We start from the raw sequence: 56,372 nt of genomic DNA, 5'->3' as shown, positions 1-56,372 counted from the left end.
TTCACCTGGACGAACCTGCCGGACGCGTTTGTTATCCGCCACAGTGCGGGCGGCGCGATGGACACCCAGATTGTGCCGGATGCCGCCACCTGTCCGGCGTGTCTGGCTGAAATGCGCGACCCCGGCGAGCGCCGTTATCGCTACCCGTTTATCAACTGCACCCACTGCGGGCCGCGGTTTACCATTATCCGCGCCATGCCCTATGACCGTCCGGCCACGTCGATGGCCGCATTTTCCCTGTGCGCACCCTGTGAGACGGAGTACCGCAATCCTGCCGACCGACGTTTTCACGCCCAGCCGGTGGCGTGCCCGGACTGCGGGCCAGCGCTGGAATGGCGTGCGGGCGACGTTGTTGCTACCCGCGAAGCGGCACTGCGTGCGGCGGTGGCGACGCTCAAGGACGGCGGCATAGTCGCGGTTAAAGGGCTGGGCGGTTTTCACCTCGTCTGCGACGCGCTCAACCCGCAGGCGATACGGACATTGCGGTCACGCAAGCAGCGACCGTCGAAGCCGCTGGCGGTGATGATCCCGCAGGCGGAAAAGCTGCCTGAGTCGATTCAGACGCTGCTGCGCTCACCCGCTGCACCTGTCGTGCTCACGCCAAAAGCCTGGCTGCCGGTGTTCCCCGAGGCAATCGCGCCGGGTCTGGATAGCGTGGGCATCATGCTTCCCGCAAACCCGCTGCAACATTTGCTGATGATGGACTGCCAGCGCCCGCTGGTGATGACCTCCGGCAACCTCAGCGGCAGGCCGCCTGCCATCAGTAATCAACAGGCGCTGGATGAACTGGGCAACATGGCGGACGGCTTCCTGATGCACAATCGCGATATTCTTCAGCGGATGGACGATTCGGTGATGGATCGGGACGGTGCGATGCTCCGCCGGGCGCGCGGTTTTGTACCAGATGCCATCACGTTGCCTGCAGGTTTCGAGAATATCCCCGCCATGTTATGCACCGGTGCGGAGATGAAAAACACCTTCTGCCTGGTGCGTGGCAACCAGGCGGTGCTGAGCCAGCATTTTGGCGATCTCGGCGATGAAGGTGTCGAAGCGCAGTGGCGCAGCGCGCTCTCGACGATGCAGGACATCTACGCCTTCCAGCCGGAGCGCGTGGTGTGCGACGCCCATCCGGGCTATCACACGCAACAATGGGCGCAAGCGCAGGCGCTGCCGGTCGAAACCGTACAGCACCATCACGCCCACGCGGCGGCGTGCCTGGCGGAAAACGGCTGGCCGCGTGAGGGCGGAGACGTTATCGCCCTCACGCTGGACGGGATCGGCATGGGCGAGAACGGCGCGCTGTGGGGCGGGGAGTGCCTGCGGGTGAACTATCTCGCGAGCAAGCATCTGGGCGGGCTGCCTGCCGTTGCGCTGCCGGGCGGCGATCTGGCGGCGCGGCAGCCGTGGCGCAATTTACTCGCCCACTGTCTGGCATTTGTCCCTGACTGGCAGCAGTATCCGGAAACGCGCGCGGTACAGCGCCAGAACTGGCCGCTGCTGGCGACGGCGATCGGGCGCGGCATCAACGCGCCGCAGGCCTCGTCATGTGGTCGCCTGTTTGATGCGGTCGCCTGCGCGCTCGGTATCGACGCGCAGTCGTGGGAGGGGGAAGCCGCCTGCAGGCTGGAAGCGCTGGCCTCGCAGTGCGCGGGTGTCGACCATCCGGTGACGCTATCTGTCGACAACCTCGCGCTTTTCTGGCGGCAGTGGCTGGCCTGGAAGGCTGAGCCCAGCGCGCGCGCATGGGCGTTTCACGACACGCTGGCAAAAGGGTTGGCAGAACTCGCCGCGTTCCATGCCCGACGCTTATCGCTGTCGACAATCTGCCTCAGCGGCGGCGTGGTGTACAACCGTCTGCTGCGCGCGCGCCTGCGTCATTATCTTTCTGACTTTACGCTTCTTTTTCCTTCGCACCTGCCCGCAGGTGACGGAGCGATCTCCTTCGGGCAGGCGGTGGTCGCCGCCGCCCGGTCATGTTCACAAAGGACTTAAAATGTTACGACTCTTACGCAATGAACCTCGCGCCGCGCTTCTGCTGCTGGCTCTGGTAATGGCAAACCTGCTGGCCTGGGGATGGGCATGGCACGCCTTTAGCGGCAGCACGGCGCTGATGGCCGCCAGTCTGCTGGCGTGGTGCTACGGGCTGCGTCACGCGGTGGACGCCGACCACATCGCGGCCATTGATACCGTGACGCGTAAGATGATGCAGCAGGGCAAACGCCCGTCCGGCGTCGGGGCGTGGTTCTCGCTGGGGCACTCCACCATCGTGGTGCTGGCCTCGATTGCCATCGCCGCTACCGCGACGGCTTTTCAGAAAAACATGGAATGGTTCCACGAAACTGGCAGCCTGATTGGCACGGCGGTGTCGGCGACCTTCCTGCTGGCGATGGCGCTGGTGAACATGGTGATCCTGCGCGGCGTCTGGCGCAGTTTTCAGGCGCTGAAACACGGCAGGCCAGTGCAGGGCGATATCACGCTACCTGCTCAGGGCGGCGTTATGAACTGGCTGTTCGGCAAAACCTTCCGCCTGGTGAATAAAAGCTGGCAGATGTACCTGGTTGGTTTCCTGTTTGGCCTCGGCTTTGACACGGCCACCGAGATTGGCGTGCTGGGGATCTCTGCTGCCAGCGCCTCCAGCGGGATGTCGGTGTGGTCAATCATGATCTTTCCGGCGCTCTTCGCCAGCGGCATGGCGCTGGTGGATACCCTCGACAACCTGCTGATGGTCGGTGCCTACGGCTGGGCGTTTAACAAGCCGCAGCGCAAGCTCTACTACAACATGACCATCACCGGCACCTCCGTGGTGGTGGCGCTGTTTATCGGCGGGCTGGAAGCGCTGGGCCTGCTGATGGACAAATTCGCCCTCAGCGGCGGCGTCTGGGATCTGATTGGTGCGGTAAACGATAATCTGGGCAACGCCGGGTTTGTGGTGGTCGGGCTGTTCGTTGCCTGCTGGCTGATCTCCATGGTCAACTACCGCTGGCGTGGCTACGATGCGCTGGTCGTGCGTTCCTGAACCGGCGGCAGCCAGGCGCGGGTAAAATCAAGCCAGCCGCTGGCGGTCAGCACAATGTCCTGCACGTTTTCGAGGGTGTTAAGACGATAGCGGTAGTGGAACAGCGGCGTGCAGGCGCCGCTTTCCAGCAGGTGCTGAAAGAAAGCGGGCAGGTGTGATTTTAGCGTCTCCTCGCTTTCGCAGTATGTCATCAGCGTCTGCTTTTCTTTTTGCCAGGCGGTCTGCCCCAGCGCGGCGGCCCACGCGGGCTCTTCGGTAAACCACTCTGCCAGCGCAAATACCGGTACTTCACCCGCCAGATAATCCCCCAGCAAGATATCTCCCTGTGCCAGCGCGTCGGGCGCATGCCACGCCTCGCGGTCTTTCCGCTGGATGTTAACGTCACAGCCGCGCTTTTTCAGGCGCGTTTGCAGCATGCTGGCCAGATCGCACAGCCCCGGCGTGTCGTAACAGATCAGAGAAAGGGCCGCGGGGAGCGCCACGTCGGGGGCATCCGCAAACGCGGGCGTTGTGATGCCGGGCAGGATCTCCGTGCGGGTATCGACATCCTCCCGGTGAAGGTGCTGCTGGTTAATGTGCTGAATCTCCTGACGCAGCCACGCGGCCAGCGGCTGCGGCAGCCCGGCGTTCAGCATCAGCCAGGCAAACCCGCCGCTGGTGGAGGTGACGGCCTCCCGGGCATTGTCGCCTTTACCTACGGTGATCCACGCGGTTTTTTCCGCCTCGCTGCGGGTGCGCCAGAACTCAATCGCGTGTAGCAGCGGGTGCGCGGCAAAGTACCAGGGCTGACGCTCAAGGCGCAGGTAATGCGAGTGGTGATGGGCAATAGCAAAAGGGCCCGCGCCGATATCAGGCTGCTGCGGGTGCGGCAGACGACAGGCGTGATGCGCGAGACGATGCGCCAGCATGGCATCGGGCACGTTCAGCGCAATCTCCAGACACCAGGGAGCGACAAGCGACACCGTTTGAACGTGCGCGAGCCCCGCGCTGCGCGCCGGATCGTCCAGCACCTGCTGCATCGCGCTGAGAATATCTTCGTCGCTGATGGCCTGACGGTTAGGCCAGTGCGGCCGCTGCCCCAGTAAAAGGCCCAGCGAGCGGGTCTTCGAGGCATCCAGTGATGGCTAATCCGCTACGCTGCGCGTACGGGTGCATAGCGTGTCAGACTGCGTGACCGCGCAGATATATGCTGTCGCGCGGCGACGCTGAAGGGCAGATGCAGCGAGTCAGCGGGCGATACACGGATGCGCAGCGTCGGCTGGTGCTTAAGCCATTTGCCGCCTAAAAACGGGGTGATGATGTGGTGCAGGCTGGCCGGATCGCCGTCGGCCAGCTGCAGCGCGCTCTGGTAATCGCCTTTTTCCAGACAGGCGTGCATCAGCGGCGCGCTCAGTTCGCTGGTGGTTGTCAGGCAGTGCAGGGTGGCACGGTGCCCGCGCCCCGGCTGCGCGTCCCAGCTTAGCCAGCCGCTTTGCGCGAGCTGGCGCAGCAGGGTGCGCGCATGACGTTCGCTGCACAGCGCAACCTCCGCGACTTCCGCGATAGTCGTGGACGCTGGCGCTGCGCCGTAGTGCTGATAAAGCCGTTGATACTGACGGATTTTCTGAAGCTGGCGCATAGAGGCATACCTGTGAAAAAGGGATGCTGAGAGTGTAGGATTTTTTTGCGGAAGAAAAAGTGCTGGTATACGTAAAGTGTTCCGGTTTTGCCCGGCAATTACCGCTCAGGCTCACTGACCGGCATCATCAGCTCGCGCAGACGCTCAATGCGCGCCTCCGGGCTCAAATAAAGCCAGCGAAATAAAATGTGCTCAGCATGCTTCGCTTCTTTGAAATAACGAGAAAGATATTTGAGTTCGGTATTAAAAGTCGCCATGATTTGTCTCCGGCTGATTAATTAATTATCAGACTAGTCCAGCGGCGAATAATAAAACAGGGTGATGTTTTTCACCTGTTCCGCATTTAAGTATTAATGGAAATAATAAATAAGGGATTGATAGCGATGATATACCTGCTTTGCATTTATTTGATGAATAGAATGCGTAAAAAAAAGCCCCGGGACATCGGGGCGGTGGATAATTAAATCCAAAGGTTAAGTAAGCGTGGTCGTGCTGTAGGCCGGGTAAGCGAAGCGCCACCCGGCAAAAAGAGGGTCAGGCAGGTAACAGTTTCAGCAGAGCGAAAGCCTCCTTCATTCGGTCTTCACTGACGACAAAAGCGCGTAGTTGCCCCTCATTATCGGCACCGCGCGCGACCATTCCCTGCGGTTCGAGGGTAATTTGCCAGTTCAGATCCTGACGCTGCGTTTCACCGGCAAGGTGCAGCGGTAATTCCGGCGTTTTGACTTTAATCAGCATGGCGGGTAATTGCAGCGGCGCGCTGCCGCCGAGCAGGTTTTTCGCCAGATACATCGCGCTTAATTGAATTGGCTGTAAAAAAGGCAGCACCTGACCGTTAATTTCAGCGCAGTCGCCCAGGGCGTAAATATCCGGCTGCGTGGTTTGCAGATAGCTATTTACCTTCACACCACGGCCTGTTTCTGCCCCTGCACGATGCGCCAGCGAGGTTTCCGGGCGCAGGCCCGTCGCCGCAATAACCACGTCCACCTCAACGCTGCGGCTGCGGTCGAGCGTGGCACGAATGCCGCCTTCGGTTTTGCTCAGGCTGTGCAGCTGCGATTTCAACAGCAGATGTACGCCCATGTCGGTCAGGCGATGCTGTAAGCGACTGCTTACTTCTGCGGGCATCAGCGCCGACAGAATGCTCGCCGCGTGGTCAACCAGGGTGACGGATTTGCCCGCCCGGCAGAAATCCATCGCCAGCTCGGTGCCGATCAGCCCGCCGCCGACAATCATTACCCGCTGAGCGTCGCGAAGCCCCGTTTCGCTGGCCTGGTACTCCTGCTGGCTGTTGAGGGTGATCATCAGCTCGCGGCCTTCAATCGGCGGCACAAACGCAGAGGCACCCGTGGCCAGCACCAGCTTGTCGTACTGCCAGGTTTTCTCTTTCGCTTTCACTACGCGGGCATCGGCGTCGATATCGGTGACCCAGGTGTACGGGAACAGACGCAGGTTAAACTGCTCTGCGAACTCCCCCGCCGTCTGGCGGGTGAGGTCTTCGGCGCGCTGATTCTGGCTAATGACGTGGCTTAAATCAGGCTTGTTGTACTCGTCCATGCTGTCGGCGGCAATCACTGTCAGCGGCACGCTGGCATCCTGCTTGCGGATGTTTTTCACCAGCTGGCGGGCGGCAAAGCCCGAGCCGATGATGACGATACCGTTGCTCATTTTGCCTCCGTACCCAGTTCGTCAAAGACGTCCTTACCGAGTGAACATTCCGGGCAGAGGAAGTTGTCCGGCACGTCTCGCCACGGCGTGCCCGGGGCAACATCCTGCAGTGGTTCGCCCAGTTCAGGATCGTAAATCCACTGGCAGACGCTGCACTGCATGCTCGGGCCGAGATCGGCGGCTGCCGCGGCGGCACAGGCGCAGGCTTCCTGCTGTTCGGTTGGTTTTGCCGTCACTTCCGGCAGCGGAGCGAGCGCCCACTGACGGGCAATGTCGCGGCCATGTTGGCGACAGATCTCCAGGGCGTCGATATCCGGACGCCATTTCGCCTTCAGGCTCAGGGACATTTCGAAACCGGCATCCTGCAGACGCGTAGACAGACGGTCTACCGCGCCGCCGCTCCAGCCGTGGGAGCCAAAGGCGCTGGCGCGCTTGTTGCGAAAACGCAGGCCGGTCATCTCTTCCACAAGGCCGGCAATTTTCGGCATCATTACGTTGTTCATGGTGGAGGTGCCTACCAGCACGCCCTTAGAGCGGAACACGTTGGTCAACACCTCGTTCTTATCGCTGCGCGCCACGTTGAAGATTTTCACCGCCACGTTCGGGTCCACTTCGTTGATGCCCTGGGCAATGGCATCCGCCATCATGCGGGTGTTGTTGGACATGGTGTCGTAGAAGATCGTGATGCGGTCTTCCTGATAGTCCGCCGCCCACTTCAGGTACAGTTCGACGATCTGGGTCGGGTTCTCACGCCACACCACGCCGTGGGAGGTGGCAATCATGTCCACCGGCAGGTTAAAGCCGAGGATTTCGCTAATTTTTGGCGTCACCAGGCGGCTGAACGGCGTCAGGATGTTGGCGTAGTAGCGTTGGCACTGCTCGAACAGCTCGGTCTGGTCCACTTCGTCGTTGAACAGGCGCTCGTCGCAGTAGTGCTGGCCGAAGGCGTCGTTGCTGAACAGCACCGCGTCGCCGGTCATGTAGGTCATCATGCTGTCCGGCCAGTGCAGCATCGGGGTTTCCACGAAGATCAGCTGTTTGCCGTTGCCGATATCCAGCGCGTCGCCGGTTTTCACGGTATGGAAGTTCCACTCCGGATGGTGGTGGTGGCCGTTGATCGAGTCGATGGCGTTGGTGGTGCAGTAGATCGGCGTGTTCGGAATGTAAGACATCAGCTCGGTCAGCGAGCCGGCGTGATCTTCTTCCGCATGATTGATGATGATGTAGTCGATGGCGTTCAGGTCGATTTCACTGCGCAGGTTCTGCACGAACTCGCGGCTGAACTTGTGATCAACGGTATCGATCAGCACGTTTTTTCCTTCGCGGATGAGATAGCTGTTGTAGCTGCTGCCGCGCAGCGTTTTGTACTCCGTCCCGTGGAAATCGCGCACTTCCCAGTCACGTTGACCGACCCAATGAATGTTATTTTTAACCAGAATAGACATAGCAACCTCTACGTAATACAGCATTTTCAAATAAGATGGTTTGCCTATATCAAGTTGCGTGCCAACTTTTAATATGTTGATTTTGTTTGATAAAAATTCTTATGATCCGTAATGGGTAAGTCATTATGACTATTAAAATTAGTGTCAATATGACAATATGCATTGTCAAAATGACAGCGAGGTCACTATGAGCTTTTCCGTCGACGTGCTGGCGAAGATCGCTATTGAGCTGCAAACCGGTATCGGCCATCAGGACCGCTTTCAGCGGCTGATTTCCACGCTGCGCCACGTGCTGGCGTGTGACGCCTCGGCGCTGCTGCGCTATGAAGGGCGGCAGTTTATTCCGCTGGCTATCGACGGGCTGGCGAAGGACGTGCTCGGACGGCGTTTTACCCTTGAAGGCCATCCGCGTCTGGAAACTATCGCCCGCGCGGGTGACGTGGTGCGCTTCCCGGCGGACAGCGACTTGCCCGACCCGTATGACGGGCTTATTCCCGGACAGGAGAGCCTGAAGGTGCACGCCTGTATCGGCCTGCCTCTGTTTGCCGGACAAAATCTGATCGGAGCACTGACCCTCGACGGCCTGTCGCCGGACCAGTTCGACACCTTTAGCGACGAAGAGCTGCGCCTGATTGCCGCCCTGGCCGCTGGGGCGCTGAACAATGCCCTGCTGATTGAACAGCTGGAGAGCCAGAACATTCTTCCCGGCAGCCCGGCGGCGTTTGAACAGGTAACGCACACGGAGATGATCGGCCTTTCTCCGGGTATGGCGCAGCTCAAAAAAGAGATTGAGATTGTTGCCGCCTCAGATTTAAACGTGCTGATCTTCGGGGAAACCGGCACCGGTAAGGAGCTGGTGGCGAAGTCTATTCACGAAGCCTCGCCGCGCGCGGTGAACCCGCTGGTGTACCTCAACTGCGCCGCGCTGCCGGAAAGCGTGGCGGAAAGCGAGCTGTTTGGTCACGTAAAAGGGGCGTTTACCGGGGCCATCAGCAACCGCAGCGGCAAGTTCGAAATGGCCGATAACGGCACGCTGTTTCTGGATGAGATTGGTGAGCTGTCGCTGTCGCTGCAGGCCAAGCTGCTGCGCGTCCTGCAGTACGGCGACATCCAGCGCGTGGGGGATGATCGCAGTCACAGAGTGGACGTGCGCGTGCTGGCGGCCACCAACCGCGACCTGCGTGAAGAGGTACTGGCCGGGAACTTCCGCGCTGACCTGTTCCATCGCCTGAGCGTGTTCCCGCTTACGGTGCCGCCGCTGCGCGAGCGCGGGGACGACGTGGTGCTGCTGGCGGGCTTTTTCTGCGAGCAGTGCCGTCTCAGGATGGGGCTTTCCCGCGTGGTGCTGAGCCCGGGGGCGAGGTCGCATCTGCTGAGCTACGGCTGGCCAGGCAACGTACGCGAGCTGGAGCATGCGATCCACCGCGCGGTGGTGCTGGCGCGGGCGACGCGCTTGGGTGACGAGGTAGTGATCCACGCGCGGCATTTTGCGTTTCAGGATGAAACCGCACCGGCTGTCGCGCAGGCGGCACCAGAGATAGCGAATGAAAATCTGCGTGAAGCCACGGAGGCGTTTCAGCGTCAGATGATTACCCGCGCGCTGGACCAGAATAACCGCAGTTGGGCGGCGTGCGCGCGGGCGCTGGAGATGGACGTCGCCAACCTGCACAGGCTGGCGAAGCGTCTGGGACTGAAGGGCTAGATAATTCCGGCCTGATAAAAATCCTGCAGGTTGATAGCACCGCACAGCCTGCCGGCATCATCCACCACCGGAGCGGCGGTGATTTTGCGCTTCATCAGCACCTCTTTGGCTTCAATGGCGCGGCTCTCGGCGTTGAGCGTCAGTCCGCCTTTGGTCATGGCGTCCGACACTTTTGTTTCCAGCCTGCCGCCGCCCACCAGCCAGCGGCGCAGGTCGCCGTCGGTGAACACGCCCTTGACGCTCCCGTTGTCATCGCAGACCGCAACCAGCCCCAGACCGGTGCGGCTGAGCTCCAGCATCGCGTCCATGACGCTGGTATCGAGTTTGACTTGCGGAATGGCATCGTCGGTGCGCATCAGGTGGTGAACCTTGTTGAGCAGGCGTGCGCCGAGCGCACCTGCCGGATGCGAACGGGCGAAATCTTCTTCGTTAAAGCCGCGCGCCTGCGTCACCGCCATTGCCAGCGCGTCGCCCATCATCAGGGTGTTAACGGTGCTGGAGGTCGGGGCGAGGTGCATCGGACAGGCTTCACGCTCAACGGAAATATCCAGCGTCGCTTTGGCGGCCAGCGCCAGCGGCGAGCGGGATTTCCCGGTCATCGCCAGCAAGGCGACCGATTTTTCCTGCAGGCGTGGAATAATCAGGTCCAGCTCTTTGGCCGAACCGGAGTAGGAGATAAACAGCATCACGTCGCGGCTTTCAATCATCCCGAGATCGCCATGCAGCGCCTCTGCCGGATGCACAAAGAACGCTGGAGTGCCGGTGCTGGCGAGCGTCGCAGGAATCTTTTTGGCGATATGGCCAGATTTACCGATGCCCGCCACGATCACTTTGCCTTCGCAGTGGATAATGGTGTTGGCCGCGCGGACAAAATCCTCGCCCAGACGTTCCGGCAGGCGGCTGGCTTCCTGCAGTTCCAGCATCAGCGTCTGGCGGCCCGTTTCTAACAGAAAATCACTCATCTCTTTCTCCGGTTACGATCACGTCGATTCCTTTCTCTTCCAGCGCTTTCTTGAACGCCGGGTCGATACCCGCGTCGGTAATCAGCTTATCAACGCTTTCAAGGCTACAGACAATGTTGGGGCTTTTGCGGCCAAACTTCGACGAGTCTGCCATCAAAATCACTTCCCGCGCGGCGTTGCACATCGCTTTACTGACGCTGAACACCTCGTTGAACGTCGTAACGCCCGCGTTCAGGTCGATGCCGTCGGTGCCCATAAAGAGTTTATCAAAGCTGAAGTGGTCGAAGGCATTCTCCGCCAGTTGGCCGTGAAACGACGCCGATTTTTTGCGGAAGGTGCCGCCGGGCATCAGGATGGTCTGCTCGCTGTCGAACTCCGACAGGGCGTTGACGATGTGCAGGCTGTTGGTCATCACCGTGATGTTGTTAAAGCGGCTGAGCAGCGGGATCATCTGCAGGACGGTACTGCCTGCATCCAGAATGATGGAATCACCGTCCTGGATAAATTTTACGGCAGCTTCGGCAATGAGCGCTTTCTGGTGGGTATTGATCAGCGTTTTGTGATCGATAGGCGGGTCCGCTTCGTCCTTATTGAGCACCACGCCGCCGTAGGTTCGAATGACGGCGCCAGAGTTTTCGAGCAATACCAGGTCCTTGCGTATTGTCGTGCCGGTGGTGTCAAAGTAGTGGGCCAGATCCTCTACCGAACATTTTCCCTGCTTTTGCAGATGTTCGAGAATGGCCGCCTGCCGCTGACGAGGTTTCATAGGCGCTTCGTTCCTTAGGTTGCGAAATGATAATTTCGCAAGTCTATAGCTTTCACAACGAAATTATCCATGTTTCAGATTAAGCGCTAATGATAGTGCATTCTGACAGAGTGGATCATGGGGAAAGATCACATCAGGCCGTAATTCCTGCAGCGAAATGCCGTTGATTGCCTGGATTTTCACCGGCCGGGCGAAGACGGTCATGCCGCGCATGATGAGCGAATCGCAGACGTTATTGTTTTCGTCCAGCGCAACGGCGACGACCACGCGCGGTTTGAAGCGTCCGCCGGAACGTCCGACGCCCACGCGGCCTTTCTGACACAGGGCATCAAACGCGCGGTTAAACTGGTGGATCTGCCAGCCGCCAAACGCCATCTGGCACAGCCAGGCGAGGGCGGCGACGGTGATGAGTGCGGTTACCATATCGACTCCTTGTTTTGTTCCCTCTCCCGGTGGGAGAGGGTTAGGGTGAGGGCATCAGGCTGCTCGATCAGAACATGACCTGCCCACCGGTCACGTTGATCGACTGCCCGGTGCAGTACGAGGCTTTTGGGCTGGCGTAAAACAGCAGCATGTTCAGCACGTCCTGATAGTCGCACCCGCGCTTCAGCGGCACTTTATCGATGTAGTACTGCTCCACTTCCTCAGCCTTGATGCCGAGCTTGGTGGCATACTGCGGCAGCAGGGACTGGAACATCGGCGATTTCAGCAGGTTGCCCAGCATCAGCGAGTGAACGGTAATGCCATACTCGGCCAGATCCAGCGCCAGAGACTGCGTCAGCCCCACGCCACCAAACTTCGCCGCGCTGTAGCCGGAGTTGTGCTTGCTGCCCACCTTCCCTGATTTTGAGTTGATCTGAATGATGCGCCCCTGAATGCCGTCGCGGATCATCAGGCGGGAAAACTCGCGGGCGCAGAGGAAATAGCCCACCAGGTTTACCTGCAGCGAGCGGTCAAAATCCCCCAGCGCGAAATCGCTGATAAAGGCCGCTTTCGCAATCCCCGCGCTGTAGACCAGCAGATCGGTACGTCCAAAAATCTCGTCCACGCCGCGGGCTAGCGCCATTACGCTTTGCTCGCTGGTGGCGTCGGCACCAAACCCGGACGCCATCCCTTCGCCAAACTCGGTGTTGATGGTATCCGCTACGCGGGCGGCTTTTTCACTCTGAATGTCCACTACCGCCACGCGGTAACCTTCTGCGGCAAGCCCACGGCAGAGGAACTCGCCTAAGGTTTGTCCCCCACCAATGACAACGGCAACCTGACTCATGTGTATCTCCTTAATTACGCAACAAATTTTAACGTGCAGCCTGGGGTGACAGCCTGCGGAACCGGGCCCGCGACGTGAACCGTACCGGGATACTCCGCCTGCGGCTGGCCGTCGAAACGCAGAGTGATGTGGCCCAGCTCGCGCAGGTTTTGCTCGGCCACGTCGCCAACGGCGGGGACGGCATAGCGCGCTTCGCCCAGCTCCAGCTGGCTTCCTGCCTTCAGCTCACCGTTCAGCTCGCCGTGGCAGTGGATAAAACAAAACTCTTCGATATCTGCCGGGGCACCTTCGCGGAAGGTGATCAGCATCTGGTCGTTCAGCGCGTCGGCTGCGCTCTGGCCGATGCGGGTAATGGTGGTCTGGTAAATCACGGTCATCGCAGGAACCTCTTATTGATAAATAAAGCCGGAGACAAACCAGGCAATCAGCACCGTCGGCGCGCCCGTCAGGAAGCGGCTGGCCAGGACGGAGGGCACGCCTACGCGCACTGTGTCCTGCCGCGCTTCGGCCAGCGACAGCCCAACGGGGATAAAGTCGCACGCTGCCTGGGCGTTAATGGCAAACAGGGCGGGCAGGGCGAGGTGCGGAGGAATGTTCCCCAGACCAATCTGCACGCCAATCAGCACGCCGATGACCTGGGCAATCACCGCGCCCGGGCCGAGGAACGGCGACAGCAGAGGGAAGGAGCAGATCAGCGCCAGCGTGACCAGCCCGAGCGGGTGGCTGGCGAGCGGGGCGAGGCCGTGGGCAATCCAGTCGCCCAGGCCGGACGCCATGATGATGCCGATCAGCGCCGAGACGAACGCCATAAAGGGCAGGATGGTTTTCAGTACCGTGTCGATGGTGTCGCGCCGGGACTGGAACAGCACCGCCACAGCGGAACCCATGCCCATCCCGACCTTCGCCAGCAGGCCGTCGCTCTGCTCGGTGATTTTCTTGCTGGTGTCGTACTCGCGCGGGGCCGCTTTTTGCGGTGCAGGCGTCCCATTCACCAGCGTGATGTTGTCCTCTTTCACGCCTGAGACGTAAATGTCCTCAAGGATGTACTGCGCCAGCGGGCCGGATTTTCCGGTGGAGTGAATATTCACCGTCGGAATTCGGCGCTTGGGATAGATACCGCAGCGCAGCGTGCCGCCGCAGTCGATCACCGCCACACCGATTTCCGCCTCCGGCGGTTCGCCTTCCTTAAAGCCGTCGACCGCTTCCCAGCCGGTCAGCTCGCGCAGCTTATCGACGATCGCCGGGCGCGTGCCCGCGGTGATGTAAACGATCTTTTTGCCTTCGGTGGCGTCGAACTCCAGCGGGCCGCCCCAGCCGCCCGTGCCTTTCTCAATGCGGATCCGGTTCATGCTGTGGCTCCTGAAAGATGGACTTTCTGTTCAAGCTGGATGCCCATTTTTTTCTCAAAAATGGTGGTGGTGAGGTCCGTCACCCAGCCGCGGAAGAAGTTGGTGACCAGGCCGACCAGCAGATAGCTCACCGCCAGCGGGCCGAGCGGCAGGCCAAGGGTGGTGAGACCGCTGGCGATCCCGAGATAGACAAACAGCTCTCCGGGGTTAATGTGCGGGAACAGGCCGTTCATGGAGTGGCAGCTGTAGGAGGCGGCGGCGTAATAGCTCGGCTTGTACTTTTCCGGCATGAAGCGGCCGAGGCTTAAGGTCATCGGGTTACAGAACACGAAGGTGCCGATGAACGGTAATACCAGATAGCGGGACAGCGGATTCCCGGCACAGCGCTGGGCGAAGCGTTCAATGCGCTGCTGGCCGATAAAGTTGATCAACGCGTTCATGATCACCAGCAGGCTGATCAGCAGGGGCAGGATCCCGGTCACCATACCGGTGAACACTTCTCCGCCTTTCTGAAACAGCCCGATGAACCACTCGGCGCCGTGGGTGATGGTTTCTATCATTCTTCTCTCCTGTGGGGCTTTTTTGTTTTTGTCTGACAGGCTAATAATAATCACTTTGAAAGGTTTTAAAGTGTTAGTTGGATCTCACAATGAAAGAAAAATAGATTATTTTGAAAGTTTATTGATGAGGTCAATGGTTTTCGGTGGAAAAAAAACGCGGATTTGCGTTGGGGGAGTGCGTACCGCTTCCTTGAGGTGTTGCGGATGCTTTACCATACTGGGTTCTTATCGAACCCGTTAAATGGATGTCTCATGTTCAAGCGTCGTTATGCAGCGCTGTTGCCTGCGCTTATTCTGCTGTCTGCCTGTAGTAGCAAACCTAAGACCGAAGCCGTTCAGCAAACGGCGGGTGCGCCTTCCGGAGGATTCCTGCTGGAGCCGCAGCATAATATGATGCAGATGGGCGGCGACTTCGCCAATAACCCGGCGGCCGAACAGTTCATCGATAAAATGGTGAGCAAACACGGCTTTGACAGACAGCAGCTGCACGAAATTTTGTCGCAGGCCAAGCGTCTGGACTACGTGCTGCGCCTGATGGACCGCCAGGCACCGACGGCACAGGTGCCGACCGGGCCAAACGGCGCGTGGCTGCGCTATCGCAAACAGTTTATTACCCCGGACAACGTGCAAAACGGCGTGGTGTTCTGGAATCAGTATGAAGATGCGCTCAACCGCGCGTGGCAGGTGTACGGCATACCGCCTGAAATCATCGTCGGGATTATCGGCGTGGAAACCCGCTGGGGCCGCGTGATGGGTAAAACCCGCATCCTGGACGCGCTGGCGACGCTCTCCTTTAACTACCCGCGTCGCGCGGAGTACTTCTCTTCCGAGCTGGAAACCTTCCTGCTGATGGCGCGCAGCGAACAGGACGACCCGCTGGATCTGAAAGGGTCGTTTGCCGGTGCGATGGGCTACGGTCAGTTTATGCCGTCTTCCTATAAGCAATATGCCGTCGACTTTAACGGTGATGGTCACATCAACCTGTGGGATCCGGTGGATGCCATCGGCAGCGTGGCGAACTACTTCAAAGCGCACGGCTGGACGCCGGGTGGGCAAGTTGCGGTGCAGGCAAACGGCGAGGCGTTTGGTCTGGAAAACGGCTTCAAAACTAAATACAGCGTTGCACAGCTGACGGCGGCAGGCTTAACGCCAACGCAGCCGCTGGGCAATGTCGAGCAGGTGAGCCTGCTGCGTCTGGACGTGGGAACCGGGTATCAGTACTGGTACGGCATGCCGAACTTCTACACCATTACCCGTTATAACCACAGTACCCACTACGCAATGGCGGTGTGGCAGCTGGGGCTGGCGGTGTCTCAGGCCCGCGTCCCGGCGGCGTCACCGTTTAGTCAGTAAGTCATTCTGATGGGTAGGCCGGGTAAGGCAACGTCGCCACCCGGCATGGCTGCATGAACGGTGCGGCCTGATGCCCTCACCCTGACCCTCTCCCACGGGAGAGGGGAATTTTGCAGAAACATTTCGCCACACTCCCTTTTCAAACCCGCCATTTACATCTTAACCGCCTTTCATTATTGTTATGTTATAACATTTAATTTGGTGTCAAAATGTCAACGTCCCTTTTTTCTCTGTCTGCTCTGGTTCGGCTGTTGCTGGCGCTGGTGCTTGTTGTCTTTATCGGGCTGGCCGTGCGCTGGGCGGTGGCATTGCCATGATCGTGATGAACGAACTGGTCGCGGGCTATGACCGCCAGCCCGTTACGCATCCTCTTTCGGGGGGGATCGAACGGGGGAGCATGACCGCCATTATCGGCGCTAACGGCTGCGGGAAATCGACGCTGCTGAAAACGCTGGCGGGGTTTATTCCTCCAGTCAGCGGCGGCTTCCGCTGGCAGGGTAAGCGCCCGGTAATCGGCTGGCTGGCACAGCGTCACGCGCTGGAGGCACAGTTTCCGCTGACCGTACAGGACGTGGTAAGCATGGGCTGCTGGCCGCGCATATCGCTTTTTACCGCTTTTCGTCGCGAGACGCGGTTGCGGATTGCCAGCGCGCTTGAGCGCGTCGGGCTGGGATCCATGGCGTTATCCACCATCGATGAACTCTCCGGCGGACAGTTTCAGCGCATGCTGTTTGCACGCGTCCTGGTGCAGCAGGCGCCGCTGGTGATGCTGGATGAGCCCTTTACCGGGGTCGATGAAGCCACCTGCAACGTGCTGATGGACCTGATGCTGGAGATGTATATGCAGGGGCAAACGCTGCTTGCGGTTTTACACGACAGCGAGCGCGTGTCGCGCCACTTCCCGCAAACCTTACGGCTGGATGCTGACGTTCCCCAGTGGAAAACCGAACGGGTGAGGGTGGCATGATCTGGCATACATTTTTCCAGCCGTTTATCGAATACGGGTTTATGCGCCGCGCGCTGGTGGTTTGCCTGGCGCTCTCCGTCAGCACCACCGCGCTCGGCGTGTTTCTTCAGCTGCGTCGGATGAGCCTGATGGGGGATGCGCTTTCTCACGCCATTTTGCCGGGTGTCGCCGTGGGGTATTTGCTCAGCGGAATGTCGCTGCTGGCGATGAGTATTGGCGGTTTTATCGCGGGAATTACCGTGGCGCTGGTGGCCGGTCTGGTCAGCCGCCGCACGCCGCTCAAAGAAGATGCCAGCTTTGCCGGTTTCTATCTTGGGTCGCTGGCGCTGGGCGTCACGCTGGTCTCGCTGCGCGGCTCGAACGTCGATCTACTGCATCTGCTGTTTGGCTCCATTCTTGCGGTGGACAACGACGCCGCGCTGTTCGTCACCGGCGTATGCATCGTCACGCTTATCACGCTGGCGATTTTCTATCGCGGGCTGGTGACAGAGGCCTTTGATACCGCCTGGCTGCAGGTGAATGCTCGCGGGTTACCTGGCTTATTGCATGGACTGTTTCTGGCGCTGCTGGTGCTTAATCTGGTGGCCGGATTTCAGGTGCTTGGCACGCTGATGGCCGTCGGGCTGATGATGCTACCCGCGGTGGCAGCACGCTGCTGGGTACGCACGTTACCCGGGTTGTTATTGATGGCGGGCATCAGCGGTATTTTCTGTGCGTGGCTCGGGCTCAGCCTTTCCTGGGCGGCGAGTTTGCCTGCGGGGCCATCCATCGTGCTCACCGCCAGCGCGCTGTTCTTTATCTCTGTTTTATTTGGTACGCGCAGCAGGCTGGCTGGCAGCCTGCGGGCGCTTTTTTAACGCAAGGGGAAATGATGAAACGTACAGGGTTAGCTGTGGCGCTCGCGCTGGGGATGATGTCGCACGGTGTGATGGCGAAAACGCTCAACGTGGTGACCAGTTTTTCAATATTGGGTGACATGACTCAGGAAGTGGGAGGAGACCACGTGAAAGTGACGACGCTGGTAGGGCCGGACGGCGACCCGCATACCTTCGAACCGTCACCGAAAGACAGCGCGGCGCTGAATAAGGCCGATGTGGTTGTGGTTAACGGTCTGGGGCTGGAGGGCTGGCTCGACCGGCTGGTGAAGGCCTCAGGATTTAAAGGCCAACTGGTGGTGGCGTCGACCGGGGTGAAAACCCACACGCTTGAGGAAGAGGGCAAAACCGTGACCGATCCGCACGCGTGGAACAGCGCGGCGAACGGGGCGCTGTATGCACAAAATATTCTGGACGGGCTGGTGAAAGCTGACCCGGAAGATAAAGCTGCGCTGGAAGCTTCCGGAAAACCCTATATCGCACAGCTTAACCATCTGGATAGCTGGGCCAAAACGCGTTTCAGCGCGATCCCGAAAGATAAGCGCAAGGTGCTGACCAGCCATGATGCGTTCGGCTATTTCAGCCGCGCCTACGGCGTAACGTTTATGGCCCCGCAGGGGCTGTCGTCAGAGAGCGAGGCCAGTGCGGCGCAGGTGGCTGAGATCATTAATCAGATTAAAGCCGACGGCGTAAAAACCTGGTTTATGGAAAACCAGCTTGACCCGCGACTGGTGAAACAGATTGCCAGCGCTACGGGGGCGCAGCCGGGCGGCGAACTCTACCCGGAAGCGCTGTCGTCAAAAGGCGGCGTAGCAGACACCTACGTTAAGGCGTTTCGTCACAATGTCGATACGATTGCGAACAGCATGAAATAACATGCCCAGAGCCGGTGCGCCTGCATCGGCTTTTTTCTGAAGCCCCCTCGTAAAACCGCAAGCGCATCCCCATATCCAACGAGAAAGTGCTATCTTGTGCAGCACGTTTTTCCGAAGCCTGGAGCGAGAATGACTGACCATGAATTGATGCAGCTTAGCGAAGTGGTAGGGTTGGCGCTTAAACAGCGTGGTGCGACCCTCACAACGGCAGAGTCCTGTACTGGCGGTTGGGTTGCCAAAGTGATTACCGACATTGCCGGGAGTTCCGCCTGGTTTGAACGCGGTTTTGTGACCTACAGTAACGAAGCTAAAGCACAGATGATTGGCGTGCGTGAATCGACGCTCGAACAGCATGGCGCGGTGAGCGAACCGGGGGTGATTGAGATGGCCATTGGCGCGCTGAAAGAGGCGCGGGCAGATTACGCAATTTCCATTAGCGGCATTGCGGGCCCGGACGGCGGCAGCGACGTGAAGCCTGTCGGCACCGTCTGGTTTGGTTTTGCCACCGCCAAAGGCGAGGGGATCACCCGCCGGGAGTGCTTCAGCGGCGACCGCGAAAGCGTACGTCGCCAGGCAACGGAATACGCATTGAAAACGCTCTGGCAACAATTTCTACAAAATACTTGATACTGTATGACCATACAGTATAATTGCACCAACAGAACAGAAATCCACGGTGAAGCGCAGTCGCTTCTCCCGGCATGACAGGAGTAATAATGGCTATCGACGAGAACAAACAGAAAGCGTTGGCGGCAGCACTGGGCCAGATCGAAAAGCAATTCGGTAAAGGCTCCATCATGCGCCTGGGTGAAGACCGTTCCATGGACGTGGAAACTATCTCCACCGGTTCGCTTTCTCTGGATATCGCACTGGGCGCTGGCGGTTTGCCGATGGGCCGTATCGTAGAAATCTACGGACCGGAATCCTCGGGTAAAACCACCCTGACCCTGCAGGTTGTTGCAGCGGCGCAGCGCGAAGGTAAAACCTGTGCGTTTATCGATGCTGAGCACGCGCTGGACCCTGTCTATGCCCGTAAATTGGGTGTTGATATCGACAACCTGCTGTGTTCCCAGCCGGATACCGGCGAGCAGGCACTGGAAATTTGTGACGCGCTGGCGCGTTCTGGTGCGGTTGACGTGATCATCGTCGACTCCGTTGCGGCACTGACGCCAAAAGCGGAAATCGAAGGTGAAATCGGTGACTCTCACATGGGCCTCGCGGCACGTATGATGAGCCAGGCGATGCGTAAGCTGGCCGGTAACCTGAAGCAGTCCAACACGCTGCTGATCTTCATCAACCAGATCCGTATGAAAATTGGTGTGATGTTCGGTAACCCGGAAACTACTACCGGTGGTAACGCCCTGAAATTCTACGCCTCTGTCCGTCTGGATATCCGCCGTATCGGCGCGGTGAAAGAGGGCGAGAACGTGGTCGGTAGCGAAACCCGCGTGAAGGTTGTGAAGAACAAAATCGCCGCGCCGTTTAAACAGGCTGAGTTCCAGATCCTCTACGGCGAAGGCATCAACTTCCTCGGCGAGCTGGTTGACCTGGGCGTGAAAGAAAAGCGGATTGAAAAAGCGGGCGCATGGTACAGCTACAACGGTGACAAGATTGGTCAGGGTAAAGCGAATGCTATCTCCTGGCTGAAAGAGAACCCGGCTGCAGCGAAAGAGATTGAGAAGAAGGTGCGTGAGCTTCTGCTGAATAACCAGGACTCCAAACCTGATTTCGTGGTGGACGCCGCGGATGCTGAAGAAACCAACGAAGACTTTTAAGTCTCTCGTGTAATGATGAAGGGCTGCTGATGCGGCCCTTTTTGCATTTCTGAATCTGCAGGTTTTTTATGAGTGAATCCACATCACGTCGACCCGCGTATGCACGCTTACTGGACCGCGCGGTGCGCATCCTTGCCGTGCGTGACCACAGCGAACAAGAGCTACGGCGAAAACTGTCAGCACCCGTGATGAGCAAAAACGGACCGGAAGACATTGATGCCACAGCAGAAGATTACGACCGCGTGATCGCCTGGTGCTATGAGCATCACTATCTTGACGACGAGCGCTTTGCTTCCCGCTTTCTCGCCAGCCGTGGCCGCAAAGGATACGGGCCCGCGCGCATTCGGCAGGAGCTTAACCAGAAAGGGGTTGCCCGTGAATCGATTGAAAAAGCGATGCGCGAATGCGATACCGACTGGTGCGAATTGGCAAAAGAGCAGGCGATTCGGAAATACGGCGAACCGCTGCCGCGTGAATTTTCAGAAAAAGTCAAAATCCAACGCTTTTTGCTCTACCGCGGCTTTCTGATGGAAGATATTCAGGATATCTGGCGTAATTTTGCCGATTGAACGCATGCGGGATTTTACTTCCCACCCAAGAAAACTTATCTTATTCCCACTTTTTCCAGTAGCTGGTCTGTCCAACGGTTTACCGATACAGACCTGCTGCGACATTTCGTTAGCTTGATTTCAGGATAATTATGAGCAAGAGCACCGCTGAGATCCGTCAGGCGTTTCTCGACTTTTTCCATAGTAAGGGACACCAGGTTGTTGCCAGCAGCTCCCTGGTACCGAACAATGATCCGACTCTGCTGTTTACCAACGCCGGGATGAACCAGTTCAAGGATGTTTTCCTTGGTCTCGACAAGCGTAATTATTCCCGCGCCACAACCTCACAGCGTTGCGTGCGTGCGGGCGGTAAACACAACGACCTGGAAAACGTCGGTTACACCGCGCGTCACCATACTTTCTTCGAAATGCTGGGTAACTTCAGCTTCGGCGACTACTTCAAACACGATGCTATCCAGTACGCATGGGAACTGCTGACCGGTGAAAACTGGTTCAACCTGCCGAAAGAGCGTCTGTGGGTTACCGTTTACGAAACCGATGACGAAGCGTTCGAAATCTGGGAAAAAGAAGTCGGTATCCCGCGCGAACGTATTATTCGCATCGGCGATAATAAAGGCGCACCTTATGCGTCTGACAACTTCTGGCAGATGGGTGATACCGGTCCTTGCGGTCCGTGCACCGAGATCTTCTACGATCACGGCGACCACATCTGGGGCGGCCCTCCGGGAAGCGCTGAAGAAGATGGCGACCGCTACATTGAGATCTGGAACATCGTCTTCATGCAGTTCAACCGTCAGGCTGACGGTACCATGGAGCCGCTGCCGAAGCCGTCCGTTGATACCGGTATGGGTCTGGAACGTATTGCCGCAGTGCTGCAGCACGTTAACTCCAACTATGACATCGACCTGTTCAGCACGCTGATCAAGTCCGTCGCAGAAGTGACCGGTGCGACCGATCTCAGCAACAAATCGCTGCGCGTTATCGCAGACCACATTCGTTCCTGCGCATTCCTGATTGCCGATGGCGTTATCCCGTCGAATGAAAACCGTGGCTACGTGCTGCGTCGTATCATTCGTCGTGCCATCCGTCACGGCAACATGCTGGGCGCGAAGGACACCTTCTTCTATAAACTCGTTGGGCCACTGATTGGCGTGATGGGTGCTGCCGGTGATGAGCTGAAACGCCAGCAGGCGCAGGTCGAACAGGTACTGAAAACCGAAGAAGAGCAGTTTGCGCGTACGCTTGAGCGCGGTCTGGCGCTGCTGGACGAAGAGCTGGCGAAGCTTAAAGGCGACACGCTGGATGGCGAAACCGCTTTCCGCCTGTACGACACCTACGGCTTCCCGGTTGACCTGACGGCAGACGTCTGCCGCGAGCGCAACATCAAAGTTGACGAAGCGGGCTTCGAAGCCGCGATGGAAGAACAGCGTCGTCGTGCGCGTGAATCCAGCGGTTTCGGCGCAGACTATAACGCGATGATCCGCGTTGATGGCGCATCAGAATTCAAAGGCTATGAAGCACTGGAACTGACCGGCAAAGTGACCGCCCTGTTTGTTGACGGTAAAGCCGTGGACAGCATCAGCGCGGGTCAGGATGCGGTTGTCATTCTGGACAAAACGCCGTTCTACGCGGAATCCGGCGGCCAGGTTGGCGATAAGGGCGAACTGAAAGGCAACGGCTTTAGCTTCAGCGTCAGCGATACCCAGAAATACGGTCAGGCGATTGGTCATCAGGGCAAACTGGTTTCCGGTTCTCTGAAAGTGGGCGAGGGCGTACAGGCTAACGTTGATGAAGCACGCCGCGCGCGCATTCGTCTGAACCACTCTGCAACCCACCTGATGCACGCTGCCCTGCGCGATGTGCTGGGTACCCACGTTGCACAGAAAGGTTCTCTGGTTAACGACAAAGTGCTGCGTTTCGACTTCTCGCATTTTGAAGCGATGAAACCGTCTGAAATCCGCGCAGTGGAAGATCTGGTGAACGCGCAGATCCGTCGTAACCTGCCAATCGAGACCCACATCATGGAGCTCGAGGACGCGAAGAAAAAAGGTGCGATGGCGCTGTTTGGCGAGAAATATGACGACCGCGTTCGCGTGCTGAGCATGGGCGACTTCTCTACCGAGCTGTGTGGCGGTACGCACGCATCGCGCACCGGCGACATCGGCCTGTTCCGCATTGTTTCCGAATCAGGTACGGCGGCAGGTGTGCGTCGGATTGAAGCGGTGACCGGTGAAGGCGCAATCGCCAGCCTGCATGCGCAGAGCGATCAGCTGCACGACATCGCGCAGCTACTGAAAGGCGATAGCCAGAACCTGGGCGAGAAAGTGCGCGTTGCGCTGGATCGCACGCGTCAGCTGGAAAAAGAGCTGCAGCAGCTGAAAGAGCAGGCTGCGGCGCAGGAGAGTGCAAACCTCTCCAGCAAGGCTGTAGACATTAAGGGCGTCAAACTGCTGGTCAGCGATCTGGCTGGCGTTGAGCCTAAGATGCTGCGCACTATGGTCGACGATCTCAAGAACCAGCTTGGTTCTACCGTTATCGTGCTGGCGACAGTGGCAGAAGGTAAGGTTTCTCTGATTGCGGGCGTCTCTAAGGATGTGACCGACCGCGTCAAAGCAGGGGAACTGATTGGTATGGTCGCCCAGCAGGTGGGTGGCAAAGGTGGCGGTCGTCCGGACATGGCGCAAGCCGGTGGCACGGATGTGGCGGCACTTCCTGCGGCATTGGCCAGCGTTGAAAGCTGGGTAAGCGCGAAACTGTAATAACTACAAAGCACAAGCAGACGCCATAGCGGTAACGTTATGGCGTCTTGTTCACTGCGCTATCGATAACGATAAAGTCAGGTTGAGTTTGTGTATATCGGCTAAACTTACGTTTAACAGAATGTGATGCCGTGACTGCTTACACTTTACGTGTTTGTCATCGCTTACTTTTTGGCGTTATATGATGGATAATGCCGGGATACAAGAGACCCGACTCTTTTAATCTTTCAAGGAGCAAAGAATGCTGATTCTGACTCGTCGAGTTGGTGAGACCCTCATGATTGGGGATGAGGTCACCGTGACAGTTTTAGGGGTAAAGGGTAACCAGGTACGTATTGGTGTTAACGCTCCTAAAGAAGTATCTGTCCACCGTGAAGAGATCTACCAGCGTATCCAGGCTGAAAAATCCCAGCAGTCCAGTTACTGATATTGTCGCGTCTCGCTGTCGGGCGAGACGCAACCCTCCTGCCATTTTTCCTGCATAAAGTTACCGTTCTATTTCAATCGCTCTGTTTTTAACCACTCCCTCACTCTTATCTCGTCCTGACAGCGTGTTTCTCACAAGAGTTTTCTGTGAAGATGTCTGCAAAATCCGCTTATAAAACACCCTCTTTGCGGCTTTTACATGCGAATTGCGTGCGATTTGTGCAAACGATAAAAGGTTGTGGAAAATTGTTTGACTTATGAGTCCCAGAAAGTAATATATGCGCCACGCAGCGACGAGAAGCTCTTAACGAGTTACTCGAAGCACTCGAAAGAGGCGTTGTGTGGTGAGGTGGCCGAGAGGCTGAAGGCGCTCCCCTGCTAAGGGAGTATGCGGTCAAAAGCTGCATCCGGGGTTCGAATCCCCGCCTCACCGCCATTTTGCATCCGTAGCTCAGCTGGATAGAGTACTCGGCTACGAACCGAGCGGTCGGAGGTTCGAATCCTCCCGGATGCACCATTTACTATTTCTGAAAGCAGTTCCCTGATGCATCCGTAGCTCAGCTGGATAGAGTACTCGGCTACGAACCGAGCGGTCGGAGGTTCGAATCCTCCCGGATGCACCATCTATTACTTCATATTGCTTTAGAAGTGATATGAATATCGAGCAGTACAGTAGTAAATCCCGATGCATCCGTAGCTCAGCTGGATAGAGTACTCGGCTACGAACCGAGCGGTCGGAGGTTCGAATCCTCCCGGATGCACCATTTACTGTTTCTAAAAGCATTTCCCCGATGCATCCGTAGCTCAGCTGGATAGAGTACTCGGCTACGAACCGAGCGGTCGGAGGTTCGAATCCTCCCGGATGCACCATCTCTTCTGTTATTCCCTTCGATGTTTAGTTCTTAATCACTCTCGTAGTTATCACTTCGCAATCAGCGACAAAAACCACCATTTACGATAAAGTAATGCTTTGTTAATCGGTTAGCGAGAGCACGATGTACGCACAGTATGACGGTTTGATCTTCGATATGGATGGCACTCTCCTGGATACCGAACCTACGCATCGTAAAGCCTGGACTGACGTTCTGGGCCGCTACGGTATGCGTTTCGACCTTCAGGCGATGATTGCCCTCAACGGATCCCCCACCTGGCGTATTGCGCAGGCCGTGATTGAACTGAATCAGGCCGATCTCGACCCGCACCTGCTCGCACGTGAAAAAACCGATGCGGTAAAAGCCATGCTTTTAGATACCGTACGCCCTCTGCCGCTGATTGACGTGGTAAAAGAGTGGCACGGGCACCGCCCGATGTCGGTAGGAACAGGCAGCGAAAGTGCGATTGCTGAAGCATTACTCAACCATCTTGGCCTTCGCCACTATTTTTCTGCCGTAGTTGCCGCCGATCATGTTAAACATCACAAGCCCGCACCGGACACCTTCCGGCTCTGTGCAGAGTTAATGGGCGTCCCAGCGGCAAAATGCGTTGTGTTTGAAGATGCCGATTTCGGTATCCAGGCCGCGCGTGATGCCGGAATGGACGCGGTGGATGTGCGCTTACTGTGAGTGACGCGCTGTCACTCGCCTCATTATTCGCCAGCAGTTTTTTAAGCGCCACGCTGTTACCGGGAAATTCGGAAGTGGTACTGGTGGCGATGCTGTTGTCCGGCGTGAGTCAGCCCTGGTTGCTCGTATTAATAGCAACAATGGGTAATAGCCTTGGGGGGCTGACTAACGTTATTCTTGGGCGTTTCTTTCCGCTGCGCGAAAAGTCGCGCTGGCAGGAAAAGGCAGTCGGCTGGCTAAAACGCTATGGCGCTGCCACGCTGTTATTAAGCTGGATGCCTGTAATAGGCGATTTACTGTGTCTGCTGGCGGGATGGATGCGCATCTCCTGGGGACCGGTGCTCTTTTTTTTGTGCCTTGGCAAGGCGTTGCGCTATGTTCTCGTGGCGTGGGCAACACTACAGGGTATGACGTGGTGGCACTAATTGGTGGAATGAATACGCGACCTTCAATCGTCAACCATTACAATTATGCTGAGTAACATTACTTTGACAGGCGGGAGGTCAATTTGATCCCGGACGTATCTCAGGCGCTGGCCTGGCTGGAAAACCACCCTCAGGCTCTGAAGGGTATTCAGCGTGGTCTTGAGCGTGAAACGCTGCGCGTTAACGCGGACGGTAGCTTAGCGACGACGGGTCACCCGAAGGCGTTAGGCTCGGCGCTGACACATAAATGGGTGACAACCGATTTTGCTGAGGCGCTGCTGGAGTTCATCACGCCGGTGGAAGGTGATGTTGATCATATGCTTTCCATTTTGCGTGACATTCATCGCTTTACTGCCCGCAACATGGGCGATGAGCGCATGTGGCCGCTCAGCATGCCGTGCTATATCGAGCAGGGGCAGGAGATTGAACTGGCACAATACGGCACGTCCAATATCGGTCAACTGAAGACGCTTTATCGCGAAGGGTTGAAAAACCGTTACGGCGCGTTGATGCAGACGATTTCAGGCGTGCATTACAACTTCTCACTGCCAATGGCGTTCTGGCAGGCTAAATGCGGCGAAACCGATAAAGACGCGATCTCAGCGGGCTACTTCCGCCTGATCCGCAACTATTATCGTTTTGGCTGGATCATTCCGTATCTGTTTGGTGCTTCTCCGGCGATCTGTTCTTCCTTCCTGCAGGGAAAACCGACCACGCTGCCATTCGAGAAAACCGAGTGCGGGATGTATTACCTGCCGTACGCGACCTCTCTGCGCCTGAGCGACCTTGGCTATACCAATAAATCGCAAAGCAATCTCGGTATTACGTTTAACGATTTGCACGAGTATGTGGCAGGATTGAAGCGGGCGATCAAAACCCCGTCCGAAGAGTACGAGAAAATCGGCCTCGAAAAAGACGGCAAGCGCCTGCAAATCAACAGTAATGTGCTGCAGATTGAAAACGAGCTGTATGCGCCGATTCGTCCAAAACGCGTTACCCGCAGCGGTGAAACGCCGTCGGACGCGCTGCAGCGCGGCGGGATTGAATACATTGAAGTACGCTCGCTGGATATCAACCCGTTCTCGCCGATTGGCGTCGACGAGCAGCAGGTTCGCTTCCTCGATCTGTTTATGGTCTGGTGCGTGCTGGCGGATGCGCCGGAAATGAGTTCAGACGAACTGCTTTGTACCCGCACCAACTGGAATCGCGTGATTCTGGAAGGGCGCAAGCCTGGCCTGACGTTAGGCATCGGCTGTGAAACGGCACGGTTCCCGCTCGCTAAGGTGGGTAAAGATCTGTTCCACGACCTGAAGCGCGTGGCCCAGACGATGGACAGCGTATACGGTGGTGAAGCGTATCAGGCCGTTTGCGACCAGCTGGTTGAAAGCTTTGATAATCCTGAACTGACGTTCTCAGCACGCATTCTGCGTTCTATGATTGATCAGGGCATTGGCGGCACGGGGCGTTCACTCTCAGCGGAGTACCGTGAGATGCTGATGCAGGAGCCGTTAGAAGTGCTGAGCGAAGCGGATTTTGTAGCGGAACGCGATGCGTCCGTTTTGCGTCAGAAAGAGGTCGAGGCGGCGGATACGGAGTCGTTTGAGGCGTTTCTGGCGAAGCAGGCTTGAGCTGAAAAAGAAAAAGGCCACATCGCTGTGGCCAAAATATACATCTCTGAATTCAGGGATGATGATAACAAATGCGCGTCTTTCATATACTCAGACGCGCATTCTGTAGAAGAGTTCAGTTTATTTTAAAAAAAATCACTATCGGAGGTGACGTATGCCGTTATTAGATAGCTTTACTGTCGACCATACCCGTATGGAAGCACCTGCAGTCCGCGTGGCGAAGACCATGCACACCCCGCACGGCGACACGATCACCGTTTTCGATCTGCGCTTCTGCGTGCCAAATAAAGAAGTGATGCCAGAGAAAGGCATTCACACGCTGGAGCACCTGTTCGCCGGTTTCATGCGCGACCACCTGAACGGCAACGGCGTTGAGATCATCGATATCTCTCCGATGGGCTGCCGTACCGGTTTCTATATGAGCCTGATTGGTGTGCCTGACGAGACGCGCGTTGCAGATGCGTGGAAAGCGGCGATGGAAGATGTGCTGAAGGTGAAAGAGCAGAACCAGATCCCTGAGCTGAACGTTTACCAGTGCGGGACTTACCAGATGCACTCTCTGGAAGAAGCGCAGGAAATCGCGCGCCACATCATCGAACGCGACGTTCGCGTGAACAGCAACGACGAGCTGGCCCTGCCAAAAGAAAAACTGCAGGAACTGCACATCTAGTGCACCTTTTCCCTCTCCCACCGGGAGAGGGTAGGGTGAGGGTGGTTTAACCCCATGACCACAACCGCAACCTTCTCCTTTACCCATCGCCCCCTCGTTCCGTTTGCCCATGATTACGTTCACGGCGACAGCGAGCCGTGGCACCAGCACAACTGCGCTCAGCTGTTGCACAGCCTGACTGGCGTAGTGCGGGTCGATACCGCATCCGGCAGCTGGGTAGTGCCGCCCGGTCGCGGCGTCTGGCTCCCTGCCGGGACACAGCACTCTCTTCGAATCACCGGCAATGTCGCAGCCCGCACGCTGTTTATCGATCCGCTGGCCCGCGCCGATCTCCCGGCCACCTGCCAGATCGTGCAGATCACGCCGCTGTTGCGCGAGCTGATCCTCGTCTCCCTTGCTTTACCTGAATCGTACTCACCCGGCAGCCGGGATGAACGTGTCTATGAGCTGATCCTCGATGAAATCCGCATGATGCCGGCATTGCCGTTTTATCTGCCGGAGCCAGAAAGTGAGGCATTACGCCATCTGTGTCTGGAAATCCGGCAAAAAGCAGGGGAAAGCTGGAGCAGCGTGCAGGCCGCGAGCATGGTAGGGATGAGCGAGCGTACCCTGAACCGCCATTTTCAGCAGCAGACAGGATTAAGCTACGGTGAGTGGGTGAGAAGGGCGCGCCTGCTGGAAGCCTTAGTGCGGCTGGCGCAGGGCCAGCCGGTGCTGCGTGTGGCGCTGGATCTGGGTTATGGCAGTCACAGCGCCTTTACGGCGATGTTCCGCCGGGTGATGGGAACTTCACCCAGCGATTACTTTAAGAACGACTGACGGCGTTGAACAGCGCCTGAAGCGACGCGCGCGCCACGTCGCTGTCAATGCCCACGCCCCAGCGGCTGCTGCCGTCCTGGAACAGGCAGCGGATGTAGGCCACCGAGCGGCTGTCGCTGCGTTCGCCTAACGTATGCTCGTGGTAATCCTTAATCACGAACAGGGCGTTGACCCAGCGGCTTAAGCCCTGAGCGGCGGCAGAAAGCAGACCGTTACCCTGACCCTCAAGCTGGCGCGTTCCCCCCTGCGTATAGATGCTTGCCGTTAAGTGCAGCTGGCCGTCCTGCTGGCTGTCGCTGCGGTAGGATTGCAGCGCATACTGCGGTGTCGCTATCAGGCCGTAGCGGGTGCGGAACAGCTGCCACAGCGCATTTTGCGTCATCTCTTTCCCGTGGCGATCGGTTTCCTGCTGCACGTGCTGGCTGAAATCCTGCTGCAGGGCGCGGGGTAATTTCAGGCCATGGTTCTGTTCGATGAGCCACGCGCTGCCGCTTTTGCCCGACTGGCTGTTCACGCGGATCACCGCTTCATAGGTACAGCCGATATCCTGCGGATCGACGGGCAGATAGGGCATCTCCCAGCGCTCGCCAGGCTGACGGGCATCAAAGCCTTTTTTGATCGCGTCCTGGTGCGAGCCGGAGAAGGCGGTATAGGCCAGCCGCCCCGCCCACGGATGGCGCGGATGCACAGGCAGCTGGTTACAGGCTTCCACCACTTCCACTACGCGGTTCATGTCGCTAAAGTCCAGATTCGGGCTAACGCCCTGGCTGTAAAGATTCATCGCCAGCGTCACCAGGCAGACGTTGCCCGTGCGCTCGCCGTTGCCAAACAGGCAGCCCTCCACGCGGTCTGCGCCTGCCATCATGGCCAGCTCCGCGCTGGCGACGCCGGTGCCGCGGTCGTTATGCGGATGCACGCTGATGCAGACATCGCGGCGGCGGCTGAAGTGGCGGCAGAAATACTCGATCTGATCGGCGTAGACGTTCGGGGTGCTCACTTCGACGGTTGCGGGTAAATTAATCACCATTGGCCGCGCATCGCACGGCTGCCAGATCTCCGCCACCGCTTCACAAATCTCCAGCGCAAACGCCGGTTCGGTAAAGCAGAAGGTCTCCGGGGAGTACTCGTACTGCCAGCGGATATCCGGGTTCTCTTCACACAGTTGACGAATAAGGCGCGTGGCGCGCGTTGCCAGCTCGACGACTTGCGCTTTCTCCATGCCGAACACCAGGCGGCGGAACAGCGGGGCGGTGGCGTTATACAGATGGACGGTGGCCTGTTTCGCACCGCGCAGGGATTCAAAAGTGCGACGGATGAGATCTTCCCGCGCCTGGGTTAACACCTGAATCGTGACGTCATCCGGAATGCGGTTTTCTTCAATCAGCTGACGCACAAAATTGAAGTCGGTCTGGGAGGCGGACGGGAAGGCCACCTCAATCTCTTTGAATCCGCAGCCCAGCAGTAGGTTCCAGAACTGCAGCTTGCGTGCGCTGTCCATCGGCTCGGCAAGCGCCTGGTTGCCGTCGCGTAAGTCGGTTGAGAGCCAGCGCGGCGCGCGGGTGATGCGTTGCTCCGGCCAGCGGCGGTCAGGCAGGGAAAGCGTGGGATAAGGTTGGTACTTGTCGGCGGGTGTGTTCAGCATGATGCGCTCCTGTTGTCTTTTCACTATCGTGAATCGATTTCAGGCGCGCTGCTTTATCGAAACTGACAATTGCTGTCGCGTACTGGACAGCCGGGGCGGTTGCCCGGTGGCGCTACGCTTACCGGGCCTACGAATGATGGCCCGGTTATCGTAGGCCGGGTAAGGCGTAGCCGCAACCCGGCATCCTGCGCACAGGACTAGTGCGCACCGCCGCCGCCGCTACCGGCGCCAAACGGGGGTTTAGCAAACCACACCAGCCCCAGCAGGACGATAAAGATCCCCGCTGATATCCAGAAAATCTCGTTTGCCGAGATAATCAGCCCCTGGTTGGTGATCTGCTGAGCAATCCAGCCGGACGCCTGTTGCTCCGTCATCCCCATTCCCTCCAGCTGGCTATACATCTGCTGAGCATTCGGGTTGAACGGGTTCACTGCTTCGGTCAACTGCGCATGGTGCAATGATTCCCGGTTGGTCCACAGCGTCGTGGTGATCGACGTCCCGATGGAGCCCGCCAGCGTTCGGGTAAAGTTCGACAGGCTCGATGCCGCCGCCATGCGCTCAGGCGGTAAGCCGGAAAGCGTAATGGTGGTCAGTGGCATAAAGAAGCATGCCACGGCAAAGCCCTGAATAAACTGCGGCCACGCGGACGCGCCAAAGTCCATTCCCGGTTCGAACGTATACGCGCGCCAGTAGAAGCAGACGGCGTACATGATGAAGCTGAACGTCACCAGCCTGCGCATGTCGAGCTTATGGGCGAAACGACCAATAATCGGCGACAGCAGAACCGGTATTAACCCCACAGGCGCAGAGGCCAGCCCCGCCCAGGTCGCGGTATAGCCGTATACCTCCTGCAATAGCTGCGGCAGCAGAACGATCGCGCCGAAGTAGAGCATGTAGGCGAGGCTGATACACAGACAGCCGATGGTGAAGTTTCGCGACTTAAACAGCGACAGGTCGACTATCGGGTTGTCGTCCGTCAGTTCCCACACAATCAGGAAGCTGATAGCGACCACGGCAACGACCGTGAGGACGATGATTTCCGACGAGGCAAACCAGTCCAGCTCTTTACCCCGGTCGAGCATGATCTGCAGGCTACCAATGCCGACGACCAGCAACGCCAGCCCCACGCCATCAATTCGCCGCTGCTCGGTACGCGTTTCGCGACCGCGCAGAGACTGCAGGGTCATGAACACGACCAGCGCACCAATCGGTACGTTGATAAAGAAGATCCAGCCCCAGTGGTAGTTATCGCTGATGTAGCCACCGAGAATCGGTCCGCAAATCGGCGCGACAATTACGGTCATTGACCACAGCGCCAGCGCAATGGAGCGTTTGGCGGGCGGGTAGTTGTTCAGCAGTAAACTCTGCGACAGCGGAATCAACGGCCCTGCCACAATCCCCTGAATGACGCGGAAGAAAATCAGCATCGTCAGGCTGTTGGACATGCCGCACGCCCAGGAGGCGAGAACGAACAATACCGTTGACCACAGGAACAGCTTCACTGCGCCGGCGCGCTTCGCCAGCCAGCCGGTGATGGGAATGGAGATGGCGTTTGCCACCCCGAACGAGGTAATGACCCAGGTTCCCTGGCTCAGCGATGAGCCAAGGTTCCCGGCGATAGTAGGGATCGCCACGTTTGCGATGGTGGAGTCCAGCACCTGCATGAATGTCGCCAGAGACAGCGCAATGGTCATAATGACCAGCTGCGCGCCTTCCAGCGGTTTTTGCGGCTTTTGCTGTTGCATAACGCTCACCTTCGGATTAACCGGCGTTTGCCTTCACGATGTCATCGATCAGCTTGTTGACCGGATCGAGGCTAATTTCACGGGCGTTACTTTCATAAGCCGGGCTGCTGCGCACCTGGCTTGCGAGGATCTGACCGTCGCGGTTGGCGGTGTCGACCGTCACCAGCGTGGAAAGACCGATACGCAGCGGGTGATCCGCCAGCTGTTTGGCATCCAGCTCGATACGCACCGGCAGACGCTGAACCACTTTGATCCAGTTACCGGTGGCGTTCTGCGCAGGCAGCAGGGAGAAGGCGCTGCCGGTCCCCATGTCCAGGCCGACCACTTTACCGGTGTACTTCACGTCATCGCCGTAGATGTCACTGATAACGGTCGCCGTCTGGCCGATACGCATATGTGCAAGCTGCGTCTCTTTGAAGTTCGCATCCACCCACAGATTGTTCGCGGGAACGACCGCCATCAGTGGCGTCGTGGTGCCAATCTGCGCGCCTGGCTGCACGGAACGACGGGAGACGTAGCCGGTCATCGGGCTGACGATTTTGGTACGCTGCAGGGCAAGCCATGCGTTACGCACTTCGGTCGCCGCCTGCTTAACGGCTGGCTGGTTTTCCAGACTGGTGCCCAGCACCATCGCCTGGTTCGCGTTGTACTGTTGGATCGCCACGTCCAGCTGAGCCTGCGCGCTGGCAACGGCGTCGCGGGCGTGCTGCAGCTCTTCACGGCCAATCAGGTTGGCGGTGCCGAGAGGAACACGACGATTGAGGTCGCTCTGCGCCTGCGCCAGTGCGGTTTTCTGCACGTCGATGCTGGCCTGAAGCTGTTTGCTGTTGATCATCAGCTGGCGAGTTTGACGGACGCTGGAGGCCAGCTCTGTCTGTGCTTTTTCGAATGCCTGTTGGGCGTCGGTCGGATCGAGCGTGACCAGCACATCCCCTTTTTGCACAAAGTCGGTATTGTCAGCCCAGACTTTCGTCACGCTGCCCGACACCTGCGCCATAATTTGAACCTGGTTCCCTGCCACGTATGCATCGTCAGTCTCTTCAGCATGACGCAATACTAAAAACCAATAGATCCCATATGCCACGGCAATAATAATAAAGAGCAAGGTCAACAGAAGAAGGGCGTTCTTACGTTTGCCTTTCTTGTTGGCCGGTTGCTGCGGGTTGGTATTCTCCGCATTTGCGCTCATTGTTGTTCTCCACGATCTTCTTATTTTCACATCGGCTGAGCCGACCTGTTGTCAGAAAGGCCAGCAGTTTGACGTGCTGGCCTGTCAGTTTTCTTTTTTAAATCAGGATATTCGAGCGTGTCGTCGCGTTAGCGCAGCGCCTCAAGGATGGCGCCGTCTTCATCCATCTGGTCCAGGCGGGTGAGCAGCTTGCGAGTGATGTGCTCAAGCTGGTCTCGCTCGGCGGTGCTGAGGACAGACCAGAGTTTGTGCAGGCAATTGTGCTGAGGTGGCAGCACCTCACGCAGGAATTCGTGACCTTTATCGGTCAGTTGCAGGTGCAGACAGCGGCGGTCGTTGTCGCTTTCACGGCGCTCAATCCAGCCGCGTTTTTCCAGTTCATCAGCGATACGGGTCGCATTGGTACGGGATGAACCCAGCGCGCAGCTCAGCTCAGACGGCTGAATGCTGTGGTTTTCCTGAGACTGCAGCGTAATTAACGCCATAAACAACGTCTCGTTAATCCCTTGAGCGTTCAGCATTTTATTACGGTTTTCCAGCAACTTACCCTGCATGTGCATGCACAGGCGAGTCAGCAGGATTTCCTGATAAGGGAAGTCCTCATGACGACTGGCGCGGAATTTAAGCATTTGTTCAATGGGCGTAAACGAACTATCCATTTTGGGCATAACCTCATTAATTACAGCCGATATAGTAACGACAGTGACAAATAATGTAAATCAATTATTTGTGCGGTTATATCCGCCAAACGTATGTCACCATCAGAAAGCGCCGGGTAAGTCCGTGACCCGGTGAGCACAGAAAGCGTAGGGTATGAACCCGTTGAAGAGGGGAGGTGAGGATGGGGGGCTGAGCTATTCATGCGTATACTAAATATGTCACCCACATTAAAATTTCTGGAATAAATAATTGCGTTAACATTAACAGATGCAGGCCCCCTTTACACCCCAGGAGGCCTAAAGCAGTGTAAATCTTAGTGAATTGCTTCCTGGCGGTGATAGCCACGCCACCAGACCAGCAGATTCAGCACCGCCATGATGGCGCCGATGGCGCACACGCCTGTCCAGCCCGCATGCTGCCATGCGGAAGCAGAAATCAACGAACCTGCAGCACCACCGATAAAGTAGCTGGTCATGTATCCGGCCGTGAGGCGGTTTCGCGCTTCTGGCTTCACGCGGTAAATGACGGTCTGGTTGGTGATATGCACGCCCTGGACGGTCAGGTCGAGCACCAGAATACCGACGATCAGCGCCAGCACGGAGACGTGCCCGTACCAGATAGCCGCCCAGGAGAGCAGAAGTAAAACCAGCCCGGCAGTCGTGGTCATGTGCGATTTGCCTTTGTCAGCCAGCCCACCCGCCGGTCGTGCGCCCAGCGCGCCCGCCGCACCGGCCAGACCAAACAGACCAATCACCCCTTCGGAATAGTTAAACGGCGGTGCGGCCAACAAAAAGGCCATCGACGTCCAGAGAATGCTGAAGTTGGCGAAGGTGAAACACCCCAGCAGAGCGCGGGTGCGCAGCAGTTTATCGTGCGTGAACAGGCTGAACACGGAGGCCAGAAGCTGAGGGTAGTTAAGATGGTTCTCTTGCTTCACTTTCGGCAGCCCGCGCCACAGCGCCAGTGCCATCACTACCATCAACACGCTCGCCACCCAGTAAACGGTGCGCCAGCCGCCGAGGCTAGCCAGCAGCCCGGCGACGGTTCGCGCCAGTAAAATCCCCAGCAGCAGGCCGCTCATGATGGTGCCTACCACTTTGCCGCGCTTTTCCGGTGAAGCGAGCGTTGCCGCCAGCGGCACCAGAATTTGCGCCACCACGGAAAACAGTCCCGTAAGGGCGGTACCGATAATCATCATCGTCAGCGACTGGCTGCTGGCGGTGATCAACATCCCACCGGCCGCCAGCAGGGTCATGGAGACGATCAGCATCCGGCGTTCAAACATATCGCCGAGCGGCACCAGGAACAGCAGCCCGGCGGCATAGCCAAGCTGGGCGGCAGTGACGATAAAGCCTGCGGAGCTGGCTGAGAGATTGAACGCGCGGGCGATGGTGTCGAGAAGAGGCTGCGCGTAGTAGTTGCTGGCGACTGCCAGACCCGTTGCCACGGACATTAAAAGGATGAGTGCGGGGCTAAGCCCCTGAGTTGTTTTTGTCATTAGTTTCAGGAATCGTTAGTTGAGTGATTATATTTCCGGAAACCATAATAACCAATGATGGTGAATGTTGGGGGATTGTTATGTGTGTGTTTGTGCGGTTTAACCCCTCACCCTAACCCTCTCCCGAAGGGAGAGGGAACGCTAACACCCTCTCCCTTCGGGAGAGGCTGGGGTGAGGGAAAATGTTTTACTTCTGCGCGTCAAGCGCCTCTTTCACCCAGCCGTCAAACTGCTGCTGGTGGGCTTTGATCCAACCGTCCACGTGGCCTTTCACATCCGCTTCTGACGATTTACCCGCATGCATCATGGCGTTCTGGGCATTGATGTCCGCCAGCGGCAGCTTCATCACCGAGAACAGCTTCGCCGCCGCCGGGTTTTTCTCTGCCCAGGCTTTGTTGGCGACGATATGCATGGTGTTCACCGGGAAGCCGTAGTTCATGCCGTTCGGCAGCCTGGTGTCGATATCTTTCTGCTCGCCCGGCAGGGAGGAGAACGGCACCTGCAGCCACACCACGTCTTTACCTGGCTTCAGCACGTCGCTCACCCAGTACGGCGTCCAGGTGTAGTAGATCACCGGTTTACCCTCTTTGAAGCGGGCAATGGTGTCGGCCATCATCGCGGAGTAGTTACCGTGGCTCACGTCGACGGTTTTCGCCAGATCGAAGGCTTTGTTCTGGTGGTTAATCACCGCTTCACAGCCCCAGCCCGGCGAGCAGCCCATCATGTCGGCTTTACCGTCACCGTTGGTGTCGAACAGTTTGGCGATCTTCGGATCTTTCAGCTGTTCAATATTGGTGATGTGGTACTGATCGGCGGTTTTCTTGTCGATCAGATACCCTTGCGCCGCGCCCGTGACGAAGGTGCCTTCGCGGTAGAACTTCTTGTCGCCACCGGCGGCGGCATACATGTCGTCGTGCAGCGGTTGCCAGTTCACCGCGGTGAAGGTGGCGTCACCGGAGGCAATCGAGGTGTAGCCCACGTTGTAATCCACTTCACTCGGCGTGTTGACCGTGTAGCCCAGCTTCTCCAGCGCGCGGCTGACGATCTGCGTCTGGAAGCTCTCTTCCGAAATGGTGCTCTGCACCGGCTGTACGGTAATGCCTTTGCCAGGCAGCTCAGCCGCAAACGTGCTGGTGGAGACAAGGGTGGCAAACGCTGTGGCAAAAAGGACGTTATGTCGCATCGTTGTTCCTTATTTTGACTTCGTGAAAGGGCGGGTGAGTAACCCGACGGGGCCGGTGGTATACCAGCGACGGTTGCCGCGACTGCGTGAATCACGACCGACGGCCTGAGTCAGGCGGTCAAGAATAATGGCGAGGATCACGATGCCGACGCCGCCGACGGTAGCCAGCCCCATGTCGAGACGGCCAATACCGCGCAGCACCATCTGGCCCAGTCCGCCAACGGCGATCATCGAGGCGATCACCACCATCGACAGGGCCAGCATCAGCGTCTGGTTAACGCCCGCCATGATGGTCGGCATCGCCAGCGGAAGCTGAACTTTGAACAGCATCTGACGCGGGCTGGCGCCGAAGGAACGTGAGGCTTCGATCAGATCCGCTGGCACCTGGTTAATCCCCAGAATGGTCAGACGGATAATCGGCGGCAGGGCGAAGATAATGGTCACCACTACCCCCGGCACGTTGCCGATGCCGAACAGCATCACGATCGGCACCAGATAGACGAACGCCGGCGTGGTCTGCATCGCATCCAGCAGCGGACGAATAATCTTCGCGGCCCGCGGGCTGCGCGCCAGCCAGATCCCCATCGGTAAGCCGATGACAACGCAGAAGAGCAGGGCGGTCAGCACCAGTGCCAGGGTGATCATCGCCTGCGGCCACGCGCCAATCGCGCCAATGGCAATCAGCGAGATCAGCGTGGCGACCCCCATGCCCGCGCTACCGAACTGCCAGGCGATCAGGGAGAACAGGATAATCGCCACCGGTGCTGGCATGCCCAGCATCAGCTGCTGGAAGCCGTTCAGGATGTAATCCACCGGGACGCGGATCCCCTGGAAGACCGGACGGAAGTGGGTGACCACCCAGTCGATCCCCTCCGTAACCCAGCTGTCCAGCGGGATCAGCGTTTTGTGGAACGGATCCATAATGTTGAAGTGTTCTGGCGCAGGCGCGGGCGCGCTGTTCAGCCAGTCTGCCGCACCGCCGCCATCGGTCGGCGCTGGCGTGGAACCCCACGCGTCGGCAGATTGTGCAGCGCTGTCCGCTGCTTCAGTGGTACCCCACGGGTTAGATTGATCAGCCATTGTTTGCCCCCTCGCGATCTAAAGCCTGCAGCAGCATCCGTTTTGAGATGATGCCGACGTACTGTTGTTCCTCACTAACGACCGGTACGGCGCATGGCGCCTGACCCACGTGAGAGAGCAACTCGCTGAGCGGCGTTTCTGCGTCCACGGCGAGCGGAGCGTCAATTAACGCCGCATCGATCCCCTGGTTCTCAGTGAGAGCCGTTTTCAGGGAGTCGATGGAGACAACGCCGACAAATTTATTGCCGCGTTCAACCAGATAACCGTATTCACGGTCTTCATCCTGCAGCAGCTTCAGCGCCGAGCGCGGGCCAAAGCCTGGCGTTTTACGGATAATGCCGTTCGGAGTTCGACGGGCAATATCTTTGGCGCTAAACACCTGGCTAATATCCACGCCGCGGAAGAAGGTGCGGACATAATCATTCGCCGGATTATTGAGAATTTCATCCGGTGTTCCCACCTGCACGACTTCACCGTTTTGCATAATGGCAATACGGTCGCCAATACGCATGGCTTCATCGAGGTCGTGGGAAATAAAGACAATGGTACGTTGATGTTTAGCCTGTAATTTTACCAGCTCATCCTGCATCTCGGTGCGAATTAACGGATCGAGCGCCGAGAAGGCTTCATCCATTAATAATATGTCTGGATTAATGGCTAACGCGCGGGCTAATCCTACACGCTGACGCATACCGCCGGAAAGTTCATCCGGATACGCGTGGGCATAATTTTCCAGCCCGACCTGACGCAGTGCATCAAGGGCTTTTTCATGCCGTTCCTGAGCGGGCGTACCGGCTAATTCCATACCGAAGGCGGCATTATCCAGCACCGTCAAATGCGGCATCAGCGCGAATGACTGAAACACCATCGCAATCTTCTTTCTGCGCACCTCGCGAAGCTCTGCGTCTGATATTCTGGCGATATCCACGCCGTCAATCAGCACCTGCCCGCGGGTGGGTTCAATCAGGCGATTGAGAAGGCGAACCATAGTGGATTTACCCGAACCGGATAACCCCATGATGACAAAAATCTCGCCTTCTTCAATGGCCAGACTGGCGTTTTTCACGCCAAGCGATAGCCCGGTTTTTTCCAGAATTTGCTCTTTCGAAAGGCCTTTCTCAATATATTTGAATGCGCGCTGCGGATGCTCGCCAAATACTTTATAAAGATTTTTCACTTCTAATTTAATTGCCATGCAATAGAGAGTGTCCTGTTATTAGTTTATGTCGATATGATTACCATGGTAAATTGTTAACGGGCATAACCCTAACATACTGAGAATCTGAGACAACCCTGAGGTGGTCTGAAGTCAGAATTTTGACGCAAGCGAAACGGCTGAATTTCCCATGAGTAAAGGGCTGAGGGCTTTTTGAATTTTTCTCAATTTTTTGCTGCTGCATCGGGAAATTTCGCCTGAATCGGTATGATTCAGGCGAATATGACGGGGGAATTACAGTGTAGTGCCTGGTGAAATATTGGTATGGAAATAATGAGATTTATATTTAATTAATGAACGTTAATTCATACATTAAAAATCCCAGTCCTCATCTTCCGTCTCCACCGCTTTGCCCATCACGTAAGACGAGCCAGACCCGGAGAAGAAGTCGTGGTTTTCGTCGGCGTTAGGCGACAGCGCTGCCAGAATCGCCGGGTTCACTTCCGCCATTTCCGGCGGGAACAATGCCTCGTAGCCCAGGTTCATCAGCGCTTTGTTGGCGTTGTAGCAGAGGAACGCCTTCACGTCGTCCTCCCAGCCCGTTCCTGCGTACAGCTCTTCGGTATAGCTCAACTCGTTGTCGTACAGATCCATCAGCAAATCGAGGGCAAAACCGTTGAGTTCCTCGCGTTTCTCCGGACTGACTTTCTCCAGTCCTTTCTGATACTTATAGCCGATGTAATACCCGTGCACCGCTTCATCACGAATGATGAGGCGGATCAGGTCGGCGGTGTTGGTGAGCTTGCCCCGGCTCGACCAGTACATCGGCAGCCAGAAGCCGGAATAGAAGAGGAAGGATTCCAGGAACACGCTGGCGATCTTCTTCTTCAGCGGCTCGTCGGCGCGGTAATACTCCAGCACCAGCTCCGCCTTGCGCTGCAATGACGCGCTCTCTTCGCTCCAGGTATAGGCCGCGTCCACGTCTTTGGTCTGGCACAGGGTGGAGAAAATCGAGCTGTAGGAGCGGGCATGTACCGCTTCCATAAAACTGATGTTCGACATCACCGCCTCCTCGTGCGGCGTCAGCGCGTCGCTCATCAGCGCTGGCGCACCGACGGTATTCTGAATGGTGTCCAGCAGCGTCAGGCCGGTAAAGACGCGGATCGTCAGCTGCTGCTCGGCGTGGCTCAGCGTTTGCCAGGCCGGAATATCGTTCGAAAGCGGCACCTTTTCCGGCAGCCAGAAGTTGCTGGTCAGGCGGTTCCATACCTCCAGGTCTTTATCGTCCTGGATTTTGTTCCAGTTAACGGCACTCACGCGTGACAGTTTCATCCTTTCTCCTTACAGCGCGCAGGACACGCAGCCTTCGATTTCGGTGCCTTCCAGCGCAAGCTGGCGCAGGCGAATGTAGTAGAGCGTTTTGATGCCTTTCTTCCAGGCATAGATCTGCGCCCTGTTGATATCCCGCGTGGTGGCGGTATCCGGGAAGAAGAGCGTCAGCGACAGCCCCTGATCCACGTGCTTCGTCGCCTCGGCGTAGGTATCGATGATTTTTTCCGGGCCGATCTCATACGCGTCCTGATAGAGCGCCAGGTTCTCGTTGGTCATAAACGGGGCAGGGTAGTAAACGCGCCCCGTTTTGCCTTCTTTACGAATTTCAATTTTCGACACGATGGGATGAATGCTCGACGTGGCATGGTTGATGGAGGAAATCGATCCGGTCGGCGGCACCGCCTGCAGGTTCTGGTTATAAATGCCGTAGCGCATCACCTCGTCACGCAGCTGCTGCCACATCTCGCGCGTCGGCAGAACGATCCCCGCGCGGACAAAAAGCTCGCGCACTTTTTCGGTTTTCGGCTGCCAGTCGCCTTCAAGGTACTGGCTGAAATACTCTCCGCTCGCGTAGCGCGACTGCTCAAAGCCCGCGAAGCGCTGGTCGCGCTCGCGCGCCAGCATCATCGAGGTGTGCAGCGCGTGCCAGGTGACGGTGTAGAAATAGAGGTTGGTGAAATCCAGCCCCTCCGGACTGCCGTAGTCGATGCCTTCCCGCGCCAGATACCCGTGCAGGTTCATCTGCCCCAGGCCGATGGCGTGGGACGCGGCGTTGCCCGCTTCAATAGACGGCACGCTGCGGATGTGGCTCATGTCGGACACCGCCGTCAGCCCACGAATGGCGGTCTCCACCGTGCGGCCAAGGTCTGGGGAATCCATGGTGTGGGCAATATTCAGCGAGCCGAGGTTGCAGGAGATATCTTTCCCGATGTCCGCGTAGTCCAGGTTTTCGTCGTAGGTGGAGGCGCTGTTGACCTGCAAAATCTCCGAGCACAGGTTGCTCATGTTGATGCGCCCGGCAATCGGGTTCGCGCGGTTCACCGTGTCCTCGTACATGATGTAGGGATAGCCGGACTCAAACTGGATCTCCGCCAGCGTCTGGAAGAAATCGCGGGCGTTGATGTACTTTTTACGGATGCGTTCGTCGGCCACCAGCTCGTCGTAGAGGTCGTTTATTGCCACGTCGCCAAAGGCTTTGCCGTGAATACGCTCAATGTCATAGGGCGAGAAGAGCGCCATCTCGGCATTCTCTTTGGCGAGCCGGAAAGTGATATCCGGGATAGTCACGCCGAGCGACAGGGTTTTGATGCGGATTTTTTCGTCGGCGTTTTCGCGCTTGGTATCCAGAAAGCGCAGAATATCAGGGTGGTGCGCATGCAGGTAAACCGCACCCGCGCCCTGACGCGCGCCGAGCTGGTTGGCATAGGAGAAGGCATCTTCCAGCATCTTCATTACCGGGATAACCCCGGAGGACTGGTTTTCAATGCGCTTGATTGGCGCGCCCGCTTCGCGCAGGTTCGAGAGCAGAAACGCCACGCCGCCGCCGCGTTTAGAGAGCTGCAGCGCCGAGTTCACCGCTCGGCCAATCGACTCCATATTGTCTTCGATGCGCAGCAGGAAACAGGAGACCAGCTCGCCGCGCTGGGCCTTGCCGCAGTTGAGGAAGGTCGGTGTGGCGGGCTGGAAGCGGCCGGAGAGGATCTCCTCCATCAAGCGTTCAGCCTGCGCTTCATCCCCTTGCGCCAGGGTTAACGCCACCATCACGGTGCGATCTTCAAAGCTCTCTAAGTAGCGTTTGCCGTCAAAGGTCTTCAGGGTATAGCTGGTGTAGTACTTCCACGCGCCAAGAAACGTCTGGAAACGAAAACCGCTGGCATGCGCGCGTTCAAACAGCTTCACCACAAAGGTGCGGTCATAGCGGGTCAGCACGCGTTCTTCGTAGTAGCCTTCTTTAACCAGATAGTCGAGACGCTCATGCTGGCTGCCAAACGTCACCGTGTTAGGCCGAACGTGGGCGGCAAAAAAGGCGTCCACCGCATCATGGTCTTTACCAAACTGGATGCGCCCCTCGCGGTCATAGAGGTTGAGCATCGCATTTAATGCGTGGTAATCAGGCGTTGCCTGCATTACGCGTTCTGCGGTTGTCGTTGCCAAAATTCGTTCACTCCTTTACGCACGTTTTCTACGTCCTGCTGTGTCCCCATCAGTTCGAAGCGATAGAGATACGGCACGCCGCATTTTTGAGAGATGACATCCCCGGCGCGGCCAAAGGCATCGCCGAAATTGCGATTACCCGCCGCAATAACGCCGCGGATCAGTGCCCGGTTATGGGGATCGTTGAGAAAGCGGATCACCTGACGGGGAACCGCCCCCGCCGTACCCCCGCCGCCATAGCTGGGCACCACCAGAATGTAAGGTTCGTCTGCCCGAATTCGCTCCCGCTCGTTAAGCGGGATGCGGATCGCAGGCAGCCCGAGGCGCTCGATAAAGCGGAGTGTGTTTTCCGAGCTGCTGGAGAAGAAAACCAGCCCACTCATGCACGGGCGGCCTGAGCGGCGAGGCGGTTGATCATGTCCGGGCGAAAGCCAGACCAGCTGGTCTCTCCGGCAACGACCACCGGAAGCTGCCGGAAACCTTGCGCGCGCAGGGTATCGGCGGCATCGGGCACCAGGTCGATATTTACCATCTCAAACGCGACGCCGCGGCTCTCCATTGCACGTTTGGTTGCGTGGCACTGAACACAATCGTTACGAGTGTAAATAATAATGCTCATGATTCGTATTTCCATTTAGAATAAGAAAACGGCGCGATTGAACGCGTCAGGTTGTGTCTCTGTTGCTAAAGGAATACTAGATGTAGTTGTGATAATTATCAACCATACAAGATATGGGAAATTTAGATTGATAATGCCCGTGTGATGAGCACAACGGGGCAGGGCGTGCTGTACGGGTTTTACAGGCGTTCGGACAAAGAAAAGCCCCGGTGCCTGAGGCAACCGGGGCTGATAAGTCGTGTTTACTTACGCAGGCTGAGCAGGGCACCAACAAAAATACCGACGGCGGCAACCGTACCCAGTGCACATAGCGGTTTTTCACGGACGAAGGTATTGGCACAGCTCACCGCGTCGCAGGCCGCCTGCGTAGCGCGAGAACGACCATGCATCCGGGCACGGGTTTCACGCAACAGAGACTGAGCCTTACGTTTTGCGGCATCTGCTTCATCCTTCGCGTCACTTCCCCAGGACTTCAGCACTTCCTCTAGCGTGTCCGCTAATTGGCTGACATCATTACGAATATCCTGGGCATCATCATTAATATCGTTTCGGTTCGGTCTGTTAAACATAGGATCCTCCATAATTTTGCGTTCCCGTTTAGTCTAGTTCAGAAATTTAATATCTGAAGCGAGTCACGGCTTATTGAACAGTTTATGGAATATTCTGAAAGCCCTGCTAATGCTGAATACTGTAAGGTTGCCGGGCAGGAAAAGATAACGAGGAAGAGATATGTATTTACGACCCGATGAGGTGGCGCGCGTTCTTGAAAAAGAAGGATTCACCATGGATGAGGTGACATCTAAAGCGTATGGATATCGCCGTGGCGAGAATTATGTTTACGTAAACCGTGAAGCGAGAATGGGGCGCACCGCTCTCATTATTCACCCGACCCTGAAAGACAGAAGTTTGTCCTTTGCTGAGCCTGCCTCGGATATTAAAACCTGCGATCATTATCAGCAATTTCCGCTCTATTTAGGCGGTGAGACGCATGAGCATTATGGTATTCCGCACGGTTTCAGTTCACGGATGGCGCTGGAGCGTTTTCTGAAGGGACTGTTTGGCGACATTCAGTAAGTCTGCGACTGGCATGAGCCAGTCGCCCCACCTCATGCTTTTGCCTGGCTGTACTGGCTGACTTTAAACAGACGGCGGCAGTAGTCGAGAAAGTAGCCGTAGACCGCACCCATTAACATCGAAACCACGATATTTGAGCTGACCGCCGCCGCGATTTGATGCCAGTCTGCGCCCACGGTCAGCAGAATAGCCACATAAACCGGTGACTGGAATGTGACATACGCCAGCACATCGGCCAGATTTTTAATCCAACCTGCCGGGCTAATGCGACGGGCAAAGCGCATAATCGCATCGCGATATAATCCATAAGGCCAGGCAATAACGATGTTGACCGGTATGGCCACCAGACGAGATGAAAGTGACTGCTCAAAGGTCATTCCAGAGAGGAAAATTTCAATCAGCATGTTGACGACGGAACAGTAGACAACCATCGCGAAGGTATCCGCTACCGCATGGCGCAGGCGTGATTGCGGTGAGAACATGTCTGAACTCCTTGAGAAGCACAAAAGGTGATGTTTTATCGGTAAATCTTAGTGATTTAGATTGGTTTGTTTGACGTGTATAGCGTATCTCTCTGGCTTTGAACTAACAACTAGTGATAAATTTTTATTTGTTGGCGTTTATTCCACAAAATGCTCTAAATTTGTCTGTTTTTTGCTCGCTTCGTTATTTTCTCTTCTTCATGTATTTTTGTATTTATAAATCAATTGGTTATGTGAAATCCTTTCAGAGGCCGTAACCGCGTCTTTGAGAGTCGCGTGATATTCTACAATTTGGCTCAAAGGTAACCGTATATTTTGATGCGGCAATTAATTCCCGAGACGCATGCGGTTCTCTCGGCAGATATATAAATTATTTATTTTAAAATATTTACAAAATTGTCCTCTCGCGCTGATGGGTAGATATTGCGTGCAAAATGAATTATTCTGTCGGCTGATTTCCGGTTTACTCCAAAGAAAAGGTTTTTAATTATTATGTCTTTGACGTTACAGAATCTTAATAATATCCGTACGCTGCGTGCAATGGCACGTGAATTATCCGTCGACATTCTTGAAGAAATGCTGGAGAAGGTCAGGATCGTTGTTGAAGAAAAACAACACGAGCAGTCGGAATTCGAGCAGCAACGTGCAGAGCAGCAGGATAAAATTAATGCGTTGCTGGAACGGATGAAAGCCGACGGTATTTCACCTTCCGATCTGCTCGGTACTGAACGCGTGCAGGCGGGCAAACCGGTGAAAAAACGCAAAGTGCGTGAAGCGAAATATCGCTTTATCGATGTGAATGGCGAAGAGAAAACGTGGACCGGCCAGGGCCGCACGCCAAAGGCGATTGCCAATGCGCTGGCAAACGGTAAAACACTGGATGATTTTCTGATTTAAGTCTTAAGCCGGGCGGGCGTATCCGCCCGGTTTTACAATCAGCAGACGCCAAAATCACCGGCTTCGGTATATAACGTCACCTCTGCGGCTTTCAGGGTAAATGTCTCGCCCTGTTCATTGCTGGCCTGCACGACCACAATGCTGTCGTCCTTCACGTCGAGCACTTTCAGTTTTGGACCGCCCTGACGCGGCTGCACATAATCACCAACAGAAAACATAGTACCTCCTCTCATTTAGCGATCTTCACCTTAGCCCACGTCGTGCAAAGGGTACAGCATTAAACGGTCTGGTACTGCTTACGAGGTACGACGGTTCCACGGCATGATCTTCAGCAGCCGCGCCATGCCGCAAAAACCGGTTAGACCGGCAAACAGCAGGCCCGCCCCCACAAAACCACTCAGCAGGAAAAAGCCGCCTGAGAGCGTGTAGCCCAGCACCACGCCGAGCAGGATCAGCAGCCCCGCTGCAATTTGTACCTGCCGCATCAGGGGCAGAGGCTGTGATTTATCTTCGACGGTCAGCAGCCCGGCCTGTTTCCAGCCCTGAATGCCACCTTCAATGATGTATGCCCGCGCGGGAGAGGCCGCCTGTACCAGACGCGCGGCGTTGTTCGACGTTCTCGCACCGGACTGACAGTGGAAAATCACCGTTTCCCCTGCCTGAGCCTGAAGTGCGCCGGGTAAGGAATCCAGCGGGAAGGAGTGGGCGAGGGCAATATGCTCGCGGGCATATTCATCAGTATCGCGAATATCAATCAGTTTAGCGCCCTCAGCAATAAGCGCAGTTGCCTGCTGTGGCGTAATCAGAGGAAGAGGCATGGCGGCTCCTTACGGGCAATAGAGGTGTTTGAGGGTGCTGGTAATCTGGTATACAGCGTCATTCTTAATGGCGTAGAGAATGCGTTGGGCATCCCGCGTACTGCCTATCAAGCCTTCCTCACGCATGCGCGCAAGATGTTGGGACGTGGCGGACGCGCTGAGCCCCGTCGCGCGCGCCAGATCGCCCGCGCTGGTATTCGGTGAGCCGCAAAGTGTGCAGAGGATCAGCAGCCTGTGCGGGTTGCTCATCGCTTTCATTAATGCTGCGGCCTGCTCAGCGCTGGCCTGTAGCTGTTCAAGTTCAGTCATTTTGTTTTAGCGTTTCCTTAATTAAGTAAATGCTAAAGTAAAAGTGCGCGTTAAGCCAGTGTCAAAATCGTAAAAGAGGGTAAAAGAACGGTGGGGCAATGGCACAGCCGGGTAAACTGGCTACGCTTAGAGAGTGTTCTCTTTTTATTCAATTAGTTAGCTTGCACGGAGTCATTATGGGTTTTTGGCGCGTTGTTTTTACGATTATTCTCCCGCCGTTGGGGGTGCTGCTTGGTAAAGGATTTGGCTGGGCATTTATTCTGAATATCCTGCTGACCATTCTGGGCTACTTCCCCGGCCTTATCCACGCGTTCTGGGTGCAAACCAAAAGCTAAGCACGCCAGAGTAAATCGCTGTAGATCCCGGTCAGCACACCTTCTGGACCAAACTGCTGTTTGATCCAGCGCGTCACCTGACCGGTCGCGGCATGCTGCGTGGCGAGCAGCATGCGCGAATCCTGGCGCGGGTTGTTAATGTGTCGCGTCGCCAGGAGTCCATCCTCCACCGCCTCTCTCGCCATGTATTCCGGCAAAAAGCCAATCCCTTCCCCCAGGATCTGACACTGGCATTTGGTGTTGAAATCCGGTACCAGAATCGCCTCCTGCCCGTGCAGCAGCCAGCCAACCTTTTTGTTAATGGTATGCGCGGTATCTTCCACCATGATGTTCGGATACAGGCGCAGCTGGCTCTCCGCTATCGGTTCGGGAACAAAGGCGAGCGGATGTTCCGGCGCGATGGCAAAGACCCAGCGAATAGCACCAATTTCCGTGTAATCAATCCCGCCGCCGTCGAGCAGCGTGTCCGGTGCGCCAATCGCGATATTGGCCTGGTTGTTGATAATAGAATCCCAGACGCCGTTGTAGACCTCTGTAGTGACGGTGATCTGACAGGTCGGAAACTGTTTTTTCAGCACCTGCAGCAGCCTGGCGGTGTGGCGCGGCGTATACAACAGCTGATTAATACAGATGCGCACCCTCGCCTCAATGCCCTGCGAAATGGTATCAATCCCGCGCTTGATGGCATGGAAGTCGTTTAGCAGGTCGGTGGCCTTGCGGTAAAAGTAAAAGCCGGACTCGGTCAGTTCGATGCTGCGCGTGTTGCGCACAAACAGCACTACGTCCAGCCCGGTCTCCATGCGCTTAATGGTGTAACTGATGGCGGAGGTCGTCACGCCCAGTTCGGCGGCGGCTTTGCTGAAGCTGCCAAAGCGCGCCGCGGTGGGGAAGGCCAGCAGGTTCTCTTCGGTAAAGATGGAATTCATATCTCACTCCCGTCAGCCATCAGTTTTGAACATATTTTAACAACGGTGTTACAACGCATTTGAAGCCGGTCACAGTTCTGACTATTTGCTGCAGGCCGCACTCGGTAAGGCTTCGTCAGGCATAAGCATAATGCAGCTTCGCGCGCTAAAACGCGGTTAAACATAAGAAAAAGGTTGCACAGACGCACGTTTTAACCGGTTTATTGAATTTAACTCAACAATGAATTGACTGTCGATGAATCATTTTTAAGCGGATTCTTTTATGACCAGGCTGTTGCTATTCTCAGGTCAACAGAAATAAAAAACATCGGAGTCTGAATATGTCTGAAACTGAACTCGTTACTGAATTTCTGCTGGCGGCAGAAGAGGGCAATAGCGATGCGCTAAAAGCCTGTCTGGAGAAAGGCGTGGATATTAACGCCACCAACCGTCAGAAAAGAACCGCGGTTATTATTGCCAGCCTGAAAAAGCATTATTCCTGCGTGGAGCTATTAATTGCCGCCGGTGCGGATATTGATAAACAGGACCAGACCTGCTTTAACCCCTTCCTGATTAGCTGCCTGACCAACGATATTACCCTGCTGCGCCTTGTGCTTCCGGCAAACCCGGATCTTGACCGCCTGACGCGCTTTGGCGGCGTGGGCATTACCCCTGCCAGTGAAAAAGGGCACGTGGAGATCGTGCGCGAGCTGCTGAAAAAAACGGATATCAACGTCAACCACACCAATTTTGTCGGCTGGACGCCGCTGCTGGAAGCGATCGTGCTTAACGACGGCGGCGCGAAGCAGCAGGAGATCGTCAAGCTGCTGCTGGATCACGGCGCGAACCCGCACATGACCGACAAATATGGCAAAACCCCGCTCGAGCTGGCGCGGGAAAAAGGCTTCGATGCGATAGCCGAGCTGCTGCTGGCGGCAGGCGCATAACGCATTCGGCCAGCCTTTTCCGGCTGGCCGTTAATTCAAAAGTATTTTTAACCGACGTGCATTTTGCACGACGGCGGCCCCCTTTTATCCGCTTTCAGGAGAAAATAATGCCAACGAAAATCGTGATTAAAAAGAATACCTATTTTGACTCCGTATCATTAATGTCCGTTTCCACCAAAGCCAATAAATTGCCGGGCGTCGAGCAGGCGTTTGTGGCTATGGCAACGGAAATGAACAAAGGCGTATTAAAAAACCTCGGGCTATTAACGCCAGAATTAGCCGAAGCCAAAAACGGCGACCTGATGATCGTGATTAAAGGCGACGCGGCGAATGATGAAACGCTGGCGGCCATCGAAGCGCTGTTCACCCGTAAAGAGAGCGCAGGCTCCCATGAAGCGCGCTACGCCACGATTGCCAGCGCCAAAACCCATCGTCCTGACGCAAACCTTGCGGTGATTTCCGTCAACGGTACCTTCGCCGCCCGCGAAGCGCGCCAGGCGCTGGAAAACGATCTTAACGTGATGCTCTTTTCCGATAACGTGTCGCTCGACGACGAGCTGGCGCTGAAGCAGCTCGCGCACCAGAAAGGGCTGCTGATGATGGGGCCGGACTGCGGCACCGCCATCATCAACGGCGCGGGACTGTGCTTTGCTAACGCGGTGCGCCGCGGCTCGATTGGCATCGTCGGCGCTTCCGGCACCGGCAGCCAGGAGCTGAGCGTGCGCATTCACGAATTCGGCGGCGGCGTGTCGCAGCTGATTGGTACCGGCGGGCGCGATCTCAGCGAGAAAATTGGCGGCCTGATGATGCTCGACGCCATCGACATGCTGGAAGCCGACGAGGGCACCCAGGTTCTCACGCTGATCTCCAAACCGCCAGCGCCAGCGGTGGCAGAAAAAGTGCTGGCCCGCGCCAGATCCTGCCGCAAGCCGGTGGTCGTCTGCTTCCTCGGCCGCAGCGAACCGCCCGCCGATGAAGACGGCCTGCAGTTTGCCCGCGGCACCAAAGAGGCGGCTCTGAAGGCAGTCCTGCTTACCGGCATCAAAAAAGAGTCCCTGGACCTGCATCCGCTCAACTGGCCTTTGATTGAAGAGGTGCGCGCCCGCCTGACCCCGCAGCAGAAGTACATTCGCGGCCTGTTCTGCGGCGGCACCCTGTGCGACGAGGCGATGTTTGCGGCGCTTGCGAAATTCGACGACGTCTACAGCAACATTCAGCCTGATCCGGCCAGGCGCCTGAGTGACATCAGCGTCAGTAAAGCCCACACCTTCCTCGACTTTGGCGACGACGACTTCACCAACGGCAAGCCGCACCCGATGATCGACCCGACCAACCGCATCAGCCGCCTGCTGCAGGAGGCGCGCGATCCAGAGGTGGGCGTCATCGTGATGGACTTCGTGCTGGGCTTCGGCGCGCATGAGGATCCGGTGGGGGTGATGCTTGATGCCATTAAGGAGGCGCAGGCCATCGCGAAGGCGGATAACCGTCCTCTGGAAATTCTCGGCTACGTGCTCGGTACCGACCAGGATCCGCAGTCGCTGGCGCAGCAGTGCCAGCTGCTGACCGACGCTGGCGTTATCTGGGCCAGCAGCAGTACCAACACCGGATTACTGGCACGCGAATTTGTCTGCAAAGGGGAGAAAGCATAATGACGACCTTATTCAACCAGCCGCTGAACGTCATTAACGTCGGCATTGCGATGTTCAGCGATGACCTCAAAAAACAGCACGTTCCCGTCACCCAGCTCGACTGGACGCCGCCGGGGCAGGGCAATATGCAGGTCGTTGAGGCGCTCGACCAGCTGGCCGAAAAACCGCTGGCGGAGAAAATCGCCGCCGCCAACAAGCTTGCGCTTGAGCGCATTATTCAGTCCCATCCGGTACTGGTGGGCTATGACCAGGCCATTAACGTTGTTCCGGGGATGACCCGCACCACCATTCTGCACGCCGGTCCGCCCGTCTCCTGGGAAAACATGTGCGGGGCAATGAAGGGTGCGGTCACCGGGGCGCTGGTGTTTGAAGGGCTGGCGAAAGATCTGGACGAGGCGGCAAGGCTCGCCGCCTCCGGAGATATTACGTTCTCGCCGTGCCACGAGCATGACTGCGTGGGCTCGATGGCGGGCGTCACCTCCGCGTCGATGTTTATGCACATCGTTGAAAACAAAACCTACGGCAACCGCGCGTTCACCAACCTCAGCGAGCAGATGGCGAAGATCCTGCGCATGGGGGCCAACGACCAGAGCGTCATCGACCGCCTGAACTGGATGCGCGACGTGCTCGGCCCGATGCTGCGCGACGCGATGAAGATTATCGGCGAAATCGACCTGCGCCTGATGCTGGCGCAGGCGCTGCACATGGGCGACGAGTGCCACAACCGCAACAACGCGGGCACCACGCTGCTGATCCAGGCGCTGACGCCGGGGCTGATCCAGGCGGGCTATCCGGTGGAGCAGCAGCGCGAGGTATTTGAGTTTGTCGCCAGCAGCGACTACTTCTCCGGCCCGACGTGGATGGCGATGTGCAAGGCCGCGCTGGACGCCGCTCACGGCATTGAGTACAGCACCGTCGTCACCACCATGGCGCGCAACGGCTACGAGTTCGGCCTGCGCATTTCCGGCCTGCCGGGGCAGTGGTTCACCGGCCCGGCGCAGCAGGTGATCGGTCCGATGTTCGCGGGCTATAAGCCGGAAGACTCCGGGCTGGATATCGGCGACAGCGCCATCACCGAAACCTACGGCATTGGCGGCTTTGCGATGGCGACGGCTCCGGCAATCGTTGCGCTGGTGGGTGGGACGGTGGACGAAGCCATCGACTTCTCCCGTCAGATGCGCGAAATCACCCTCGGCGAAAACCCGAACGTCACCATTCCGCTGCTCTCGTTTATGGGCATCCCAACCGCCATCGACATTACCAAAGTCGCGGGCAGCGGCATTCTGCCGGTCATTAACACCGCCATTGCCCATAAAGACGCGGGCATCGGCATGATTGGGGCGGGCATCGTTCACCCGCCGTTTAGCTGTTTTGAAAAGGCGCTGTTGACCTTCCGCGATCGCTACTTTTTATAAGGCAAGCATCCATGAAAAACATGAAACTGGAGTGGAAAAGAGGTGACTGGGCGGCGTATTTCGGGTTGATGACCAACAACCTGACCAATTTGCTGACCATGATGGGGCTGCTCATTTTTGTCGTCGGCATCCCGAAGGAGATTGTTTATGGGCGCATCGCGCCAGCCTTCGGGCTGGCGGTGCTGGTTGCAAGTATTTGCTACGCCTGGTTCGGCATGCAAATGGCGCGCGCCACCGGGCGAACGGATGTCACCGCGCTGCCGTCCGGCCCCAGCGCGCCGTCAATTTTTACCGTAACCTTCCTGGTGCTGATGCCGGTGTATCAGCAAACGGGCGATGCGGAGTTCGCCATTCAGATTGGCCTGGTGTGGTGCTTTGTTGAGGCGATGATCCTGGCGGGCGGTTCGTTCCTGGGTGAGACCATCCGCAAGATGATCCCGCGCACCGTGCTGCTGTCGTGCCTCTCCGGTTTGGGCCTGCTGCTGCTGGCGATGAACCCGATGCTGCAGGCGTTCGAAGCACCGACCGTGTCGTTTATCGTGCTGCTGCTGATCTTTATTAACTGGTTCGGTAAAAAGCCCATTTTCGCCAAAATCCCGACCGGTCTGCTGTTGCTGGTTGCAGGAACGGCGCTAGCGTGGCTCTCGGGTCTGCAAAGCCCGGAAGCGATTAAAGCGTCCATGTCCTCCTTCGGCTTTAACCCGCCGCAGGTGCACGTAGAAGGCTTCCTGCGGGGCCTGCCGCACGCGCTGCCGTATCTTGCCTCTGCCGTACCGCTGGGGCTGGCGAACTACATCTTTGACCTGGAAAACATCGAAAGCGCCCATGCGGCGGGGGATGAATACCCGACCCGCAAGGTGATGCTGGCGAACGGTCTGGCGTCGATGCTCGGCTGCCTGATGGGGAACCCGTTCCCGGTCACGGTCTACGTCGGCCATCCCGGCTGGAAAGCGATGGGGGCCAGCATCGGCTACACGCTGGCCTCGGGCGTGACCATGTTCATCGTGCCGCTGTTCGGGCTGGGGGCGTTTATGCTCGCCATCATACCGATGACCGCCATCGTGCCGATTCTGGTGTTTATCGGCGTCGTGACGGCCAACCAGGTGGTGAGGGAAACGCCCAAAGTGGAGGTGCCCGTCATCTTCATCTGCCTGTTCCCGTGGATCGCCAACTGGGCGCTGACCATGATGAACAGCGTGATGAGCGCCGCAGGCACCAGCGCGGGGAAAATCGGCACCGACGTGCTGCACAGCAAAGGGATCTACTACGAAGGGCTGATGCATCTCGGCAACGGCGCACCGCTCGCCAGCATGCTGTGGGGCTGTATCGCCATCTTCGCCATCATCAACAAACCGCTGCGCGGGGCTGTCGCCGCTGCGGGCGGGGCGCTGCTGGCGCTGTTTGGGGTGATCCATGCCCCGGTGGTGGGATTTGCCGAAGGCAGTTCGCTGATGTTCGTCACCGCGTATCTGATGATGGGCGGCATGTTTGTGGTGAAGCATGTGCTGGATATCTCTGTTAATCCCCCTCTCCCTGTGGGAGAGGGCCGGGGTGAGGGCAGCAGAACGCACCTTCTAAAGGAAACAAAATGAAAGAGCTTATGGTCGTCGCCATCGGCGGCAACAGCATTATCAAAGACAACGCCAGCCAGTCGGTTGAACATCAGACGCAGGCGGTGAAAGCGGTGGCCGAGTCGGTGCTGGAAATGCTGGCCTCCGACTATGACATCGTTCTCACCCACGGCAACGGCCCCCAGGTGGGGCTGGAGCTGCGCCGTGCCGAAATCGCCCACGAGCGGGAAGGGCTGCCGCTGACCCCGCTGGCAAACTGCGTGGCGGATACGCAGGGCGGCATCGGTTACCTGATCCAGCAGGCGCTCAATAACCGGCTTGCCGCGCGCGGAGAGCAAAAAGCGGTCACGGTCGTCACGCAGGTAGAGGTGGATAAAAACGATCCCGGCTTTACGCACCCGACGAAACCGATCGGTGCGTTTTTCAGCGAGGCACAGCGCGACGAGCTGCAGCGCGCGCACCCGGACTGGCATTTTGTTGAGGATTCCGGTCGGGGCTACCGTCGTGTGGTGGCTTCACCCCAGCCGCTGCGCATCGTTGAGGCCGACGCCATCAAGACGCTGACGCAAAAAGGCTTTGTGGTAATCGGCGCGGGCGGCGGGGGGATCCCCGTTGTTCGCAGTGAGCAGGGGGATTATCAGAGCGTCGACGCGGTGATTGATAAAGATCTCTCCACCGCGCTGCTGGCGCGCGAGATCCGCGCCGACGTGCTGGTGATCACCACTGGCGTGGAAAAGGTATGCGTCAACTTCGGCAAGCCAAACCAGCAGGCGCTGGATGCTGTAAACGTGGCGCAGATGGCGCGCTACATGGAAGAGGGCCACTTCCCGGCGGGCAGCATGCTCCCCAAAATCGTCGCCTCGCTGGAATTTTTACACCATGGCGGCAAGCGCGTGATTATCACCTCGCCGGACTGCCTGCCCGCGGCGCTGCGCGGAGAAACCGGTACCCATATTGTTAATGAAGGAAGATAAGATGAGTGAATACAAAAGCCGCCGCGAATTCATCAGCCAGAGCGGCAAAATGGTCACCGCCTGCGCGCTGTTTGGCGCTACCGGCTCCGTCGCGTATGCTGCGGATACCGCAAAGCCAACCTGCGAGACGGGCAAACTGATGAACATCACCGCTAAGCATTACTATCTGGACAACGTGCTGCTCGAAGCCGGGTTTAACGTTGACGGCAGCGTGGCGACAAGCACCCGCACCGAGCTGAAAACGCTGGAAATCAAAGACGGCAAGATCGTCGCCCTGCGCGACAATAAAAGCCATGCCGACGCCACGCTGTCGCACTATGACGCGGGCGGCAAGCTGATGCTCCCGGCGATGCGCGACATGCACATCCACCTGGATAAAACCTTTTACGGCGGCCCGTGGCGCTCGCTGAACCGTCCGGCGGGTACCACGATTCAGGACATGATCCGCCTGGAACAAAAAATGCTGCCGGAGCTGCAACCCTACACCCAGGAACGCGCGGAAAAGCTGATCGACCTGATCCAGTCGAAAGGCTCTACCATCGCCCGCAGCCACTGCAATATTGAGCCGGTTTCCGGCCTGAAAAACCTGGAAAATCTGCAGGCAGTGCTGGCGCGCCGCAAAGCGGGTTTTGACTGCGAAATCGTCGCCTTCCCGCAGCATGGGCTGCTGCTGTCGAATTCTGAAAAGCTGATGCGCGAGGCGATGCAGGCCGGGGCGCACTACGTGGGTGGGCTGGACCCGACTAACGTTGACGGTGCGATGGAGAAATCTCTCGATCTGATGTTCCAGATCGCGCTGGACTACGACAAAGGGGTGGATATTCACCTGCACGAAACCAGCCCGGCGGGCGTGGCGGCGGTGAACTACATGGTCGAAACCGTGGAGAAAACGCCGGAGCTGAAGGGCAAACTGACCATCAGCCACGCCTTCGCGCTGGCGACGCTCAACGAGCAGCAGGTGGATGAGATCGCCACCCGCATGGCGGCGCAGCAGGTGACCATCGCCTCCACCGTGCCGATTGGCACTCTGCATATGCCGCTGAAGCAGCTGCGTGAGAAGGGCGTGTTCGTGATGACGGGGACCGACAGCGTGATCGACCACTGGTCGCCCTACGGTCTGGGGGACATGCTGGAAAAAGCGAATCTTTATGCGCAGCTCTACATTCGCCCGAACGAGCAGACGCTCTCCCGCGCGCTCGGTATCGCCACCGGCGACGTGCTGCCGCTGAACGACAAAGGCGAGCGCGTGTGGCCGAAAGCGCAGGACGACGCCAGCTTTGTGCTGGTGGATGCCTCCTGTTCCGCCGAAGCGGTGGCGCGCATTTCACCTCGTACCGCGACGTTCCACAAGGGTAACCTTGTCTGGGGCTCGGTGGACTAATGTGGTGCCGGGTGGCGCTGCGCTTACCCGGCCTACGGTTCGGAGATTTTGTAGTCCCGGTAAGCGCAGCGCCACCCGGCAATGTTTTATACTGGCAGTCACAATCTTAAAGAGGGATCTGCCATGGCACAAAACATCTACGACAACCCGGCATTTTTCGAAGGCTACGCCCAGCTTCCGCGCTCGGTTCAGGGGCTCGACGGCGCACCGGAGTGGCCCGCGCTTAAGGCCATGCTGCCGGATTTAACCGGCAAATCGGTTGTCGATCTCGGCTGCGGCTACGGCTGGGTTTGCCGCG

Annotated in this window: 56 protein-coding genes, 5 tRNA genes and 1 pseudogene (1 of these 62 only partly in view); 32 read left to right on the top strand and 30 right to left on the bottom strand. The window is 57.3% G+C overall.

Translation table 11 applies throughout. The features are described from left to right. A protein-coding gene (gene hypF, locus ENTMO_RS0118975) for a carbamoyltransferase HypF (protein ID WP_010434449.1) crosses the window boundary here: on the top strand, positions 1-1,992 show its 3' portion. 225 nt of this gene lie to the left of the window's left edge; 1,992 of the gene's 2,217 nt are visible here — the last part of the coding sequence; its start codon lies off the left edge, out of view; the stop codon is at positions 1,990-1,992. A gap of 1 nt (position 1,993) precedes the next feature. Beyond that, positions 1,994-3,016, top strand: coding sequence for a HoxN/HupN/NixA family nickel/cobalt transporter (locus ENTMO_RS0118970; RefSeq protein WP_010434446.1), 1,023 nt, complete (start codon positions 1,994-1,996; stop codon positions 3,014-3,016). On the opposite strand, the gene ENTMO_RS26295 is transcribed toward ENTMO_RS0118970, so the two are convergent. From ENTMO_RS26295 to norV, 5 genes are all read right to left on the bottom strand, one after another. Continuing rightward, positions 2,989-4,035 (bottom strand): SgrR family transcriptional regulator, encoded by a 1,047-nt coding sequence (locus ENTMO_RS26295; RefSeq protein WP_010434445.1) that lies wholly within the window; start codon positions 4,033-4,035, stop codon positions 2,989-2,991. The two genes, ENTMO_RS0118970 and ENTMO_RS26295, sit on opposite strands and share 28 nt — an antisense overlap. Before the next feature lie 113 nt (positions 4,036-4,148). Then, positions 4,149-4,634 carry an SgrR family transcriptional regulator gene (locus ENTMO_RS26290; RefSeq protein ID WP_010434442.1) on the bottom strand — a complete coding sequence of 162 codons (486 nt, stop codon included), beginning with the start codon at positions 4,632-4,634 and terminating at the stop codon, positions 4,149-4,151. A gap of 98 nt (positions 4,635-4,732) precedes the next feature. After that, positions 4,733-4,891 (bottom strand): hypothetical protein, encoded by a 159-nt coding sequence (locus ENTMO_RS26285; RefSeq protein ID WP_010434440.1) that lies wholly within the window; start codon positions 4,889-4,891, stop codon positions 4,733-4,735. A gap of 277 nt (positions 4,892-5,168) precedes the next feature. Further along, positions 5,169-6,302, bottom strand: coding sequence for an NADH:flavorubredoxin reductase NorW (norW, locus tag ENTMO_RS0118950; RefSeq protein WP_010434438.1), 1,134 nt, complete (start codon positions 6,300-6,302; stop codon positions 5,169-5,171). Further along, positions 6,299-7,747 (bottom strand): anaerobic nitric oxide reductase flavorubredoxin, encoded by a 1,449-nt coding sequence (gene norV / locus ENTMO_RS0118945; protein WP_010434436.1) that lies wholly within the window; start codon positions 7,745-7,747, stop codon positions 6,299-6,301. Before norV ends, norW begins: the two co-directional genes overlap by 4 nt. 187 nt (positions 7,748-7,934) lie before the next feature. On the opposite strand from norV, the gene norR reads away from it, so the two are divergent. Beyond that, the gene (gene norR / locus ENTMO_RS0118940; protein ID WP_010434434.1) at positions 7,935-9,449 is read left to right on the top strand and encodes a nitric oxide reductase transcriptional regulator NorR; all 1,515 of its coding nucleotides are present in this window, start codon (positions 7,935-7,937) and stop codon (positions 9,447-9,449) included. Here the strand turns inward: norR and gutQ are convergent. From gutQ to srlA, 7 genes are all read right to left on the bottom strand, one after another. After that, positions 9,446-10,411, bottom strand: coding sequence for an arabinose-5-phosphate isomerase GutQ (gene gutQ, locus ENTMO_RS0118935; RefSeq protein WP_010434432.1), 966 nt, complete (start codon positions 10,409-10,411; stop codon positions 9,446-9,448). The two genes, norR and gutQ, sit on opposite strands and share 4 nt — an antisense overlap. After that, entirely contained in the window at positions 10,404-11,177 is a 774-nt protein-coding gene (srlR, locus tag ENTMO_RS0118930; RefSeq protein WP_010434430.1) for a glucitol operon DNA-binding transcriptional repressor SrlR, read from the bottom strand. The genes gutQ and srlR overlap by 8 nt, the downstream gene beginning before the upstream one ends. 63 nt (positions 11,178-11,240) lie before the next feature. Beyond that, positions 11,241-11,600: a transcriptional regulator GutM gene (gene gutM, locus ENTMO_RS0118925; protein WP_010434428.1), complete on the bottom strand. Its 360-nt coding sequence runs from the start codon at positions 11,598-11,600 to the stop codon at positions 11,241-11,243. 67 nt (positions 11,601-11,667) lie between these two features. Beyond that, a complete protein-coding gene (gene srlD, locus ENTMO_RS0118920) occupies positions 11,668-12,447 on the bottom strand; it encodes a sorbitol-6-phosphate dehydrogenase (protein ID WP_010434427.1) in 780 nt (259 codons plus the stop codon). Between the two features lie 14 nt (positions 12,448-12,461). Continuing rightward, the gene (gene srlB, locus ENTMO_RS0118915; protein WP_010434425.1) at positions 12,462-12,824 is read right to left on the bottom strand and encodes a PTS glucitol/sorbitol transporter subunit IIA; all 363 of its coding nucleotides are present in this window, start codon (positions 12,822-12,824) and stop codon (positions 12,462-12,464) included. 12 nt (positions 12,825-12,836) lie between these two features. Continuing rightward, positions 12,837-13,796 (bottom strand): PTS glucitol/sorbitol transporter subunit IIB, encoded by a 960-nt coding sequence (gene srlE / locus ENTMO_RS0118910; protein WP_010434423.1) that lies wholly within the window; start codon positions 13,794-13,796, stop codon positions 12,837-12,839. Then, on the bottom strand, positions 13,793-14,356 hold the full coding sequence (gene srlA, locus ENTMO_RS0118905; RefSeq protein ID WP_010434421.1) for a PTS glucitol/sorbitol transporter subunit IIC: 564 nt from the start codon (positions 14,354-14,356) through the stop codon (positions 13,793-13,795). The genes srlE and srlA overlap by 4 nt, the downstream gene beginning before the upstream one ends. Positions 14,357-14,608: 252 nt before the next feature. Between srlA and mltB the strand changes: the two genes are divergently transcribed. The 19 genes from mltB (at position 14,609) to ENTMO_RS0118805 (ending at position 29,059) form a co-directional block, all read left to right on the top strand. Then, a complete protein-coding gene (mltB, locus tag ENTMO_RS0118900; RefSeq protein WP_010434418.1) occupies positions 14,609-15,709 on the top strand; it encodes a lytic murein transglycosylase B in 1,101 nt (366 codons plus the stop codon). A gap of 313 nt (positions 15,710-16,022) precedes the next feature. Further along, the gene (locus ENTMO_RS0118890) at positions 16,023-16,676 is read left to right on the top strand and encodes a metal ABC transporter ATP-binding protein (protein WP_010434412.1); all 654 of its coding nucleotides are present in this window, start codon (positions 16,023-16,025) and stop codon (positions 16,674-16,676) included. Further along, positions 16,673-17,533 carry a metal ABC transporter permease gene (locus tag ENTMO_RS0118885; protein ID WP_010434409.1) on the top strand — a complete coding sequence of 287 codons (861 nt, stop codon included), beginning with the start codon at positions 16,673-16,675 and terminating at the stop codon, positions 17,531-17,533. Before ENTMO_RS0118890 ends, ENTMO_RS0118885 begins: the two co-directional genes overlap by 4 nt. A gap of 14 nt (positions 17,534-17,547) precedes the next feature. Further along, complete coding sequence (locus ENTMO_RS0118880; RefSeq protein WP_010434406.1) at positions 17,548-18,426, top strand: metal ABC transporter substrate-binding protein; 879 nt, start codon at positions 17,548-17,550, stop codon at positions 18,424-18,426. A 129-nt stretch (positions 18,427-18,555) separates the two neighbouring features. Beyond that, complete coding sequence (gene pncC, locus ENTMO_RS0118875) at positions 18,556-19,053, top strand: nicotinamide-nucleotide amidase (protein ID WP_010434403.1); 498 nt, start codon at positions 18,556-18,558, stop codon at positions 19,051-19,053. A gap of 89 nt (positions 19,054-19,142) precedes the next feature. Then, positions 19,143-20,201 (top strand): recombinase RecA, encoded by a 1,059-nt coding sequence (gene recA, locus ENTMO_RS0118870; protein ID WP_010434401.1) that lies wholly within the window; start codon positions 19,143-19,145, stop codon positions 20,199-20,201. Positions 20,202-20,269: 68 nt separating this feature from the next. Continuing rightward, positions 20,270-20,770, top strand: coding sequence for a recombination regulator RecX (recX, locus tag ENTMO_RS0118865; protein ID WP_010434398.1), 501 nt, complete (start codon positions 20,270-20,272; stop codon positions 20,768-20,770). 131 nt (positions 20,771-20,901) lie between these two features. Beyond that, positions 20,902-23,529, top strand: a complete 2,628-nt coding sequence (gene alaS, locus ENTMO_RS0118860; RefSeq protein WP_010434395.1) for an alanine--tRNA ligase — start codon at positions 20,902-20,904, stop codon at positions 23,527-23,529. A 241-nt stretch (positions 23,530-23,770) separates the two neighbouring features. Then, positions 23,771-23,956: a carbon storage regulator CsrA gene (gene csrA / locus ENTMO_RS0118855; protein ID WP_000906486.1), complete on the top strand. Its 186-nt coding sequence runs from the start codon at positions 23,771-23,773 to the stop codon at positions 23,954-23,956. A 342-nt stretch (positions 23,957-24,298) separates the two neighbouring features. Then, positions 24,299-24,391, top strand: a tRNA-Ser gene (locus tag ENTMO_RS0118850). Positions 24,392-24,395: 4 nt separating this feature from the next. Then, positions 24,396-24,472 (top strand) — tRNA-Arg (locus ENTMO_RS0118845). Positions 24,473-24,501: 29 nt separating this feature from the next. Beyond that, a tRNA-Arg gene (locus tag ENTMO_RS0118840) sits at positions 24,502-24,578 on the top strand. A 64-nt stretch (positions 24,579-24,642) separates the two neighbouring features. Then, positions 24,643-24,719: transfer RNA gene (locus ENTMO_RS0118835), tRNA-Arg, on the top strand. Between the two features lie 29 nt (positions 24,720-24,748). Beyond that, positions 24,749-24,825: transfer RNA gene (locus ENTMO_RS0118830), tRNA-Arg, on the top strand. A gap of 125 nt (positions 24,826-24,950) precedes the next feature. Beyond that, entirely contained in the window at positions 24,951-25,517 is a 567-nt protein-coding gene (yqaB, locus tag ENTMO_RS0118825; RefSeq protein ID WP_010434390.1) for a fructose-1-phosphate/6-phosphogluconate phosphatase, read from the top strand. Next, positions 25,514-25,942, top strand: a complete 429-nt coding sequence (locus ENTMO_RS0118820) for a YqaA family protein (RefSeq protein WP_008499541.1) — start codon at positions 25,514-25,516, stop codon at positions 25,940-25,942. Before yqaB ends, ENTMO_RS0118820 begins: the two co-directional genes overlap by 4 nt. 83 nt (positions 25,943-26,025) lie before the next feature. Next, the gene (gene gshA, locus ENTMO_RS0118815) at positions 26,026-27,570 is read left to right on the top strand and encodes a glutamate--cysteine ligase (RefSeq protein WP_010434384.1); all 1,545 of its coding nucleotides are present in this window, start codon (positions 26,026-26,028) and stop codon (positions 27,568-27,570) included. 154 nt (positions 27,571-27,724) lie between these two features. Further along, positions 27,725-28,240 carry an S-ribosylhomocysteine lyase gene (luxS, locus tag ENTMO_RS0118810; RefSeq protein ID WP_010434381.1) on the top strand — a complete coding sequence of 172 codons (516 nt, stop codon included), beginning with the start codon at positions 27,725-27,727 and terminating at the stop codon, positions 28,238-28,240. 54 nt (positions 28,241-28,294) lie between these two features. Further along, positions 28,295-29,059: an AraC family transcriptional regulator gene (locus ENTMO_RS0118805; RefSeq protein ID WP_010434378.1), complete on the top strand. Its 765-nt coding sequence runs from the start codon at positions 28,295-28,297 to the stop codon at positions 29,057-29,059. Here ENTMO_RS0118805 and leuA read toward each other — a convergent pair. From leuA to ENTMO_RS0118740, 13 genes are all read right to left on the bottom strand, one after another. Then, entirely contained in the window at positions 29,046-30,701 is a 1,656-nt protein-coding gene (gene leuA, locus ENTMO_RS0118800) for a 2-isopropylmalate synthase (RefSeq protein ID WP_010434375.1), read from the bottom strand. The two genes, ENTMO_RS0118805 and leuA, sit on opposite strands and share 14 nt — an antisense overlap. A 197-nt stretch (positions 30,702-30,898) precedes the next feature. Then, a complete protein-coding gene (gene emrB / locus ENTMO_RS0118795) occupies positions 30,899-32,446 on the bottom strand; it encodes a multidrug efflux MFS transporter permease subunit EmrB (protein WP_010434373.1) in 1,548 nt (515 codons plus the stop codon). A 16-nt stretch (positions 32,447-32,462) separates the two neighbouring features. Then, positions 32,463-33,635, bottom strand: coding sequence for a multidrug efflux MFS transporter periplasmic adaptor subunit EmrA (gene emrA, locus ENTMO_RS0118790; protein WP_010434370.1), 1,173 nt, complete (start codon positions 33,633-33,635; stop codon positions 32,463-32,465). A 128-nt stretch (positions 33,636-33,763) separates the two neighbouring features. After that, a complete protein-coding gene (mprA, locus tag ENTMO_RS0118785) occupies positions 33,764-34,294 on the bottom strand; it encodes a transcriptional repressor MprA (protein WP_010434367.1) in 531 nt (176 codons plus the stop codon). Between the two features lie 314 nt (positions 34,295-34,608). Then, positions 34,609-35,793, bottom strand: a complete 1,185-nt coding sequence (locus ENTMO_RS0118780) for an MFS transporter (RefSeq protein ID WP_010434364.1) — start codon at positions 35,791-35,793, stop codon at positions 34,609-34,611. Positions 35,794-35,980: 187 nt separating this feature from the next. Next, on the bottom strand, positions 35,981-36,976 hold the full coding sequence (proX, locus tag ENTMO_RS0118775) for a glycine betaine/L-proline ABC transporter substrate-binding protein ProX (protein ID WP_010434360.1): 996 nt from the start codon (positions 36,974-36,976) through the stop codon (positions 35,981-35,983). Between the two features lie 9 nt (positions 36,977-36,985). After that, positions 36,986-38,056 (bottom strand): glycine betaine/L-proline ABC transporter permease ProW, encoded by a 1,071-nt coding sequence (gene proW, locus ENTMO_RS0118770; protein WP_010434358.1) that lies wholly within the window; start codon positions 38,054-38,056, stop codon positions 36,986-36,988. Then, a complete protein-coding gene (gene proV / locus ENTMO_RS0118765) occupies positions 38,049-39,251 on the bottom strand; it encodes a glycine betaine/L-proline ABC transporter ATP-binding protein ProV (protein ID WP_010434355.1) in 1,203 nt (400 codons plus the stop codon). The genes proW and proV overlap by 8 nt, the downstream gene beginning before the upstream one ends. A gap of 333 nt (positions 39,252-39,584) precedes the next feature. Continuing rightward, entirely contained in the window at positions 39,585-40,544 is a 960-nt protein-coding gene (gene nrdF, locus ENTMO_RS0118760) for a class 1b ribonucleoside-diphosphate reductase subunit beta (protein ID WP_010434352.1), read from the bottom strand. Between the two features lie 9 nt (positions 40,545-40,553). Further along, complete coding sequence (gene nrdE / locus ENTMO_RS0118755) at positions 40,554-42,698, bottom strand: class 1b ribonucleoside-diphosphate reductase subunit alpha (protein ID WP_029485174.1); 2,145 nt, start codon at positions 42,696-42,698, stop codon at positions 40,554-40,556. Continuing rightward, positions 42,671-43,081 (bottom strand): class Ib ribonucleoside-diphosphate reductase assembly flavoprotein NrdI, encoded by a 411-nt coding sequence (gene nrdI / locus ENTMO_RS0118750; protein ID WP_010434344.1) that lies wholly within the window; start codon positions 43,079-43,081, stop codon positions 42,671-42,673. Before nrdI ends, nrdE begins: the two co-directional genes overlap by 28 nt. Continuing rightward, positions 43,078-43,317 carry a glutaredoxin-like protein NrdH gene (gene nrdH, locus ENTMO_RS0118745; protein WP_010434342.1) on the bottom strand — a complete coding sequence of 80 codons (240 nt, stop codon included), beginning with the start codon at positions 43,315-43,317 and terminating at the stop codon, positions 43,078-43,080. Before nrdH ends, nrdI begins: the two co-directional genes overlap by 4 nt. A gap of 242 nt (positions 43,318-43,559) precedes the next feature. Continuing rightward, positions 43,560-43,886 (bottom strand): ElaB/YgaM/YqjD family protein, encoded by a 327-nt coding sequence (locus ENTMO_RS0118740; protein ID WP_010434339.1) that lies wholly within the window; start codon positions 43,884-43,886, stop codon positions 43,560-43,562. 160 nt (positions 43,887-44,046) lie between these two features. On the opposite strand from ENTMO_RS0118740, the gene ENTMO_RS0118735 reads away from it, so the two are divergent. Continuing rightward, on the top strand, positions 44,047-44,391 hold the full coding sequence (locus tag ENTMO_RS0118735) for a DUF2002 family protein (RefSeq protein ID WP_010434335.1): 345 nt from the start codon (positions 44,047-44,049) through the stop codon (positions 44,389-44,391). A gap of 32 nt (positions 44,392-44,423) precedes the next feature. Here ENTMO_RS0118735 and alaE read toward each other — a convergent pair whose 3' ends face one another. Then, positions 44,424-44,873 (bottom strand): L-alanine exporter AlaE, encoded by a 450-nt coding sequence (gene alaE, locus ENTMO_RS0118730; RefSeq protein ID WP_010434332.1) that lies wholly within the window; start codon positions 44,871-44,873, stop codon positions 44,424-44,426. A gap of 492 nt (positions 44,874-45,365) precedes the next feature. Here alaE and stpA point away from each other — a divergent pair, with 492 nt between their 5' ends. Continuing rightward, positions 45,366-45,770: a DNA-binding protein StpA gene (stpA, locus tag ENTMO_RS0118725; RefSeq protein WP_010434329.1), complete on the top strand. Its 405-nt coding sequence runs from the start codon at positions 45,366-45,368 to the stop codon at positions 45,768-45,770. Between the two features lie 38 nt (positions 45,771-45,808). Here stpA and ENTMO_RS0118720 read toward each other — a convergent pair whose 3' ends face one another. The 3 genes from ENTMO_RS0118720 to ENTMO_RS0118710 all read right to left on the bottom strand — a co-directional run bounded on the left by ENTMO_RS0118720 (position 45,809) and on the right by ENTMO_RS0118710 (position 46,897). Continuing rightward, a complete protein-coding gene (locus ENTMO_RS0118720) occupies positions 45,809-45,988 on the bottom strand; it encodes a YodC family protein (protein WP_010434327.1) in 180 nt (59 codons plus the stop codon). Positions 45,989-46,066: 78 nt separating this feature from the next. Then, a complete protein-coding gene (locus tag ENTMO_RS0118715) occupies positions 46,067-46,588 on the bottom strand; it encodes a rhodanese family protein (RefSeq protein ID WP_010434325.1) in 522 nt (173 codons plus the stop codon). Positions 46,589-46,597: 9 nt separating this feature from the next. After that, positions 46,598-46,897 carry an ArsR/SmtB family transcription factor gene (locus tag ENTMO_RS0118710; protein WP_010434323.1) on the bottom strand — a complete coding sequence of 100 codons (300 nt, stop codon included), beginning with the start codon at positions 46,895-46,897 and terminating at the stop codon, positions 46,598-46,600. A gap of 176 nt (positions 46,898-47,073) precedes the next feature. On the opposite strand from ENTMO_RS0118710, the gene ENTMO_RS24335 reads away from it, so the two are divergent. Next, entirely contained in the window at positions 47,074-47,232 is a 159-nt protein-coding gene (locus ENTMO_RS24335) for a YqaE/Pmp3 family membrane protein (protein ID WP_010434321.1), read from the top strand. Here ENTMO_RS24335 and ENTMO_RS0118700 read toward each other — a convergent pair. Next, positions 47,229-48,158 (bottom strand): LysR substrate-binding domain-containing protein, encoded by a 930-nt coding sequence (locus ENTMO_RS0118700; protein WP_010434320.1) that lies wholly within the window; start codon positions 48,156-48,158, stop codon positions 47,229-47,231. The genes ENTMO_RS24335 and ENTMO_RS0118700 overlap by 4 nt on opposite strands. Positions 48,159-48,478: 320 nt before the next feature. Here ENTMO_RS0118700 and ENTMO_RS0118695 point away from each other — a divergent pair, with 320 nt between their 5' ends. From ENTMO_RS0118695 to ENTMO_RS26735, 7 genes and pseudogenes are all read left to right on the top strand, one after another. Continuing rightward, positions 48,479-49,084: an ankyrin repeat domain-containing protein gene (locus tag ENTMO_RS0118695; RefSeq protein WP_010434319.1), complete on the top strand. Its 606-nt coding sequence runs from the start codon at positions 48,479-48,481 to the stop codon at positions 49,082-49,084. 107 nt (positions 49,085-49,191) lie between these two features. After that, positions 49,192-50,733, top strand: coding sequence for an acyl-CoA synthetase FdrA (gene fdrA / locus ENTMO_RS0118690; RefSeq protein WP_010434317.1), 1,542 nt, complete (start codon positions 49,192-49,194; stop codon positions 50,731-50,733). Then, positions 50,733-52,148 (top strand): YlbE family protein, encoded by a 1,416-nt coding sequence (locus tag ENTMO_RS0118685; protein WP_010434314.1) that lies wholly within the window; start codon positions 50,733-50,735, stop codon positions 52,146-52,148. Before fdrA ends, ENTMO_RS0118685 begins: the two co-directional genes overlap by 1 nt. An 11-nt stretch (positions 52,149-52,159) precedes the next feature. After that, on the top strand, positions 52,160-53,740 hold the full coding sequence (locus ENTMO_RS0118680) for a hypothetical protein (RefSeq protein ID WP_010434312.1): 1,581 nt from the start codon (positions 52,160-52,162) through the stop codon (positions 53,738-53,740). Then, positions 53,737-54,693 (top strand): carbamate kinase family protein, encoded by a 957-nt coding sequence (locus tag ENTMO_RS0118675; RefSeq protein WP_010434309.1) that lies wholly within the window; start codon positions 53,737-53,739, stop codon positions 54,691-54,693. The genes ENTMO_RS0118680 and ENTMO_RS0118675 overlap by 4 nt, the downstream gene beginning before the upstream one ends. 1 nt (position 54,694) lies before the next feature. Beyond that, entirely contained in the window at positions 54,695-56,074 is a 1,380-nt protein-coding gene (locus ENTMO_RS0118670) for an amidohydrolase family protein (RefSeq protein ID WP_010434306.1), read from the top strand. Between the two features lie 123 nt (positions 56,075-56,197). Then, positions 56,198-56,372, top strand: a pseudogene (locus ENTMO_RS26735) (SAM-dependent methyltransferase); the annotation flags it as partial.

It is taken from the genome of Enterobacter mori LMG 25706 (assembly GCF_000211415.1).
Lineage (GTDB): Bacteria > Pseudomonadota > Gammaproteobacteria > Enterobacterales > Enterobacteriaceae > Enterobacter > Enterobacter mori.
The sequence above is the reverse complement of the archived record's forward strand: the minus strand, read 5'-3'. Positions and strand labels throughout refer to the sequence as shown.

Coding starts and splice junctions, on each gene's coding strand:
- ENTMO_RS0118970 (WP_010434446.1), top strand. CDS start 1,994: ATGTTACGACTCTTACGCAATGAACCTCGCGCCGCGCTTCTGCTGCTG.
- ENTMO_RS26295 (WP_010434445.1), bottom strand. CDS start 4,035: ATGCAGCAGGTGCTGGACGATCCGGCGCGCAGCGCGGGGCTCGCGCAC.
- ENTMO_RS26290 (WP_010434442.1), bottom strand. CDS start 4,634: ATGCGCCAGCTTCAGAAAATCCGTCAGTATCAACGGCTTTATCAGCAC.
- ENTMO_RS26285 (WP_010434440.1), bottom strand. CDS start 4,891: ATGGCGACTTTTAATACCGAACTCAAATATCTTTCTCGTTATTTCAAA.
- norW (WP_010434438.1), bottom strand. CDS start 6,302: ATGAGCAACGGTATCGTCATCATCGGCTCGGGCTTTGCCGCCCGCCAG.
- norV (WP_010434436.1), bottom strand. CDS start 7,747: ATGTCTATTCTGGTTAAAAATAACATTCATTGGGTCGGTCAACGTGAC.
- norR (WP_010434434.1), top strand. CDS start 7,935: ATGAGCTTTTCCGTCGACGTGCTGGCGAAGATCGCTATTGAGCTGCAA.
- gutQ (WP_010434432.1), bottom strand. CDS start 10,411: ATGAGTGATTTTCTGTTAGAAACGGGCCGCCAGACGCTGATGCTGGAA.
- srlR (WP_010434430.1), bottom strand. CDS start 11,177: ATGAAACCTCGTCAGCGGCAGGCGGCCATTCTCGAACATCTGCAAAAG.
- gutM (WP_010434428.1), bottom strand. CDS start 11,600: ATGGTAACCGCACTCATCACCGTCGCCGCCCTCGCCTGGCTGTGCCAG.
- srlD (WP_010434427.1), bottom strand. CDS start 12,447: ATGAGTCAGGTTGCCGTTGTCATTGGTGGGGGACAAACCTTAGGCGAG.
- srlB (WP_010434425.1), bottom strand. CDS start 12,824: ATGACCGTGATTTACCAGACCACCATTACCCGCATCGGCCAGAGCGCA.
- srlE (WP_010434423.1), bottom strand. CDS start 13,796: ATGAACCGGATCCGCATTGAGAAAGGCACGGGCGGCTGGGGCGGCCCG.
- srlA (WP_010434421.1), bottom strand. CDS start 14,356: ATGATAGAAACCATCACCCACGGCGCCGAGTGGTTCATCGGGCTGTTT.
- mltB (WP_010434418.1), top strand. CDS start 14,609: ATGTTCAAGCGTCGTTATGCAGCGCTGTTGCCTGCGCTTATTCTGCTG.
- ENTMO_RS0118890 (WP_010434412.1), top strand. CDS start 16,023: ATGATCGTGATGAACGAACTGGTCGCGGGCTATGACCGCCAGCCCGTT.
- ENTMO_RS0118885 (WP_010434409.1), top strand. CDS start 16,673: ATGATCTGGCATACATTTTTCCAGCCGTTTATCGAATACGGGTTTATG.
- ENTMO_RS0118880 (WP_010434406.1), top strand. CDS start 17,548: ATGAAACGTACAGGGTTAGCTGTGGCGCTCGCGCTGGGGATGATGTCG.
- pncC (WP_010434403.1), top strand. CDS start 18,556: ATGACTGACCATGAATTGATGCAGCTTAGCGAAGTGGTAGGGTTGGCG.
- recA (WP_010434401.1), top strand. CDS start 19,143: ATGGCTATCGACGAGAACAAACAGAAAGCGTTGGCGGCAGCACTGGGC.
- recX (WP_010434398.1), top strand. CDS start 20,270: ATGAGTGAATCCACATCACGTCGACCCGCGTATGCACGCTTACTGGAC.
- alaS (WP_010434395.1), top strand. CDS start 20,902: ATGAGCAAGAGCACCGCTGAGATCCGTCAGGCGTTTCTCGACTTTTTC.
- csrA (WP_000906486.1), top strand. CDS start 23,771: ATGCTGATTCTGACTCGTCGAGTTGGTGAGACCCTCATGATTGGGGAT.
- yqaB (WP_010434390.1), top strand. CDS start 24,951: ATGTACGCACAGTATGACGGTTTGATCTTCGATATGGATGGCACTCTC.
- luxS (WP_010434381.1), top strand. CDS start 27,725: ATGCCGTTATTAGATAGCTTTACTGTCGACCATACCCGTATGGAAGCA.
- ENTMO_RS0118805 (WP_010434378.1), top strand. CDS start 28,295: ATGACCACAACCGCAACCTTCTCCTTTACCCATCGCCCCCTCGTTCCG.
- leuA (WP_010434375.1), bottom strand. CDS start 30,701: ATGCTGAACACACCCGCCGACAAGTACCAACCTTATCCCACGCTTTCC.
- emrB (WP_010434373.1), bottom strand. CDS start 32,446: ATGCAACAGCAAAAGCCGCAAAAACCGCTGGAAGGCGCGCAGCTGGTC.
- emrA (WP_010434370.1), bottom strand. CDS start 33,635: ATGAGCGCAAATGCGGAGAATACCAACCCGCAGCAACCGGCCAACAAG.
- mprA (WP_010434367.1), bottom strand. CDS start 34,294: ATGGATAGTTCGTTTACGCCCATTGAACAAATGCTTAAATTCCGCGCC.
- ENTMO_RS0118780 (WP_010434364.1), bottom strand. CDS start 35,793: ATGACAAAAACAACTCAGGGGCTTAGCCCCGCACTCATCCTTTTAATG.
- proX (WP_010434360.1), bottom strand. CDS start 36,976: ATGCGACATAACGTCCTTTTTGCCACAGCGTTTGCCACCCTTGTCTCC.
- proW (WP_010434358.1), bottom strand. CDS start 38,056: ATGGCTGATCAATCTAACCCGTGGGGTACCACTGAAGCAGCGGACAGC.
- proV (WP_010434355.1), bottom strand. CDS start 39,251: ATGGCAATTAAATTAGAAGTGAAAAATCTTTATAAAGTATTTGGCGAG.
- nrdF (WP_010434352.1), bottom strand. CDS start 40,544: ATGAAACTGTCACGCGTGAGTGCCGTTAACTGGAACAAAATCCAGGAC.
- nrdI (WP_010434344.1), bottom strand. CDS start 43,081: ATGAGTGGGCTGGTTTTCTTCTCCAGCAGCTCGGAAAACACACTCCGC.
- nrdH (WP_010434342.1), bottom strand. CDS start 43,317: ATGAGCATTATTATTTACACTCGTAACGATTGTGTTCAGTGCCACGCA.
- ENTMO_RS0118740 (WP_010434339.1), bottom strand. CDS start 43,886: ATGTTTAACAGACCGAACCGAAACGATATTAATGATGATGCCCAGGAT.
- ENTMO_RS0118735 (WP_010434335.1), top strand. CDS start 44,047: ATGTATTTACGACCCGATGAGGTGGCGCGCGTTCTTGAAAAAGAAGGA.
- alaE (WP_010434332.1), bottom strand. CDS start 44,873: ATGTTCTCACCGCAATCACGCCTGCGCCATGCGGTAGCGGATACCTTC.
- stpA (WP_010434329.1), top strand. CDS start 45,366: ATGTCTTTGACGTTACAGAATCTTAATAATATCCGTACGCTGCGTGCA.
- ENTMO_RS0118720 (WP_010434327.1), bottom strand. CDS start 45,988: ATGTTTTCTGTTGGTGATTATGTGCAGCCGCGTCAGGGCGGTCCAAAA.
- ENTMO_RS0118715 (WP_010434325.1), bottom strand. CDS start 46,588: ATGCCTCTTCCTCTGATTACGCCACAGCAGGCAACTGCGCTTATTGCT.
- ENTMO_RS0118710 (WP_010434323.1), bottom strand. CDS start 46,897: ATGACTGAACTTGAACAGCTACAGGCCAGCGCTGAGCAGGCCGCAGCA.
- ENTMO_RS24335 (WP_010434321.1), top strand. CDS start 47,074: ATGGGTTTTTGGCGCGTTGTTTTTACGATTATTCTCCCGCCGTTGGGG.
- ENTMO_RS0118700 (WP_010434320.1), bottom strand. CDS start 48,158: ATGAATTCCATCTTTACCGAAGAGAACCTGCTGGCCTTCCCCACCGCG.
- ENTMO_RS0118695 (WP_010434319.1), top strand. CDS start 48,479: ATGTCTGAAACTGAACTCGTTACTGAATTTCTGCTGGCGGCAGAAGAG.
- fdrA (WP_010434317.1), top strand. CDS start 49,192: ATGCCAACGAAAATCGTGATTAAAAAGAATACCTATTTTGACTCCGTA.
- ENTMO_RS0118685 (WP_010434314.1), top strand. CDS start 50,733: ATGACGACCTTATTCAACCAGCCGCTGAACGTCATTAACGTCGGCATT.
- ENTMO_RS0118680 (WP_010434312.1), top strand. CDS start 52,160: ATGAAAAACATGAAACTGGAGTGGAAAAGAGGTGACTGGGCGGCGTAT.
- ENTMO_RS0118675 (WP_010434309.1), top strand. CDS start 53,737: ATGAAAGAGCTTATGGTCGTCGCCATCGGCGGCAACAGCATTATCAAA.
- ENTMO_RS0118670 (WP_010434306.1), top strand. CDS start 54,695: ATGAGTGAATACAAAAGCCGCCGCGAATTCATCAGCCAGAGCGGCAAA.